At 35.6% G+C, this 57,671-nt stretch carries 56 protein-coding genes, 11 tRNA genes and 1 riboswitch (1 of these 68 running past the window's edge); of the genes, 49 read left to right on the top strand and 18 right to left on the bottom strand.

What is annotated here, in order from left to right:
- On the top strand, nt 1-1,020 hold the 3' portion of the coding sequence (locus RCJ96_RS24800; protein ID WP_270796121.1) for a YhgE/Pip domain-containing protein. 123 nt of this gene lie to the left of the window's left edge; 1,020 of the gene's 1,143 nt are visible here — the last part of the coding sequence; its start codon lies off the left edge, out of view; its stop codon occupies nt 1,018-1,020.
- A 44-nt stretch (nt 1,021-1,064) separates the two neighbouring features.
- Here the strand turns inward: RCJ96_RS24800 and RCJ96_RS24795 are convergent, their stop codons facing one another.
- From RCJ96_RS24795 to proC, 4 genes are all read right to left on the bottom strand, one after another.
- On the bottom strand, nt 1,065-2,705 hold the full coding sequence (locus tag RCJ96_RS24795) for a peptide ABC transporter substrate-binding protein (protein ID WP_416504590.1): 1,641 nt from the start codon (nt 2,703-2,705) through the stop codon (nt 1,065-1,067).
- Nucleotides 2,706-3,211: 506 nt separating this feature from the next.
- Nucleotides 3,212-4,852, bottom strand: a complete 1,641-nt coding sequence (locus tag RCJ96_RS24790) for a peptide ABC transporter substrate-binding protein (RefSeq protein WP_000726476.1) — start codon at nt 4,850-4,852, stop codon at nt 3,212-3,214.
- A gap of 132 nt (nt 4,853-4,984) precedes the next feature.
- Nucleotides 4,985-5,091: riboswitch (SAM riboswitch) on the bottom strand.
- Nucleotides 5,092-5,242: 151 nt separating this feature from the next.
- On the bottom strand, nt 5,243-6,076 hold the full coding sequence (locus tag RCJ96_RS24785; protein ID WP_000060176.1) for an aldo/keto reductase: 834 nt from the start codon (nt 6,074-6,076) through the stop codon (nt 5,243-5,245).
- Nucleotide 6,077: 1 nt separating this feature from the next.
- Nucleotides 6,078-6,881 carry a pyrroline-5-carboxylate reductase gene (gene proC, locus RCJ96_RS24780; RefSeq protein ID WP_074608881.1) on the bottom strand — a complete coding sequence of 268 codons (804 nt, stop codon included), beginning with the start codon at nt 6,879-6,881 and terminating at the stop codon, nt 6,078-6,080.
- A gap of 187 nt (nt 6,882-7,068) precedes the next feature.
- On the opposite strand from proC, the gene pnuC reads away from it, so the two are divergent.
- Nucleotides 7,069-7,719 (top strand): nicotinamide riboside transporter PnuC, encoded by a 651-nt coding sequence (pnuC, locus tag RCJ96_RS24775; protein ID WP_074608878.1) that lies wholly within the window; start codon nt 7,069-7,071, stop codon nt 7,717-7,719.
- 67 nt (nt 7,720-7,786) lie between these two features.
- Here pnuC and RCJ96_RS24770 read toward each other — a convergent pair whose 3' ends face one another.
- From RCJ96_RS24770 to modA, 3 genes are all read right to left on the bottom strand, one after another.
- A complete protein-coding gene (locus RCJ96_RS24770) occupies nt 7,787-8,638 on the bottom strand; it encodes a GRP family sugar transporter (RefSeq protein ID WP_074608876.1) in 852 nt (283 codons plus the stop codon).
- Between the two features lie 301 nt (nt 8,639-8,939).
- On the bottom strand, nt 8,940-9,614 hold the full coding sequence (gene modB, locus RCJ96_RS24765) for a molybdate ABC transporter permease subunit (RefSeq protein ID WP_016716275.1): 675 nt from the start codon (nt 9,612-9,614) through the stop codon (nt 8,940-8,942).
- A 5-nt stretch (nt 9,615-9,619) separates the two neighbouring features.
- The gene (modA, locus tag RCJ96_RS24760) at nt 9,620-10,426 is read right to left on the bottom strand and encodes a molybdate ABC transporter substrate-binding protein (RefSeq protein WP_074608874.1); all 807 of its coding nucleotides are present in this window, start codon (nt 10,424-10,426) and stop codon (nt 9,620-9,622) included.
- 133 nt (nt 10,427-10,559) lie between these two features.
- Here modA and RCJ96_RS24755 point away from each other — a divergent pair, with 133 nt between their 5' ends.
- Nucleotides 10,560-11,507, top strand: coding sequence for a helix-turn-helix transcriptional regulator (locus RCJ96_RS24755; RefSeq protein ID WP_270796123.1), 948 nt, complete (start codon nt 10,560-10,562; stop codon nt 11,505-11,507).
- A gap of 213 nt (nt 11,508-11,720) precedes the next feature.
- On the opposite strand, the gene RCJ96_RS24750 is transcribed toward RCJ96_RS24755, so the two are convergent.
- A complete protein-coding gene (locus tag RCJ96_RS24750; protein ID WP_001060016.1) occupies nt 11,721-11,822 on the bottom strand; it encodes a DUF3948 family protein in 102 nt (33 codons plus the stop codon).
- 255 nt (nt 11,823-12,077) lie between these two features.
- A complete protein-coding gene (locus RCJ96_RS24745; protein WP_074608868.1) occupies nt 12,078-12,944 on the bottom strand; it encodes a LysR family transcriptional regulator in 867 nt (288 codons plus the stop codon).
- A gap of 127 nt (nt 12,945-13,071) precedes the next feature.
- Between RCJ96_RS24745 and RCJ96_RS24740 the strand changes: the two genes are divergently transcribed.
- Nucleotides 13,072-14,040 (top strand): DMT family transporter, encoded by a 969-nt coding sequence (locus tag RCJ96_RS24740; RefSeq protein WP_416504591.1) that lies wholly within the window; start codon nt 13,072-13,074, stop codon nt 14,038-14,040.
- Nucleotides 14,041-14,061: 21 nt separating this feature from the next.
- Nucleotides 14,062-14,202 (top strand): YrzO family protein, encoded by a 141-nt coding sequence (locus RCJ96_RS24735; RefSeq protein ID WP_000894067.1) that lies wholly within the window; start codon nt 14,062-14,064, stop codon nt 14,200-14,202.
- Nucleotides 14,203-14,262: 60 nt separating this feature from the next.
- On the opposite strand, the gene RCJ96_RS24730 is transcribed toward RCJ96_RS24735, so the two are convergent.
- The gene (locus RCJ96_RS24730) at nt 14,263-14,358 is read right to left on the bottom strand and encodes a DUF3948 family protein (RefSeq protein WP_001060007.1); all 96 of its coding nucleotides are present in this window, start codon (nt 14,356-14,358) and stop codon (nt 14,263-14,265) included.
- A gap of 337 nt (nt 14,359-14,695) precedes the next feature.
- On the opposite strand from RCJ96_RS24730, the gene RCJ96_RS24725 reads away from it, so the two are divergent.
- The gene (locus tag RCJ96_RS24725; RefSeq protein ID WP_000277772.1) at nt 14,696-15,301 is read left to right on the top strand and encodes a lysophospholipid acyltransferase family protein; all 606 of its coding nucleotides are present in this window, start codon (nt 14,696-14,698) and stop codon (nt 15,299-15,301) included.
- A gap of 73 nt (nt 15,302-15,374) precedes the next feature.
- Here the strand turns inward: RCJ96_RS24725 and RCJ96_RS24720 are convergent, their stop codons facing one another.
- Nucleotides 15,375-15,470, bottom strand: coding sequence for a DUF3948 family protein (locus RCJ96_RS24720; protein WP_001060010.1), 96 nt, complete (start codon nt 15,468-15,470; stop codon nt 15,375-15,377).
- A gap of 305 nt (nt 15,471-15,775) precedes the next feature.
- Here RCJ96_RS24720 and RCJ96_RS24715 point away from each other — a divergent pair, with 305 nt between their 5' ends.
- From RCJ96_RS24715 to RCJ96_RS24690, 6 genes are all read left to right on the top strand, one after another.
- Nucleotides 15,776-16,753: a LacI family DNA-binding transcriptional regulator gene (locus RCJ96_RS24715; protein ID WP_446699870.1), complete on the top strand. Its 978-nt coding sequence runs from the start codon at nt 15,776-15,778 to the stop codon at nt 16,751-16,753.
- A 148-nt stretch (nt 16,754-16,901) separates the two neighbouring features.
- Entirely contained in the window at nt 16,902-17,231 is a 330-nt protein-coding gene (locus RCJ96_RS24710; RefSeq protein WP_416504593.1) for a PH domain-containing protein, read from the top strand.
- A gap of 118 nt (nt 17,232-17,349) precedes the next feature.
- On the top strand, nt 17,350-18,186 hold the full coding sequence (locus RCJ96_RS24705; protein WP_044790585.1) for a YitT family protein: 837 nt from the start codon (nt 17,350-17,352) through the stop codon (nt 18,184-18,186).
- A gap of 137 nt (nt 18,187-18,323) precedes the next feature.
- Nucleotides 18,324-18,680: a YxeA family protein gene (locus RCJ96_RS24700; protein ID WP_000728419.1), complete on the top strand. Its 357-nt coding sequence runs from the start codon at nt 18,324-18,326 to the stop codon at nt 18,678-18,680.
- 745 nt (nt 18,681-19,425) lie between these two features.
- Nucleotides 19,426-20,208 (top strand): TatD family hydrolase, encoded by a 783-nt coding sequence (locus RCJ96_RS24695; protein WP_270796133.1) that lies wholly within the window; start codon nt 19,426-19,428, stop codon nt 20,206-20,208.
- Nucleotides 20,209-20,337: 129 nt separating this feature from the next.
- Nucleotides 20,338-21,843 carry a DL-endopeptidase inhibitor IseA family protein gene (locus tag RCJ96_RS24690; protein WP_446699869.1) on the top strand — a complete coding sequence of 502 codons (1,506 nt, stop codon included), beginning with the start codon at nt 20,338-20,340 and terminating at the stop codon, nt 21,841-21,843.
- A gap of 35 nt (nt 21,844-21,878) precedes the next feature.
- On the opposite strand, the gene RCJ96_RS24685 is transcribed toward RCJ96_RS24690, so the two are convergent.
- On the bottom strand, nt 21,879-23,528 hold the full coding sequence (locus tag RCJ96_RS24685; RefSeq protein WP_416504595.1) for a DUF2334 domain-containing protein: 1,650 nt from the start codon (nt 23,526-23,528) through the stop codon (nt 21,879-21,881).
- 251 nt (nt 23,529-23,779) lie between these two features.
- Here RCJ96_RS24685 and RCJ96_RS24680 point away from each other — a divergent pair, with 251 nt between their 5' ends.
- A complete protein-coding gene (locus RCJ96_RS24680) occupies nt 23,780-24,313 on the top strand; it encodes a transglycosylase SLT domain-containing protein (RefSeq protein WP_000713259.1) in 534 nt (177 codons plus the stop codon).
- A 16-nt stretch (nt 24,314-24,329) separates the two neighbouring features.
- On the opposite strand, the gene RCJ96_RS24675 is transcribed toward RCJ96_RS24680, so the two are convergent.
- A complete protein-coding gene (locus RCJ96_RS24675) occupies nt 24,330-25,118 on the bottom strand; it encodes a DUF4931 domain-containing protein (RefSeq protein WP_446699868.1) in 789 nt (262 codons plus the stop codon).
- 134 nt (nt 25,119-25,252) lie between these two features.
- Complete coding sequence (locus RCJ96_RS24670) at nt 25,253-25,381, bottom strand: spore coat protein B (protein WP_080493749.1); 129 nt, start codon at nt 25,379-25,381, stop codon at nt 25,253-25,255.
- Between the two features lie 420 nt (nt 25,382-25,801).
- On the opposite strand from RCJ96_RS24670, the gene RCJ96_RS24665 reads away from it, so the two are divergent.
- On the top strand, nt 25,802-25,936 hold the full coding sequence (locus RCJ96_RS24665; protein ID WP_000830642.1) for an RAxF-45 family protein: 135 nt from the start codon (nt 25,802-25,804) through the stop codon (nt 25,934-25,936).
- A gap of 124 nt (nt 25,937-26,060) precedes the next feature.
- Nucleotides 26,061-27,941 carry a ribosomal protection-like ABC-F family protein gene (gene abc-f / locus RCJ96_RS24660; protein ID WP_270796140.1) on the top strand — a complete coding sequence of 627 codons (1,881 nt, stop codon included), beginning with the start codon at nt 26,061-26,063 and terminating at the stop codon, nt 27,939-27,941.
- A gap of 244 nt (nt 27,942-28,185) precedes the next feature.
- Here abc-f and RCJ96_RS24655 read toward each other — a convergent pair whose 3' ends face one another.
- On the bottom strand, nt 28,186-28,383 hold the full coding sequence (locus tag RCJ96_RS24655; RefSeq protein WP_242304787.1) for a hypothetical protein: 198 nt from the start codon (nt 28,381-28,383) through the stop codon (nt 28,186-28,188).
- Between the two features lie 231 nt (nt 28,384-28,614).
- On the opposite strand from RCJ96_RS24655, the gene RCJ96_RS24650 reads away from it, so the two are divergent.
- From RCJ96_RS24650 to RCJ96_RS24625, 6 genes are all read left to right on the top strand, one after another.
- Nucleotides 28,615-30,315: an ABC transporter substrate-binding protein gene (locus RCJ96_RS24650; RefSeq protein WP_242304786.1), complete on the top strand. Its 1,701-nt coding sequence runs from the start codon at nt 28,615-28,617 to the stop codon at nt 30,313-30,315.
- Between the two features lie 241 nt (nt 30,316-30,556).
- Complete coding sequence (locus RCJ96_RS24645; RefSeq protein WP_000730667.1) at nt 30,557-32,284, top strand: ABC transporter substrate-binding protein; 1,728 nt, start codon at nt 30,557-30,559, stop codon at nt 32,282-32,284.
- A 108-nt stretch (nt 32,285-32,392) separates the two neighbouring features.
- Nucleotides 32,393-33,349: an ABC transporter permease gene (locus tag RCJ96_RS24640; RefSeq protein ID WP_000860690.1), complete on the top strand. Its 957-nt coding sequence runs from the start codon at nt 32,393-32,395 to the stop codon at nt 33,347-33,349.
- A 13-nt stretch (nt 33,350-33,362) separates the two neighbouring features.
- Nucleotides 33,363-34,286: an oligopeptide ABC transporter permease gene (opp4C, locus tag RCJ96_RS24635; protein ID WP_242304785.1), complete on the top strand. Its 924-nt coding sequence runs from the start codon at nt 33,363-33,365 to the stop codon at nt 34,284-34,286.
- Between the two features lie 10 nt (nt 34,287-34,296).
- Nucleotides 34,297-35,277 carry an ABC transporter ATP-binding protein gene (locus tag RCJ96_RS24630; RefSeq protein WP_017561955.1) on the top strand — a complete coding sequence of 327 codons (981 nt, stop codon included), beginning with the start codon at nt 34,297-34,299 and terminating at the stop codon, nt 35,275-35,277.
- Nucleotides 35,274-36,239, top strand: a complete 966-nt coding sequence (locus RCJ96_RS24625) for an ABC transporter ATP-binding protein (RefSeq protein ID WP_001294512.1) — start codon at nt 35,274-35,276, stop codon at nt 36,237-36,239. Before RCJ96_RS24630 ends, RCJ96_RS24625 begins: the two co-directional genes overlap by 4 nt.
- 38 nt (nt 36,240-36,277) lie before the next feature.
- On the opposite strand, the gene RCJ96_RS24620 is transcribed toward RCJ96_RS24625, so the two are convergent.
- The gene (locus RCJ96_RS24620) at nt 36,278-37,150 is read right to left on the bottom strand and encodes a Cof-type HAD-IIB family hydrolase (protein ID WP_242304784.1); all 873 of its coding nucleotides are present in this window, start codon (nt 37,148-37,150) and stop codon (nt 36,278-36,280) included.
- A gap of 514 nt (nt 37,151-37,664) precedes the next feature.
- Here RCJ96_RS24620 and RCJ96_RS24615 point away from each other — a divergent pair.
- From RCJ96_RS24615 to uvsE, 10 genes are all read left to right on the top strand, one after another.
- Nucleotides 37,665-37,772, top strand: coding sequence for a DUF3948 family protein (locus RCJ96_RS24615; protein WP_000664237.1), 108 nt, complete (start codon nt 37,665-37,667; stop codon nt 37,770-37,772).
- 33 nt (nt 37,773-37,805) lie between these two features.
- The gene (locus tag RCJ96_RS24610; protein WP_001984893.1) at nt 37,806-37,925 is read left to right on the top strand and encodes a DUF3948 family protein; all 120 of its coding nucleotides are present in this window, start codon (nt 37,806-37,808) and stop codon (nt 37,923-37,925) included.
- A 310-nt stretch (nt 37,926-38,235) separates the two neighbouring features.
- The gene (gene hppD, locus RCJ96_RS24605; RefSeq protein ID WP_074608841.1) at nt 38,236-39,354 is read left to right on the top strand and encodes a 4-hydroxyphenylpyruvate dioxygenase; all 1,119 of its coding nucleotides are present in this window, start codon (nt 38,236-38,238) and stop codon (nt 39,352-39,354) included.
- A gap of 66 nt (nt 39,355-39,420) precedes the next feature.
- Nucleotides 39,421-40,377, top strand: a complete 957-nt coding sequence (locus RCJ96_RS24600) for a fumarylacetoacetate hydrolase family protein (RefSeq protein ID WP_416504597.1) — start codon at nt 39,421-39,423, stop codon at nt 40,375-40,377.
- Nucleotides 40,343-41,515: a homogentisate 1,2-dioxygenase gene (locus RCJ96_RS24595; protein ID WP_000499916.1), complete on the top strand. Its 1,173-nt coding sequence runs from the start codon at nt 40,343-40,345 to the stop codon at nt 41,513-41,515. The genes RCJ96_RS24600 and RCJ96_RS24595 overlap by 35 nt, the downstream gene beginning before the upstream one ends.
- Nucleotides 41,516-41,748: 233 nt before the next feature.
- A complete protein-coding gene (locus RCJ96_RS24590; protein WP_074608836.1) occupies nt 41,749-43,020 on the top strand; it encodes an MDR family MFS transporter in 1,272 nt (423 codons plus the stop codon).
- Between the two features lie 382 nt (nt 43,021-43,402).
- Entirely contained in the window at nt 43,403-44,488 is a 1,086-nt protein-coding gene (locus RCJ96_RS24585; RefSeq protein WP_074608834.1) for a D-alanine--D-alanine ligase, read from the top strand.
- Between the two features lie 61 nt (nt 44,489-44,549).
- Entirely contained in the window at nt 44,550-45,926 is a 1,377-nt protein-coding gene (gene murF / locus RCJ96_RS24580) for a UDP-N-acetylmuramoyl-tripeptide--D-alanyl-D-alanine ligase (RefSeq protein ID WP_000610683.1), read from the top strand.
- Nucleotides 45,927-46,231: 305 nt separating this feature from the next.
- Nucleotides 46,232-47,818, top strand: a complete 1,587-nt coding sequence (locus tag RCJ96_RS24575) for a DEAD/DEAH box helicase (protein WP_000206583.1) — start codon at nt 46,232-46,234, stop codon at nt 47,816-47,818.
- 97 nt (nt 47,819-47,915) lie between these two features.
- A complete protein-coding gene (gene uvsE, locus RCJ96_RS24570; protein WP_074608832.1) occupies nt 47,916-48,878 on the top strand; it encodes a UV DNA damage repair endonuclease UvsE in 963 nt (320 codons plus the stop codon).
- On the opposite strand, the gene RCJ96_RS24565 is transcribed toward uvsE, so the two are convergent.
- Nucleotides 48,871-49,443, bottom strand: coding sequence for a rhomboid family intramembrane serine protease (locus tag RCJ96_RS24565; RefSeq protein WP_074608831.1), 573 nt, complete (start codon nt 49,441-49,443; stop codon nt 48,871-48,873). The genes uvsE and RCJ96_RS24565 overlap by 8 nt on opposite strands.
- A 92-nt stretch (nt 49,444-49,535) precedes the next feature.
- On the opposite strand from RCJ96_RS24565, the gene acpS reads away from it, so the two are divergent.
- The 6 genes from acpS to RCJ96_RS24535 all read left to right on the top strand — a co-directional run bounded on the left by acpS (nt 49,536) and on the right by RCJ96_RS24535 (nt 55,478).
- Nucleotides 49,536-49,895 carry a holo-ACP synthase gene (gene acpS, locus RCJ96_RS24560; protein WP_046199355.1) on the top strand — a complete coding sequence of 120 codons (360 nt, stop codon included), beginning with the start codon at nt 49,536-49,538 and terminating at the stop codon, nt 49,893-49,895.
- A 156-nt stretch (nt 49,896-50,051) separates the two neighbouring features.
- Nucleotides 50,052-51,002, top strand: a complete 951-nt coding sequence (locus tag RCJ96_RS24555) for a LolA family protein (protein WP_139302829.1) — start codon at nt 50,052-50,054, stop codon at nt 51,000-51,002.
- Between the two features lie 118 nt (nt 51,003-51,120).
- Nucleotides 51,121-52,290, top strand: coding sequence for an alanine racemase (gene alr / locus RCJ96_RS24550; RefSeq protein WP_000390601.1), 1,170 nt, complete (start codon nt 51,121-51,123; stop codon nt 52,288-52,290).
- Nucleotides 52,291-52,599: 309 nt separating this feature from the next.
- Nucleotides 52,600-52,887 (top strand): antitoxin EndoAI, encoded by a 288-nt coding sequence (locus RCJ96_RS24545; protein WP_000004570.1) that lies wholly within the window; start codon nt 52,600-52,602, stop codon nt 52,885-52,887.
- Between the two features lie 4 nt (nt 52,888-52,891).
- Complete coding sequence (gene ndoA / locus RCJ96_RS24540; protein WP_000635963.1) at nt 52,892-53,242, top strand: type II toxin-antitoxin system endoribonuclease NdoA; 351 nt, start codon at nt 52,892-52,894, stop codon at nt 53,240-53,242.
- A 67-nt stretch (nt 53,243-53,309) separates the two neighbouring features.
- Nucleotides 53,310-55,478, top strand: coding sequence for a Tex family protein (locus RCJ96_RS24535; RefSeq protein ID WP_416504599.1), 2,169 nt, complete (start codon nt 53,310-53,312; stop codon nt 55,476-55,478).
- Between the two features lie 57 nt (nt 55,479-55,535).
- Here the strand turns inward: RCJ96_RS24535 and cmpA are convergent, their stop codons facing one another.
- Nucleotides 55,536-55,652 carry a cortex morphogenetic protein CmpA gene (gene cmpA / locus RCJ96_RS24530; protein ID WP_001143642.1) on the bottom strand — a complete coding sequence of 39 codons (117 nt, stop codon included), beginning with the start codon at nt 55,650-55,652 and terminating at the stop codon, nt 55,536-55,538.
- Nucleotides 55,653-55,847: 195 nt separating this feature from the next.
- Between cmpA and RCJ96_RS24525 the strand changes: the two genes are divergently transcribed.
- The 12 genes from RCJ96_RS24525 to RCJ96_RS24470 all read left to right on the top strand — a co-directional run bounded on the left by RCJ96_RS24525 (nt 55,848) and on the right by RCJ96_RS24470 (nt 57,541).
- Entirely contained in the window at nt 55,848-56,306 is a 459-nt protein-coding gene (locus tag RCJ96_RS24525) for a SprT family protein (protein WP_087931187.1), read from the top strand.
- Between the two features lie 114 nt (nt 56,307-56,420).
- A tRNA-Asn gene (locus RCJ96_RS24520) sits at nt 56,421-56,495 on the top strand.
- A gap of 3 nt (nt 56,496-56,498) precedes the next feature.
- Nucleotides 56,499-56,589 (top strand) — tRNA-Ser (locus RCJ96_RS24515).
- A gap of 8 nt (nt 56,590-56,597) precedes the next feature.
- Nucleotides 56,598-56,672: transfer RNA gene (locus RCJ96_RS24510), tRNA-Glu, on the top strand.
- Nucleotides 56,673-56,676: 4 nt separating this feature from the next.
- A tRNA-Val gene (locus RCJ96_RS24505) sits at nt 56,677-56,752 on the top strand.
- Between the two features lie 46 nt (nt 56,753-56,798).
- Nucleotides 56,799-56,874, top strand: a tRNA-Asp gene (locus RCJ96_RS24500).
- Nucleotides 56,875-56,962: 88 nt separating this feature from the next.
- Nucleotides 56,963-57,037 (top strand) — tRNA-Gln (locus RCJ96_RS24495).
- 5 nt (nt 57,038-57,042) lie between these two features.
- A tRNA-Lys gene (locus RCJ96_RS24490) sits at nt 57,043-57,115 on the top strand.
- A 16-nt stretch (nt 57,116-57,131) separates the two neighbouring features.
- Nucleotides 57,132-57,214: transfer RNA gene (locus RCJ96_RS24485), tRNA-Leu, on the top strand.
- A 97-nt stretch (nt 57,215-57,311) separates the two neighbouring features.
- Nucleotides 57,312-57,388 (top strand) — tRNA-Arg (locus RCJ96_RS24480).
- Nucleotides 57,389-57,392: 4 nt separating this feature from the next.
- Nucleotides 57,393-57,469 (top strand) — tRNA-Pro (locus tag RCJ96_RS24475).
- Nucleotide 57,470: 1 nt separating this feature from the next.
- A tRNA-Gly gene (locus RCJ96_RS24470) sits at nt 57,471-57,541 on the top strand.
- Nucleotides 57,542-57,671 lie beyond the last annotated feature (130 nt).

Raw genomic sequence — 57,671 nt, 5'->3', positions numbered from 1 at the left:
GCAGATCAAATGCGTATCGCTATTGTGAATGAAGATGTCAATATAGGTAGTGAAATAGCAGAAAGCTTACAGAGAAATTTACCATTTCAAGTGAAAGCAGAAAGGTCTGTAGAAAAGGCAACCAAAGAAATGAATGACCATGTGTACGATATGATCATTGAAATTCCAGCTTCTTTTTCAAAAGATATAAATGGAACAGGAAAGACAAATTTACACTTCCATATTAATCAAGCGAATGCCATGATGGCAAAGCAAATGATGGAAGGAGCTGCAAAACAAATTCGAGATAATGTAAATAAAGAGATAGCAAATTATAAGAAACAAGCGATTGTTGGAAAGCTACAAGCTGTAGGACCTGAGAATGTAGAAGTGATAAGAGGGTTAACCGAAGATTCAATTGGTTTTACAGTTCATAAAGTAAATGATGCAAAAGGATTTTCAGTGAATATGGTACCGCTAATGATCGTATTAGCTTCATTTGTAGGAGCAATGATTATGAGTATGGAACTATCAAAAGTTGCAAAAGAAGTAAAGGGCGGTTGGAGTAATTTCTTATCAAGACAAATCATAAACAGTACAGTATCAATTTTACTTGCATGTATTACAATTGGTTTGATGAAAGGCTTCCAAATTGAGATGCACGAAACAGTAGGGAGTATATGGGGGTTTCAAGCAATAGTCTTCTTCGCATTTCTTTCATTAACACAAATGTTTCTAATTGTGTTTGGAAACGCAGGTATGATTTTTAATATTATCTCACTATCGTTACAACTTGTAAGTTCCGGTGTAATCGTACCACATGAGATGCTTTCTAAAACATATCAAACAATCGGCGGATTATTTCCTGCAACATATGCAGCGAATGGCTATTATACAATAATATTTGGAGGAGTTAATTTAGAGAGAAATATTATTTCGTTATTAGTTATTGTATTAGTTACACAATCAGTAGCAGTGATGACTTTAGCTATAAAAGGAATGGTAAAGGGAAGAAGAAGCTCTGTAGTTAAAGAAGCATAAAATAAAAAGGTATCCTCGGTGGGATACCTTTTTATTAGCACTTATTATTTTGCAACTTCTGTCCACTTGTAGTTAAACTCACCACCGAAGTCAGTTGTTACAAGTCCTTTAATAAATCCGCGTTGTAAGTAAGAACGACCTTGTTGGTATAAAGGAGCGACAGCACCGTCTTGTAATAGAATTTTTTCAGCTTGCTTCATTGCTTCCCAGCGAGCTTTTTCATCACCAGCTAAATTTGTTTTTACTTTATGAATTAGCTCATCGTACTCTTTGTTAGAGTATTTATCGAAGTTGTAAGCACTATCTGTTGTAAATAAATCTAAGAATGTAATTGGATCAGCGAAGTCAGGGCCCCAGCCATCAATACCGATTTCATAGTCACCACTTAACAGTAGTTTTAACTGTTGTTTACGTGGTTGTGGTTTTAAATTCACTGTTAATCCATCTAAGTTCTTTTCTAGTTCACCTTTTAAATATTCACCAGTCTTTTTAGCTAAAGCATTATCACTTGTTAAGAGTTCAATTGTTACTTTGTCAGTACCAAGTTCTTGCTTCGCTTTTTTCCAGTTTTCTTTCGCTGTTTTCACATCATCTTTCACTAGATTTCCATTTTCTTTACGGAAGTCGTTGCCATCAGGACTTTTTGCGAATTTCGTAGGAACCATTCCTTCAGCTGCAACAGCGCCGTTATTTAAAATTGTTTCTACGTATGCTTTCTTATTCATTGCTCCGTTAATAGCAAGGCGTGCATGTTGATTTTTTAATGTTTCATTTTTTTGATTGAGTCGTAAAAATTGAATGCCAACTTCAGCGCGTTCTTTGAAGTTTGGATCGCCCTTATATTTATCAACAAACTCCGCAGTTAAAGCAACGCGATCAATTTGTCCTGAATCATATAAATTAACTTCTGTAGACTTATCTTTAACGACATTGAAGTTGATTTCTTCTAATTTCACCGTTTTAGCATCCCAATAGTTAGGATTCTTCTTCAGTTGGAAGCTTTGCTCGTGTTTCCAGTTATCTAATGTGAAGGCACCGTTGTAAATTAAATGATTTGTTTCTAAACCGTATTTATCGCCTTGAGACTTTAAGTACTCTTCATTAATTGGTAAGAATGTTGAGAATGTCGTTAAACTTAAGAAGTAGGGAACAGGACGATCTAGTTGTACTTCTAATGTTTTGTCATCAATAGCTTTGACCCCTAGTTGATCAATCGGCAATTGTTTTTGGTTTATTTGTTTCGCATTCTTTATATCGAAGAATAAGAATGCATATTCAGCTGCTGTATCAGGGTTTACGGCACGTTGCCAAGCGAAGACAAAGTCTTTTGCTGTAACAGGAGTACCGTTTGACCATTTTGAATCACGCAGATGGAATGTATATTTCGTTTTATCGGGACTAACGTCAACCGACTCAGCGACACCAGGAATCGGTTTATTATCTTCTCCCATTGCATATAACCCTTCAAAAACATTACGCATTACGTTCATGGATTCCCCATCCGTTGCTTTTGCAACATCCATTGTTGGAATTTCTGAAGCAAATGATAAGTTAATTGCCTGTTTATCAGGTGCTTTATCATTTGCTTTCGCTCCGCTTGCGTTATCTTTATTTCCCCCGCAAGCAGTTAGTAATAGACTTGCCCCTAAAACAGATGCAACAACAGGTACAACTTTTTTCTTCATTGTTCGTTCCTCCCTAAATGTGTTGTTCGTAACGTCATAATGTCCATGTCTTGAAGTGTATTTATAGAAGAAGAGAAAACCTATTATAAATATGTATATGTAGGTAATCAGGTGTTCTATATGTATATACATGTTGAACTATAATTTATCATTATATGCTTCGACGTAGTAGACGTTATATTATGATGGTGAAATATTTCGTTTCTTTGATTATTTAGAATATTAACACTGGAGAGAACTATATGTCAATAATAAAAAGTTGAGCATTAATTTTTTAAAATAATATATTAAAAAAGCGGATTTCCTCTTATTGAGAATCCGCTTTTAATACATTTTTTCAATAAAATAATTACTGTAGATAGAAAAACATCGATTCAGCTTGCCTTTTATCCCGCATTAACGGGCAGTAAGACCCTCACCTCAAAATTTAGCGGAAGCAAAGAAGTTAGGTGGGAGATCAACTGCCCGTAAAAGCCCGATTGGTTGGGGCTGATTAAAGTTTCACTTTATTTTTCAATTTGTGCCCATTTGAAGTTTAATTGACCTGCAAAGTCTACTTGCACAATTCCTTTCACATAAGAACGTTCTAAATAAGATTCGCCTTTTTGGTAAAGGGGAGCGATAACAGAGTCTTTAAATAATATTTTTTCAGATGCTAGTAATGCTTCCCAGCGAGCTTTTTCATCACCAGCTAAAGTCGTTTTCACTTTTTCAATTGTTTCATCGAATTCCTTATTAGAGTAATGATCTAAGTTGTAAGGGTTATTCGTTGTAAACAATTCAAGGAATGTAATTGGGTCAGCAAAGTCAGGGCTCCAGCCATCAATACCGATTTCATAGTCACCTTTTAATAAAAGTGAAACTTGTTGTTTACGTGGTTGTGGTTTCACATTTACTGTTAATCCATCTAAATTCTTTTCTAGTTGTCCTTTTAAGAACTCACCAGTTTTCTTATCAAGGTCAGCATCACTTGTTAATAATTCTAATGTTATCTTTTCAGAACCAAGCTCTTGTTTCGCCTTTTTCCATAACTCTTGTGCAGATTTTGTATCAACTTTGGTTAAATCCCCGTTTATAGTACGGAAGTCTTTTCCATCAGGCCCTTTTGCAAAGTTTTTTGGAACGAGACCAAAGGTTGGTGTAGAGCCATCATTTAATAACGTATTTACAAAGGATTTTCGATCAATTGTTTGATCGATTGCTTGGCGTGCAGACACGTTTTGTAGTACTTTGTTTTGTTGGTTCATACGTAAAAATTGTACGCCTACGTTCGGGCGTTCTTTAAAGTTCGCATCTTTTTTATATTTATCAACGAAGTCGGATGTTAATTTTATACGGTCTAATTGTTTTGATTCGAATAGGTTTACTTCTGTTGATTTTTCTTTTACGACGTTAAAATTGATTTCCTCTAGTTTGACAGTATCTTTATCCCAATAGGTAGGGTTTTTCTTGAATTTAAAGCTTTGTTCATGCTTCCAATCGCTTAGTGTAAAAGCGCCGTTGTACAAGATTGTATTGTCTTCTAAAGCGTACTTATCACCTTGTTTTTTAAAGAATTCCTCGTTAATTGGTAGAAATGTTGGGAACGCTGTTAAGCTAATAAAATATGGAACAGGGCGTTCTAATTCTACCTCAAATGTATGGTCATCAACTGCTTTTACACCAAGTTGGTCGGCTGGAAGTTCTTTGTTGTTAATTTTTGTTGCATTTTTAATATCAAAGAATAGAAATGCATATTCAGAGGCTGTTGCTGGATCGACAGCTCTTTGCCAAGCGAAGACAAAATCTTTCGCTGTAACAGGAGTACCGTTTGACCATTTTGAATCTCGCAGGTGGAATGTGTATTTCGTTTTATCACCACTTACTTCATGAGATTTTGCAACACCAGGGACAGGTTTATTACCTTCACCAAGGTTATACAAACCTTCAAATACGTTTCTCATTACTTGACCAGAATCAGTATCTGTAGCACGAGCTGTATCCATTGTTCGTATTTCAGTAGGTGAAGATAAGTTTAAAACTTGTTTACTAGGCGCCTCGTCTTTTGCATTTGCTCCGCTTGCTTCGTTTTTATAACTACCGCAACCAGTTAATAAAATACTTACTCCTACAACTGATGCAATACCGGGTACAAACTTCTTTTTCATTTGATTTTCCTCCTAAATAATTAAGTTTGGATGATGATGAGGGAAATGAAAAATAAAAAATCCCTCTTTTCGTATTGAGAAAGAGGGATTTTTACGTACAAGTTATGCACCCGTATATAAACGAAGTCCCTCATTCTATCTTTCAAGCTATAAAGCTTGCAGGAAGTGGCACAGTATTCAAAAATGAACCTGCTGCCGAGGTTTCAAAGGGCCAGTCCCTCCACCTCTCTTGATACAATGAGTAAACGAATAAACTTTATTAATTTTTGTGTTTCTTTGATAATTCAAAATCTTACACCTTGGATGATGAAGTGTCAACTGAATGAAATATAGTTTAAATTTTCAGTTTTCTTAAATGAAAAACCACTGCATATGGCAGTGGTTTTTCTACTAGAAGTTAAAGTTATCTGGATCTGGACCAACGCGACGATCTTCATTTAAAGCTTGAATTGCTTTCATATCATCAGCACTTAATTCAAAGTCGAAGATGTTTGCATTTTCAATAATACGATGTTCTTTAATTGATTTAGGAATTGTTACAACTTCGTTTTGTAAATCCCAGCGTAAAATAATTTGCGCAGTTGATTTATTATATTTTGTCGCAATTTCTTGCAACGTTGGATTATCTAGTAGTTGTCCTTGCATTAACGGTGACCAAGCTTCAAGCTGGATATTATGTTCTTTACAGAAAGCGTGCAACTCTTCTTGTGCTAGACGTGGGTGGTATTCCACTTGATTGACCATTGGCTTAATTTCAGCAATTTCAAATACGTCTTGTAAGTGGTGAATATGGAAATTACTCACCCCAATTGCACGAACACGGCCGTCTTTATAAAGTTTTTCTAACGCTTTCCATGATTCAGTATATTTCCCTTTTACAGGCCAATGTACTAAATATAAATCTAAATACTCTAGTCCTAATTTTTCTAATGTAGTTTCAAATGCTTGAAGTGTTGTTTCATACCCTTGATCGCTATTCCATACTTTTGATGTAATAAATAATTCTTCACGTGAAACACCTGATTCACGGATTGCTTGGCCAACGCCTTCTTCATTTTGATAAATTGCTGCAGTATCTATACTGCGGTAGCCATTTTTAATTGCTGCTTTCACAGACTCGATTACTTCTGAACCATCTTCTACTTTAAAAACACCTAAGCCGAACCAAGGCATTTTTACACCGTTATGTAATGTTGTATAGTCTTTTAAACTTGTTAAACTCATATTATTTCCCCCTAGCTTTTTTGTTTGTCGCTTCTACTGCTTTTTGAATTGCCTCTGAAAAATTATATTCATATAAAGCTTTGAGACCTTCAGCTGTGGAACCACCTGGCGTTGTTACTTGTTCACGGAGGTTAGCTGGATCTTGTGTTTGTTCAAGCATAGAAGCAGAGCCAGAAATCATTTGAATGACAAGGTGTTTTGCGGTTGCTTCATCGACTCCATAACTTTTTGTTGCTTCAATTAAACTTTCAGCAAAGTAATAAAGGAAGGCTGGTGCACTTCCAGTAACTGCAGTAAGTTGATGAACTTCTTCCTCGGTACAAAGTTGCGAAGTACCAATGCCCCCTAAAAGCAATTGCAGGGTTTCTTGATCAGTCTCGTTTACGAATTGTCCCATCGTGTATAAGGAGATAGACTTACCAATTTCAGCAGCTGTATTTGGCATAATCCAAGCAACAGGCGTTCCTTTAGGAAGTCTTTCTTCTAAATAAGATGGGCCGATGCCGGCAGCTACCGTTACGACAAGTTGATTCGATAGTAACGGAGATAACTCTGCTAATAATTCTTCATGTGCAGAAGGCGGCATTGCTAAAACAATCGTATCAACAGATGTAACATGATGCTTCCAATCTGTGGTAGTAGACACATTATATCGCGCTCGTAATTGATCTAGCTTTTCTACGTTACTTCGGTTAGAAACGATAATCTCTTCGATGTATTCTTTGCTTGTTTTAAGTAATCCGGAAAATATAGCTTCTGCCATACGACCAGCACCAATAAATAGAATTCGATGTTTAGTTAGCATATCCTCTATTCCTTTCTAGTGGAGATATGTTATAAAAAACGATACCATTTTTAAGAGAATTTTGTAAAAAGAAAAGGCTTATTGTAGATGGAATAGATAATGAAAAGTAGGGAATTAATGGTGAAAGGGAGAGTGATTCCTTATACTGGTGATAGGGAATTTATTACACATCTGGGGAGAGATGATTATGATTAGAAGTCCGCTCTTTTTACTCATTACTAGTATTATTTGTGTATTGGTTGGATTGTATATTCAATCGAGCTATATTGAAATCTTTGCATCGGTCATGGGAATTATTAATGTTTGGCTATTAGCAAGAGAAAAAGTATCCAACTTTTTATTCGGTATGATTACCGTTGCGGTATTTCTGTATATTTTTATTACACAAGGTTTATATGCAATGGCAGTATTGGCAGGTTTTCAATTTATATTTAATGTATATGGTTGGTATCATTGGATTGCACGTAGTGGGGAGGAAGAGGTAAAAGCAACAGTTCGTTTAGATTTGAAAGGTTGTATTTTTTATATAATCTTTATTTTAGTTGCATGGATTGGTTGGGGGTATTATCAAGTCCATTACTTAGAATCAACAAGTCCATATTTAGACGCTTTAAATGCTGTACTAGGATTAGTAGCTCAATTTATGCTAAGTCGAAAAATCTTAGAAAACTGGCATTTATGGATTTTATATAATGTAGTTAGTATTTCAATTTATATCTCCACTGGGTTATACGTTATGCTAATATTAGCTGTTATTAATCTCTTTATATGTGTAGCGGGTTTGCTAGAGTGGAAGAATAATTATAAGGGCCAAAAACATACAAATAATTATATCTAGAAAATAATTAGAATTAAAAAACCCCTGAAGCATATGTGCCTCAGGGGTTTACTAATAGATTATAAGTTTATGCTTTTGTCATACCAAGTAATACAGCGCCGCCGATAATTAAAACACTACCTAGCGCAATAAAGATCAATTGACGTTTCGTTTTCTTTTCGCCTAAGAAGACAATCGCACCAAATGTTGAGATAACGATTCCAGTTTGAGATAATGGGAAGCTTGTTGCTACTCCGACACGTGGTAATGAAAGAAGTAAGAATAAGTTTCCAGTTCCCCATAGTAAACCAGATAAAGCGTTACGGATTGCATATTTGTTAAATGGTTTATGTTTAGATGTCAGTACAACCGCACCAACAAACATACCAACTGCTTGTGGTAAAATAGCAGACCAACCATCGATGTTATACCAACGAATAATAATTACATATACAAGATAGCCAAAAGTAGAAACAATTAAAGTAAGAAGGCCCTTTTTCAATTGTCCTGGTGGCTGAGCATTTTCTTTATCATCTAATGATGTGAATACAACACCAACTACGATTAATAGGATTGCAATCGTTCCCAGAATGATCGTTGTAGTAGTAGTCCACTCACGAAAAGCGATAACCCCAAAGATAGAAGTTGCAACAAGTTGCATACCAGTGGAAATTGTTACAGTAGTTGAAACGCCTAGTTTTTCAACTGTTTTTAATTGGTTTACTTGTCCTAAAGCCCAGAATAAACCTGAAATAAAACCAACAATCAAGATTGTCATTGTTAAAGTTGGTTGAGTAAATACATACATAATTGTTGCGAAGAATAGAGCACCGATTGTCATACCTACCGTTTGGCTATATGCACCACCGCCCATTTTTACGCTTACTAATAAGATGTTTCCCCATGCAATTGCAGGAAGAAGCGCTAATAAAATGTCCATTACAAGACTCCCTTCGTTTTGCTATACCAATATAATTACATATCGTTCTAACGATCGGTAATGCCCCACTACTAGAGTAGAAGATTACCGATCGCTAAAACAGGATGAAGAATTCACGATATAAATGCGTTTTCATTTCTTCATTTTTTCAAACACCTCCATATAATAACAGGAAATTGCCTATTTTAGAAAGTAAATTCAAATAGAATGTATATTTAAATAAAAATTAAAATTCAGTTATTTCCCGGTGGTATATTTTTATTTCCTAAGAAATAAAAAAGCAGCTTCAAAAAGAGCTGCCTTAAGAGTTAGTAATTCTTTTATTAATAAGCTGAATACATAGCAAAAATAGGAGGGACATACTAATAGTGATAACTACTAGTGTCCAGGCGAGCTGCATATTACTTGCATCAATCGCCATGTAAATGGCAGTTGGGATAGTTTGTGTTTTACCAGGAATGTTTCCGGCAAACATGAGCGTAGCACCAAACTCACCAAGCGCACGAACAAAGCTCAAAATCATTCCACTTAGTAAGGCAGGAAATGCAAGCGGAAGTGTGACGTGTAGAAAAACTTGATATTCACTTGCACCAAGGTCACGAGCACTTTCTTCAATTTGTACATTCGCGATAGAAAATCCTGTTTTTGCTGATTGATACATAAGTGGAAATGCAACAACTGTAGAAGCAATGATAGCAGCAGTAGATGTGAACATAATAGATTGCTGAAATATTGATTCTATCCACATTCCAATGGGACTGTTATTTCCAAAAATGATAATGAGAAAAAAGCCGATTACAGTTGGCGGAAGTACCATTGGTAGTAAGAAAATAGTTTCTAATATTACTTTATATCTCCATGAGGAGCGTGCTAGCGCTCGTCCGATTATCGTTCCTAAAATGGTAACGATAATGGTGGCACATGCAGCTACTCGTAAAGATAGAAAGATTGGTGATAAAATAGTATCAAAGCTCATGGCAATTATGATAGGACTGTAAATCCGTATTTTTTAAAGATAGATTGTGCATCTTTTGACTGCAAATACTCATAAAATGAAGTCGCCTCTTTCTTGTGTTTAGATTCTTTTATAACACCTAAAGGATAGTGAATTGGCTCATGAGAAGTATCCGCTGCTGTCTCACCAACTTTTACTTTGTTTGAAATAAGAGCATCTGTTTTGTATACAATACCAGCATCAACATTACCTGTTTCTACATATGTTAACACTTGGCGAACATCTTTTGTAAATACGACTTTATTTTGAATGTCATTCCAAAGATTTTCATGTGTGAGAGAAGCTTTTGCGTATTTTCCCGCAGGTACAGATTCAGGTGTACCAAGTGCGATTTTTTTTATTTTTTCATCTTTTAAATCTTGAATTTTTGTAAGAGAACTATCTTTTGGGACGACTAGAACGAGTTCGTTTCCAAGGAGATTTTTCCCCTCTTTTTCATTAATGAATCCTTTTTTAACGAGAGTTTGGAATTTATCTTCGGCTGCTGAGAAGAATAAATCAGCAGGTGCACCTTGTTCGATTTGTTGTTGAAGTGCACCAGAAGCGCCGAAGTTAAAAGAAAGTTTAATATTAGGTTCTTTTTCTTTATATTTTGTTTCAATTTCTTTTAGCGCATCTTGTAAGCTTGCAGCTGCTGATATAGTAAGTTCAACTGTTTTTCCTTCTTTAGCGGTTGATTTCTCTTTCTTCTCTCCGCTTGTACATGCAACACTAAATATAAGAAGAAAAGAAAGGATAAGTGCCCCGATGGATTGTAATGTAAACTTATTCATAAAAAATCCCCTTTCGTTTTTACATAATTAATTATAACTAAATATAACTAAATATAACTAGTTATAATTGAATATAATTTGAACGATGTAGTTATTTTTAAAATATAGGAGAAATATTCTTTTCTTTGTTACAATGAAGAAAGAAAGTGAGGAATCGTCTATGGATCATCATTCCTACACAACGGAAGAAGTAGCGAAGCGATTAAAAGTATCAAAATTAACTGTATACGATTTAATTAAAAAAGGAGAACTGCCTTCTTATAGAATTGGTAGACAGATGCGCATTGATGCAGCAGATTTAGAACAATATATTAAGCAAATGAAAACAGGTAACGTACAAGTTACTTCTGTAAAGAATGACAGTAATAGTATCTCGAATACATGTATTATTAGCGGACAAGAACTAACGTTAGACATGTTGGCAAAACGTATAGAAAATCGCCTGCCAAGTTCAAATATATTAAGGGCATATCAAGGTAGTTTAACGAGCCTAGTAAAAATGTATCAAGGAGAAGGAAGTATCGTTAGCTTGCATTTGTTTGATGGCGAAACGGGTACATATAATGTTCCTTACGTAAAACGTATTTTAGTAGGACAACCATGTACGATGATTAATTTATTAGCAAGGAACGTTGGGTTTTATGTGCAAAAGGGAAATCCAAAAAATATAAAAACATGGGATGATTTATCTCAATCATCTATACGATTTGTAAATCGAGAAAAAGGTTCTGGTATTAGGGTGTTAGTCGATGAACAATTGCGCATTCAAAATTTAAATAAAGAACGTATTAGTGGATATGAATGGGAAGAATCGAATCATCTTGGTGTTGCTACGCAAGTCGCGAATGGGAAAGCTGATGTGGGAGTAGGATCAGAAAAGTTTTCGCAAATTGTAAATGTAGACTTTATTCCAATCATGAAAGAGCAGTATGATTTAGTGATTTTGAAGAATAAAGAAAATGAAGAGTTGATCGAAGTTGTAAAAGACATTCTGCAATCGGAAGAATTTCATAATGAACTAAAAGCGATTGGCGGATATGATATGACGAAAACAGGTCAAATTATATATGAAATAAAGTGAAACTTTAATCAGTGGGGGGCTTCATCCCCCACTGATTATCAGCCCTCACCAATCGGACTTTAATGGGCAGCCCGACCCCACCTAACTTCTTTGCTTTCGCTGAATTTTGAGGTGGGGATCTTACTGCCCATTAAAGCGGGACAAACTAAAAAGCTGCTTGTCTATAAGACGAGCAGCTTTTTCTATATATAAAGGGGTTGGGGAAACAAAGTGTTAAACAAGACCTTTAGCAAGTGTGTAAATGAAAGCTGTAAGAAGAGTCGCTCCACTTGCAAGTCCGATAAAGTCTGATTTGTTAAATGTAATGTTGTTCATTATAATCTCTCCTTATTTGTTTAATGTAGTTGCAACAGCTTTTGCATCGACAAGTGCGGATAGCACCATGCCCATTGTATTTAAAAATTTGTTTGATTTCATTTTGTTCATCATGCGTATCCGCTCCTTTTCGAATTGTTGTTGCCCTGCTTTATATCTTAATTATAGGAAATATGATCGCCTGCAACTATCGAATTAGCTTACGGAAGACTTACACTTTTGTAAGAAAAAAAGACATTCGTGTAAGAATGTCTTTTAAAGCATATTAATGTGGTGGTGCTCTTCGATTGTTTTTAAAAAGCTACGCATTGAATTTGTCATATAGCTATCCTTGCGGCGTATGAAAACCGTTGAAATACTGCCGTATTTTTCAGGGATTGCATGACAATGTACTTTCCCTGCTTTAGAAAGATGGTGGACAGCAGACTGTGGTACGAGCGTAATTCCAAGGCCGAGTGCAACACTGTTTAATATAGTCTCTAATATATTAAATTCCATAATTCTTTTTGGTAGCAAACCTTCGTCTTTCAGCCATCGTTCTAGTTTGGAACGGTATCCACAACCTTGGTTAAAAACGAGTAGAGGCGTTGTTGTAAATTCTTCTATATGAAAAGCTTTATTTTGTGTTACAAGCATTAATTTCTCTGTACTAACATCATATTGTTCAATAAGGGGATGTTTTATTGGCCCTGATATAAAAGCGCCATCTAGTTGATGATTGAGTACTTCTCTAATTAATTCTTCTGTTAGACCTGCTTGTAATGATAAATCGACGTTCGGATAGCTTTTATAGTAAGAAGATAAAATGGTAGGTAATGTACTTACTGTTTCGACAGTACCGATTTTTAATATGCCAGAGGGTGTTTCACTATCTAAAAATACTTGTTTTAACTCGTCAACATCTTGCAAAATTTTATTAACATAAACGAGCATTTTTCTTCCTTCAGCTGTTAAAGTCATGCCTCGTTTATGACGATAAAAGAGCGGTGTTTTCAGCTCGTTCTCCAGTTGTTTAATACGCGTTGTTACATTTGATTGTACGTAATTTAATTCCTTTGCTGCGCTACTTACACTACCTTGGTCGGCAACGCTCTGGAAGATTTGTAAATCTCTTAATTCCATAATACTGTCCTCCTTGATGTTAACTATCATTATAAATGATAGTTAACATCATTTTGAATCATTTTACGTGATATATTTTTTCTTTTACAATTCTCTTTGTGCAAATAGAAAGAAGCGGGGGATTGTGGTGAGAAGAGGTCAAATGATAATAGGAGCTTTAGCATGTTTAATTGCAAGTATGTCATGGGGAGCGATGTTTCCAGTTGCTGATCATGCGTTAGAATACATAGATCCGTTTTATTTTTCGCTTATTCGCTATGGAGCGGTGGCGATAATGCTGATTATATTGTTGTTAATGAAAGAAGGGAAACAGGCATTTCGTTTAGAAGGAAGAGGAAAGTTACTCGTCTTTTTCGGAACGATGGCGTTTACTGTATATAATGTACTTGTATTTTTAGGTCAAATGTTAATGGGAAAATCAGGCGTGATGGTAGCCTCCATTATGGAAGCACTTATGCCGATGATTTCTATTTGTATTTTATGGGGATATAAGCATATAAAACCGAAAAAATATATGATAACGAGCATGATTATCGCTTTTGTAGGGGCTGTATTTGTTATTACAAAGGGCGACATGAGTTTCTTTTTAACATTGAAAGATAACATGTTTTCACTAGCATGTATATTTGTTGGAGTTGTAGGTTGGGTTATTTATACGATGGGTGGTCAAACGTGTAGCGATTGGTCGACATTACGTTACTCTACATTGACGTGTGTATTCGGTACGACCGTTACAGGAATTATAACGGTACTTATTACATCGCTTGGATATGTTTCAGTTCCGAGTATGGGAACGATTTCTGTCGTGAAATATGATTTGTTATTTATGATGACATTACCGGGAATTGTAGCATTACTTGCTTGGAATTACGGTGTGAAGATTTTATCATCTATTAATGGGATTTTGTTTATTAACTGTGTGCCTATTACGACTTTAATAATTATGATGATGCAAGGATATCAAATCACGATGTTTGATATTGTAGGGACTTTATTTGTTATTGCAGCGCTTATTCGCAATAATGTTTGTCAGAGAAAAGAAGAAAATATAAATAAGAAGGTGTTACAAGAAGAGCAATTACGTCAAGCTGTTTAATAGGCAATTGGAGGATTTCATATGTTAGAAAGTTTATTGTTTTTCTTCGCCGTTGGAGTTGCTTGTGAGCTTGCAGCAATTAATCGAAATGGTCGTAAGAAGATAAAACAACAAGCTGAAATGATACAGCTTTTAAAAGAGTTAAAAGAAAAAAACATTTAAAAAGACGACCGGGCATAGACGGTCGTCTTCTTCTATATAAAGGGGAAAGGGGACACAAAGTTATACAAGCGTAGCAGCGTAAATAAAAGCAGTAAGAAGAAGAGAGCCGCTAGCTAATCCTAAAAAATCTAATTTGTTAAAAGTGATGTTATTCATGGTGCATTCTCCTTACTTATTTAATGTAGAAGCAACAGCTTTTGCATCGATAAGAGCGGAAAATACCATGCCCATTGTATTTAAAAGATTGTTCGTTTTCAGCTTGTTCATCATATTGATCCGCTCCTTTTCGAATAATGGTTGCCCTGTTTCTGACTTAATTGTATGAAATATCGCAAGAAGTAACTATCGAATTAGCTTACAAGAAAATTACACTTTTGTAAGAATTGAAAATTAACAATTAATACTCATTTTTATTACCAACTCCTATAACTTAGTGTTATAATTGAGGTAAGAAAATGACTATACTTCGGATGTTCAGAAAGGAACGAAACCAATGTATAAACCAATTACATTTTTGTTGAAATATATATTTAAAACAGCTGGGAAAGTAGAAGTGCAAGGAAGAGAAAAACTACCAGAAGGTGGTCCGTATGTTGTTGCGTGTACACATACAAGTTTTATGGATGTATTAATGTTAGCTACAGGGATGTACCCAACAGAGATTCATTACATGGCCAAAAAAGAATTATTTGAAGGGAAATTCAAAAATTGGTTCTTTAAAAATGTAAATGCATTCCCTGTAGATCGTGCAAATCCAGGACCGAGTACACTTAAAATTCCATCACGCTTATTAAAAGAAGGAAAAGTGGTAGGGATTTTCCCGAGTGGAACGAGATCGACAGAAGACGTTTCGTTAAAAGCTGGTGCTGTGACAATTGCGATGCGTTCTAACGTTCCATTAATACCGGCAGCTTATATTGGTCCCTCAAGTGTAAAAGAATTAATAAAAGGAAAAAGAGCACAATTAATTTTTGGAGACCCAATTCAAATTGATGCTGAAGAACAAATAGATCGAAAAACAGCTATGAAAATGATGACAGATCAATTAAATGAGAAGTTTGAGGAGCTTAAGGAAGCTTTACAATCAAATCAAAAGTAAGAAAAGACGACCGGGCATAGACGGTCGTCTTTTCTATTACTATTTATAATGAAGGGGAAAGGGGACACAAAAGTTATACAAGCGTAGCGGCGTAAATAAAAGCAGTAAGAAGAACTGATCCGCTAGCTAGTCCTAAAAAATCTAATTTGTTAAAAGTAATGTTATTCATCGTATATTCTCCTTACTTGTTTAATGTAGAGGCAACAGCTTTTGCATCGATAAGAGCGGAAAATACCATGCCCATTGTATTTAAAAAATTGTTTGATTTCACTTTGTTCATCATATAAATCCGCTCCTTTTCGAATAATGGTTGCCCTGTTTCTGACTTAATTGTATGAAAAATAGCGGAGAGTAACTATCGAATTAGCTTACAGGGAAATTACACTTTTGTAAGAAAAATGAATGAAGGTGTAATGATGAGAAGGTTTGACATATGTTCATGGAATTTATTAATTTAAAAGTAGAGGTGAGTGTATGGCTAATATTAAAGATATTGCAAAGATGGCGGGAGTTTCAGTTACGACTGTTTCGAGAGTATTGAATGATCATCCGTATGTAAGTGAAGAAAAAAGGAAAGCGGTTATAGAGATAGTTGAGAAGTTGAATTACTCACAAAACGCAAATGCTGTTCATTTATCAAAAGGAAAGACGAATATTGTTGGTGTAATTCTCCCTTACATCAATCACCCGAGCTTCGATGCAATGGTAGGGGGAATGATGAAGGGAGCGTTAACTCATAACTACAGGGTGCTACTTTGCCAAACAAACTATAATAAAAAAGAAGAAATGAAAAGTTTACATATGTTAAAAACGAAACAATTAGATGGCCTTATTATTTGTTCACGTGCAAATGATTGGGAAATGATAGAACCGTATGCTTCATACGGCACAATCATTGCTTGTGAAGACAATGATATTTCACATATCTCAAGTGTATATACAAATCATTCGGCAGCTTTCCAGCTAGGAATGAATCACCTGATTGAAAAAGGTTATAAAAAAATTGGTTATTGCACGGGAAGAAAGCTAGGACCGAGTAGTCAAAAACGTTTTGATGTGTATAAGCGTCAATTGCAATCTATAGATGAAGAAGTGAATGAAGAGTGGATTTTTACAGAATGTTTTACGTTAGAAGATGGTGTGAAAGTGGCTCATAAATTAAAGGAACTGCAGCATCTTCCTGAAGCATTAATAGTAGCAGGAGATGAAGTTGCAATTGGGCTTATGACAGAAGCTGAAAAATTAGGTATTCAAGTTCCTGAAGACTTAGCGATTATTGGATTTGATAACCAACCTATTTCGCAAGTGTTACAACTTACAACTATTGATCAAAATTTAAATGAAATAGGTAGAAAAGCCTTTGAAATGTTTTATAGGCAAACAAGTGATGAACGTTCTAAACAAGAAAAGGTGGAAATTCCGTATGAACTTGTGGAACGTTCTACCGTTTAGTTTTAATCCGTTATGCACATAATCGCATAACGGATTATTTTTTTGAAATATCTTTGACAGGAAACGCGTTTCATACTTTATAAAGGAGTTAAACCGGTCTGTAATAATCCATGGATTCTTTTCAAAAATAGTATTTGGAGGGAAATGCATGAATGAACTTTTATTAAGTATAAAAAAGTTTTTAGGGAATGACGAAAATGTTTTAGCCTTTGTGGTGGGGGTTTTTGAGAAGGATCATTTCACGTTATGTTATCAACATGGGATTTTTGTTGCGACTACTAGACGTCTCCTGTTTTACGGAAAATTTCTATACTATCCTTCAACATTTAAAGAGTACTCATATTTGCATATAGATAGCATAGTTTTTCGCCCGTATTTCGAATTTATTTGTAATCATGAAACCATCCGAGCTAAGTATATTCAGAAGGGGAATGTGGAGCAATTTGTCCGTATAGTTAGAGCAAATGTGAATAATTAATCACCCCTCTGTTTAAACATAATATCGTGATTTTTAAGAGGTAAAATGCGGAATAAAAACAACTTCTAAACCTCTAGGAGATAGTGATACAATGTCAAATGGGGGGAGGGTATGAACTATGGTTAATCAACGTATAAAGGAAATAACACTAATTACAATTGGTTCATTATTATTCGCAATTGGTATTAATTACTTTGCAATTCCAAACCGTCTATCAGAGGGTGGAATTATTGGTTTAACGGTTGTTACGTACTATTTATTTGATTGGTCGCCGGGGATTGTGAATTTTGCTATAAATGCAATTTTACTAGCTGTTGGTTATAAATTTTTTGATAAGAAAACGATGGTTTATACAATTTTAGGGATTGTAGAAACATCTTTGTTTTTATATGTTACGGAACATATTGAGTATCATGTAAATAGTGATACGTTATTAGCGGCACTATTTGCTGGTGTATTTGTCGGTATCGGATTAGGCTGTATGTTCAAAGCTGGAGGTACATCAGGGGGATCGGCAATTTTAGCACGGTTAGCAAATCAATATTTAGGTTGGAGCGTCGGTAAAGGTGTACTTATTATTGATATCGTTGTAATTGCTGGTTCTGTATTTATAATAGGGCAAGAAAAAGCGATGTACACACTTGTTGCAGTATTCATCGGAGCGAAAGTAATTGATTTCATTGTAGAAGGAATGGACACAAAAACGGCTGTTACAATTATTTCAAATCAACCAGAGTTAATACGTGAGGCTATTACGAAAAACATGACACGCGGCGTTACTGTATTAGAAGGGCGCGGCGGATATACTGGTAAAAATAAAGAAGTTTTATATGTTGTTATTAATAAACAAGAGCTTGTTAAGTTAAAGCAAGTTATTAGCCGAGTAGATGAAGATGCTTTCGTCGTTATCCATGATGTACGTGATGTACTTGGCGGTGGCTTTAAAGCAAGCTAAAAGGTGAACGGATAAATTCGTTCACCTTTTTTATTCTTACAAAAATGTAAGTGTAATGTAATGAGATTCAATAGTAGATTTTATTCCTTCTTTTTAAAATGGATGTATATATATCCTGCAGAGGAGGAATGTTTATTATGAAGAAAAAAATGATCACTACTATAATAGCGATGATAGTCATAGTAATAATGTTACTACCTACGAAACTTGGACCGGTTATCGATAAATATAATCCATTTTATAAGACGAAAGAATACTATACGGTTGTGAATACAATTGGTCAGCATATTGGCGATGAGTGGTATGAATATGAATTTATTGCATTTGACGAACGTGGAAGAGAACAAAAAATAAAGAAGACTGTTAAGCATATGTTAAAGAGAGATGAAACATTAAAAGTGTACGCAAAAGGACGCTACGGCGAGTCAATTGAAGAAATTGAAGCTGTAAATATTCCCATTAATGCAAAGAGTAAACTTTTAGCGATGAGATAGTGAATTATACCCCCACCTATTTTTTGTCGAAAATAAAAATACTAGGTAGGGGTATTTTGATGTGTGCAAAAAAAGCCTTATTCCATATGGACTAAGGCTTTTTTTAATATATAAAGGGGAAGGGGGTACATTGTAGTAGCATGAGTGAAAGGTATAAGAAGAGTAGCTACTAGCAATGTAATTTGGTTATGTGAGTGTTCTTCTTATTTGGCCTACTTGCTAACTTTATTGTACGAGATGTAGGTGAGGGAAACTATCGAATTACATTACACATAGCTTACAAACATGTAAGTCTTCTGTAATGTAATTCGATGGTTAAAAGATAGTGAATTTTATATAGTGTAATTAGAAAGTCTCACTGTATTACTTTCTGTTTGTAATATGAATGAAGAATGAAAAACCAACTACTTTTTAATAGCCTCATCTGTATGGAGATGAGGCCCTTTTTATAAACCTTACAACATTGTAAGGTTTACGTAAGTTAATTCGATAGTAAATTTGTCATATTTTTTGCATAATAGATACAAATAGATAAAAATAATTAGGGATATAGTAAGAAGGGAGAAGAATGGGATGCGTAAAGAAGAAGTAGTGAAGTTTCCAATTAAAGATTTCTGTAGCTACTTTACTGTTGCCGTAGTATGTATTGGATTATTTGATATCATAACAAACTTAATTGTTAAATAATATAGATGACAAAACAAGAAGGGAGATCCTTTCTTGTTTTTTTTATGGGGGAATAAAGGTGAAGTGGATTGATAGTCATATACATGTTGACAAATATAAGGGTGAAGAGAAAAGTAAATTACTTAAAGATGTGGAGCATAGTAAAGAGATAAAGGGGCTTATTGCAGTATCTATGAATTATCAATCATGTAAAGAAACTTTATCTTTAGCAAAACTATATCCTTTTGTACATCCAGCAATAGGTTTTCATCCGGAGCAACCGATTCATAAAGAAGAATGTGAGCAAATTTATAAATTAATTGAAGAGCATGTAGATGATATAGTTGCGATTGGTGAAGTTGGCTTACCGTATTATTTAAGAAAAGAAGATGAGCGCTTTGCTATCAATTCGTATATATCAGTGTTACAACGGTTTGTTGAACTAGCTAGTAAATATGATTTACCAATTATATTGCATGCAGTATATGAAGATGCTGATATTGTATGTGATTTACTTGAAGAATATAAAGTTTCACGTGCACATTTTCATTGGTTTAAAGGAAGTGAAACAACAATGAAACGTATGATGAGGAACGGTTATTATATTTCTATTACACCAGATGTTTTACATAAGGAGAAGATTAGAAAAATTGTTTCGTATTATCCTCTTGAATATATGATGGTAGAAACAGATGGACCGTGGGAATTTCAAGAGGGTGTTATGACACATCCGAGAATGATTCGAGAGGTATTAAAGGAAATTAGTGTTATAAAAAACGTAGCTGTTGATAAGGTTGCAGAAACGATATATGAAAATACGATTCAATTTTACCCCGCTATTTTCCGGAAATTAAGACCCTAAATGATTAAGATTTCACTTTATTTGAAGGGATAGGAGAGTTTCTCTTATCTCTTTTTATTATGGATATTTTTTCTAATATTTTCTATAATTTATGATGTGTTTAATTTGATGAAGAAAGTAGGGGAGAAAATGGGGAAAGCATATAAAAAAATAGCTATTACAATTATGGTTGGTGCCCTTTCACTTGTAGCGTTTGGTTGTGAAACAGAAAAAAAGACTATAAATTCAAATGCCACACAAGAAAATAAAGAAGTACAAATTGATCCAGTAGTTGAAAAACAGATGAAAGAAAATGAGAAAAACGGAAATTTGGTTGGAAACATCTCTAACCAAGGAAAGATGGCAGAGAGTAAAGGTTGGATTTACTATTCTGTAAATGGTGATAAAAATACAGGAGGCATTTATCGTACGAAAGATCAGTTTCAGACTTCGGAACGTGTAGTGGAAGGTGTAAATGCTTCTTACATAAATATAAAAAACAAAGCTTTATATTTTATTCATACGGATGAAGAGAAGAACGCGGGATTATCTTCTCTAATGAAGTATGATATATCTAATAAAAAGTTAGATACGTTAAAAGCGGATACAAATTATGTTTATATAAAAGATCAAACTTTATTTTACCCGAAAAAATATTCTGAGCATGGTGGTTTTGATATTGTAGGGATTGCAAAAATGGATTTAAAAACGGGACAGGAAGAAGAAGCAGCATTTAAAAACTCTGGATGGTCTCGAACGATAGATGATAGTATTCTACATTGGAATAAAAATCGTGGAACACAAGTGACAAAAGATAATAAAACTTGGTCAAAAGAAAATTATGCAACAATATCTAGTGCTACGTATAATGATGAAAAATTATATGCTGTCGTCGACTTTTCGTTACCTTTTGAAACAAATGAAGCTGAGCATGGCATATATGAAATAGACGTTCAACAAAATAATGAAAAGTTATTGGTAAAGGATGCCTTGCAGATGAATGTGAAAGGAGATACTTTTTATTATGTAAAAAAGGACGGCGTATATAAGAAGAAAATGAATGGTGGGAATGAAAAAGTAATTTATAATAAAGCGGTTGAACCAACTAAATCTTATTTATATCTTGTAGCAGGAGATATGTATCTCTATACGGATAATGGAACTATCATGAATCTAGACACAAAGAAATCAAATGAAGTAAAAGATAAGAAGCTAGCAGATGACGTTATGTTACAGAAGGTATGGAATGCACAGAAGGAACTTACTAATGTTCAAATGGCTGCACTAACAGGAAACCCAAAACGAGTAGGGGATTTTTTATATGGGGAATTAGTGAACCCTATTTATAATAAGAAAGATAATTTAGAGACTACGCTATCTACGTACTTCTCAAAATCATTTATGGCAGAGTATATGAAGAGTAAGTATATGAAAGAGTTAAATGGAAAAATGCACTATGTTATTGGAGATCCAGGGTCAAAAGCAGCAACTAAATTTACAAAAATTATTTCTGCTGAGTTAAAGGATGGGAAAATAAAAGCGAAGGTTGAAACGTATAATGACTATGATAATGTAACGGAAACAGTAGAAGTTGAATTTATTTATGAACATAATCAATGGGTTATTAATAATATGCCACGTTTTGGTTTAAGTTAAAAAAACCACCAAGCATTTTGCTTGGTGGTTTTGTATTAGGATTCTAATTTTTTCGCACGTCTTAATAATAAGAGAAAGACAATGACGAGGAAACCGAGTATAAGGAAAAATCCATATTTTTTTATATAATCTATTATGTCACTTGCGCTTGTTGGTTTTTCAACGTGAATGCCGTCTTTATTAGTAGTGATATGAATATCTTTCATTTTCACTTCATTTGTTTCCTTTTGTAAATCAATCCATTCTATATTTGGAATACTTTCTAGATCCTTTAGTACTTCTTTTAATGGTTTTACACCTAAGTAAGGATGATAGAATGCACCAATAACTCCATTGGATAATTTGGCAACAGATACAGCATTTGCTTTCATTTTAGCAATAGCGTGTGGTTTATCTTCTTCGATAAATCCAACTGTTTCAGGCATTAATTTCATGCCATGTAAAAATGATGGTGTACTTCTGTATGCCGGAGAGTGCATAGATTTCCAAGTTGTATCACTTAACTGTAGTTGTCCCACATAAGTTGAAAAGTATCTTGATAATATTTCATATCCTTTTTGAGACATCGTGTAATGAGGTGCTTCAAATGCGACAGGATATAATTTGGCATCTACAAGTTCTTGAATGCCTTTTTCAATATGATCAGTCGTATATTTTTCTTCAAATTCTTCCCCTTTTTTTACGTATGTATTATATGCCTCTATGTTAGGGAAATCATCTTTTGTTTTTGGTTTTTCATGCTTCGGTTGACGAATTGGTTGGTCTGTTTTTACATCCCAAAATTCAAAACCTTCACCAGTTTCACTATCATAAAATTGGTGAGTATAACCATGCATAATAATTGTTGCACCATCATCTTGCATAGAGCGTAAAAGATCGACTAGTTCGGGTTTATCTTTTAAATGTAGTGTTTTACCTGTTTCTGGATCCGTATATACAGGAATAACAGTGATCATGTATGGCATCTTTTTCTCTTTTAGTAATTCAGCAATTTCTTTTAATTGATTTATATCTGCGGCTGGATGAACGTCTTCAAGACGTAAATAAGCTTCTACCTTATTGTTCGTTGGCTTTTGTCCGAAGTAAGAAAATAACACTTCACCGATGTAATGAGACATCCAGTCAAAGAGATTTGGCGTTGCAACATAATAAGAATTATTTTGTTGTACAATTAATGGATAAGTAGTATTTCCTTTTAAAGCATTGGCAAGAATTGTTCCATTTGTATCAAGGTTTTTAATGGATCGTTCGTCCTCTAATGTATTCTTTAGTTTACGTGTTGGATATTCAATTGTATCAGAGTTTATATCTTCATTTTTAAGTGTGATAAATGAAAAACGTTTGGATAATTGTTCTATATTTTGACCTAAAACGAGTAGTGGTCCTGAGAAATTTTCTAGAAATTCTTTTGTTTCAGTGGGAAGTTCTTCTTGTTTTTCACCTATGTAAATAACATGTGTATATGAAGATTTATCAGTTATTTCAGCTAACTGTTTTATATTTTTTATTGTTATGTTATTAGTAAAATGTCCTACTTGTGTATTAAGTATTTGGGTGTCACTTGTAATTTGATCATCGCTCGAACTGTATAAAATAAGGATTTTTGGATTTTCGTTTTTTTGTGCGGAAATAGGGACAGGAATTAATAGTAGTAAACTAAATAAGAGTAGCAACCATTTTTTCATATTATTATTCTCCTAGTTTATATTTAGAATTCAGTTTACAATTATATACAAAAAATGCGTTTCAGTCTATGAAAGTTACATTTTTGCACGTATTTACCAGCTGTTTTTTCACAAAATCGGTCTAAAGCATGATGATAATATGTATAGTTATTTGCTATGATAAAAGAGTAAGAGAATGATAGAATGTGGGTAATTGTAAAGGGAAGAAGGCTGAAAGGGGACAAATTTCAGCGGAGAAAGAGGTAGAGGTAGTGAAGAAATTCTTTGTAGGATTTTTAGTTGTTCTTGGGGTGTACTTATATTTCCAAGGAAAGTCTGAAGGAATGGGAAAATTAGTAAATGAGACAAGCTATGTTGACTCAGAAGAAGCAAAACAGATGAAACAAATTATTATAGAGGAAGCAAAGAAAGTCAATCTTCCAGAATGGATACCTCTTACAATTGCCGAACATGAAAGCCGTTTAAATCCAAGAAGTGTTGGAGATAACGGAACTTCATTCGGATTGTTTCAATTGCATCGCGGTGGTGGACTTGCGCCGGATCATTTAACGGATGATGAGCTAAAAGATCCACGTACAAACGCGCAAATTGCAATGCCGCATTTAATGAAAGGATATAAGCGCGGGGTGCAAAAAGGTTTGACGGATTTTGCATTACTAAAATATATAGCAAATACATCTGGGTGGCCAGGGAATTTAGGGCCAGAGTGGACGGATAATAATATGAAGTATAACATCGGATTAGAAGATGTGTACTATCGAAATAAAGGTGTAATTAAAGAGTAGGTTTTTGATACCTACTCTATTTTTTGTGGATAATCGCGTCGTTTTGTTTTGTGAAATATGCTGCTAGTTGTATTTTCACGTCTTCTAGTTTGGTGGAAACTTGCGGTATTTTATATCCTACATACAATGGTGAAACGACAAACCTAGGAACAACTTTACAAATGATTTTTCCGTTTAAGTAATAGAAGAATAAGTTATAACTACTACATCCTTTATGGAAATCTGTCAGTATGTAACGTACAGTTTGCTGAATATAAGTTGCTAGTTCATCTATGCATCCAATATCTTCAATAATGATATTAAATTCAGTAAAACCGATAATAGGACGATCTGAAATATTGAGTTCAATGTGTTCGTTCTTTTGTACAATTACTCCTTGGAAGTTGTCGTGTTCTACGTTATTGAGGTAGTCTACATATTTCATTCCAATAATCTGCATGTGTGCATGATGCAAACTTCCACCTGAGAATGGACCATGATTTTTGTATAAAATTACAGATGTGAATTCTTCATTCTTCTGTAAATCTAACCAATGTTTAATGGAGAAACGGATTAACGATCGCATATGTTCTTCTGTATATGTCGCAATATGATCTTCACAATTATCTGTTTCGATTAGCACCGTTTGAAATGTATCTTTTAATGTAGGAAATTTGTTTTTTAGCCAAATAATTGAGCCCTCAATTGCTAAAATATCCGTTAAATTTTCTCTGTCACAAAAAGGACATGCAGCGCTTCTATTCCGGATGCTTTCTGGTTTTTGTTTGCCAATATCGTTTAAAAAGTATAGTTGTTGTGTATCCATTTGTATATATGCCCCTTTAAAATATGTGTAAAAATCCCGCTTAATACATTCGGGATAAGGAGAAGAAAATCCTTTAAAGGGAATATAAAAAATAAAAGACAAGATATCCTCATTAAGATAGGGTACCTTGTCTTTTATTTTTTCTTTAATAATGTGTATGGATAATATAAATCGTTTTTATTATGCTTCTTTTTTCTATTTTTTATTGTGTATAAGGCAATTGCTGTACTTGCGATTACAAAAATGGCTTTCTTCATATTCACATACCCCTTTTTTATTGTTGGTTTAATTCTTGGCTAACTGCTTTTGCATCAACTAGAGCGTGTAAAATCATTTTTACCATGTTCATCATATTCGTTCACTCCTTTTTATAGTTCATTTAGTTCTTTTACAACTGCTTGTCCGTTCACTAATACCTCAAAGATTGCTTTTACGATTTCTTTCATCATGATTGTTTCCTCCGTTTGTTGTCTCTCTTGTTTACATCTTTATTGTATAGGGAGGCATCTTTTCGTACTATCGCTTTCCATTACGTGAACATAACAGTTTTGTAAGATTTGATGTCACTTATTGAAATGTTTAGTCTATCTTCATTATTTTCAGAAAAATGACTATTCAAACATGAAATGGGAAAGTATAATAAAGAAGTAAGTATTAAATTCCGTACGAAAGAGGTGAATGAGATGAAACGTTCTTTAGCTGCACGTGCCAAATTTTTAGATTTTATCTATTTTTGTCGTGCGATTTTTCATGATGTAGTTGTTAACGGGATACGTCTGTCCTTTTTTAACAATTGCATAGTAGCTATAGAACGATAGAAATCTCTTCACCCATTTTTAATAAACGTGTGAAAAGGGAGCTATTTAGCTTCCTTTTTCTATGCCGAAAACCATGGGGAATGTTTCTTTCCCATGGTTTTTTATATTGAAAGGAGTACGGAAAATGACAATTTGTAGTGTAAATAATGTAACGAAATCTTTTGGTGGAAACATCATATTTGAAAATATATCGCTTGAAATAAAGAATGGTGAACGTGTTGGATTAGTTGGTCGTAACGGTAGCGGGAAGACAACAATCTTTCAGCTTTTAACTGGAATGGAAAGTTTGGATGCAGGGGCCATTCATATGAAGAAAGGTATACGTATTGGTCATGTGGCACAAATGCCGAAATTTGATGAGAGTATGACTGTATATGAAGTATTGAGTTCCGCTTTTAAAATAGAAAAGGAATTAGAAAGAGAAATGCGTACTTTAGAAAAAGATATGGCGGAAGAACAGGAATCTTCTGTTTTACAAAAATTAATGGAAAGATACGGAATCATCCAAGAAAAGTTTGCGTTTCTTGGTGGTTATGAAATCGAAGCGAACATTATGAAGGTAGCAAATGGTTTACAGGTGACAGAACTATTCCCACGATCATTTGTGGAGATAAGTGGTGGGGAGCAAACAAAAGTAAGCCTTGCATACATGCTGTTGCAGAAACCAGATTTACTTTTATTAGATGAACCAACCAATCATTTAGATTTATTTGCAGTCGAATGGTTAGAGCAATTTTTAAAAGAATACAACGGAACAGTTATGGTTATTTCACATGATCGCTATTTCCTTGATGAAGTTGTAACGAAGATCTTTGATTTAGAAGATGGAGAGATTCACGTGTATCATACAAACTATTCTCGGTTTGTTGAAGAGAAGGAAGAAAGGTTGCTTCAGGAGTTTCAGGCTTATCAAGAACAGCAAAAGAAAATAAAGAAAATGAAAGAAGCAATTAAGCGACTACGTGAATGGGCAAATCAGGCGAATCCTCCGAATGAAGGATTGCATAAGAGAGCGAGAAGTATGGAACGTGCACTGGAACGTATGGAAAAACTAAAGAAACCTATTTTAGAACGAAAACAAATGGGACTTCAGTTTGAAGGGCAAGAGAGAAGTGGAAAAGATGTTGTTGTAATGAAAGAAGTGAGTAAAGGGTTTGCGGAACATCTTTTATTTAACGAAGCAAACTTACATGTTCGTTTTCAAGAGCGTGCAGCTATCGTTGGTCGTAATGGTACAGGAAAGACAACGCTATTAAAGTTATTATTAGAAGAAATAGAACCAGACGCTGGAGAAATTCGAATTGGAAGTAGTGTGAAAATCGGTTATCTATCCCAGCATGCGTACGGAAATATGAAGATTAATGTATTGGAGGCTTTCAGGGAATGTGTAGCTGTAACAGAGGGAGAAGCGAGACATATATTAGCTAAATTTTTATTTTATGGTCCAGTGGTGTTTAAGAAAGTAACGCAACTGAGCGGTGGAGAAAAAATGAGGTTAAGACTTGCACAACTTATGTATCAAGATATCAATTTTTTAATTTTAGATGAGCCGACAAATCATCTCGACATTGAATCAAGAGAAGTTTTAGAGGAAGCTCTTGAACAATATAATGGAACGATTTTAGCTGTTTCACATGATCGTTATTTTTTAAATAAGTTATTTGAAAAGACGTATTGGATTGATGAGCGTAAATTATTTGAGTTTGCAGGGAACTATGCATGGGCGCGTCAAAAGTGGGAGGAAAAGCTCGAGACACAAGTAATAAAGCAGCAACGCCAAGGAAGAAAAAATATTGAAACAGTCCCTGTAAAAAAGAAAGAAGTTAGGAATATTGAGGAGATTGAAACCGAGTTAATGCATGTTGAAGAAGATATATATACGCTTGAGTGTAAGATGGAACAAGTAGTTGATGTTGAAATGCTTGAACAATTGTATGAAGAAAAAACGAAGAAAGAGTTGTTACGAGCGGAGTTATATAATGAGTTAGAGAATATTGTGGAGTGAAAAATAAAAAGCGAATCCCTTTCAGTTTTACTGAAGGGATTCGCTTTTTTATACTGCTGTTTTGCTTTAAGAGATAAATAAAAGTTGTGTTTCACGTGAAACAGTAAATTTGATAAATCTTTGTTTCGTAACTTGCATAGATTGTGAAACATAAATCGTATTAGGAGCTTTTTAGATCGGTTAATTATTTCCCGAGACATAAGTATGTGTAACGGCAAAGCATGATTGAAAACAAAAAACAGAGTTACAGCTTTACACGCTGAACTCTGTTTTCTTTTTGTGTCTTGTCTTCTCTTGTTGAAATGATAATAGCGATCCCGAGCATCATAAAAAAAGCTAAAAAGAGGACGAACTTTGGGAAGAATGGGAATAGTAATAGCGCCCCGACTATCATAATTGTTAATAATACGTAGTGAAGGACGTATTGGAATAGGTTGTCCATGTTTTCGCCCCCTTTTTGGTAATTGGTTATTAGTATTCTATGTTTCATATTGAACGAATAGAAGTGAATTTTTAAGTTTTTTTATACGAATTAAAAGAGAATGATTGACATGTTTAAAGGAAAGGACTAATCTTGAAATTAATTCATAGTATTTTTATAGGAAAAATAAAAATAGTTACAGTGAGAGGTTTATGTTGTTACATACTCAGAAAGGAAGTAAGGGTGAAAATGATGCGAAAAACTTTTAAAGGAGTACTGGCTACATGTCTTAGTGTGTCAGTATTGCTAGCCGGATGTGGTCAAGAGGAAGCAAGTACAAACGAGGCCAGGAACGTCCCGAAAGTAAAAGATGAATTTATTCAGGCAAGCGACAAAGCAAAAAGTCCCGTAAAAGCAAAAGAAAGAAAAGATACTTTTGTAGTTGGAATGCCGAGTCCTGGAGGGATATTCCTTCCGCACTTTATGGAGAATGGATGGGATGGTAATATAACGCAAGCTATCTTTGCTCCTCTTGTTGGACTCGATAAGGAAGGGAAATCAATTCCTATTTTGGCGAAGAAGTGGGATATTTCAGAGAATCAGCTTACATACACATTCCATTTGAAAGATAATTTAAAGTTTAGTGATGGTTCACCGTTAACTGCAGATGATGTAGCATTTACATTAACGCTATTACACGATCCAACTTATAGTGGAGCGACTGATATAAGTCAAACAGCAATAAAGGGTGGGCAAGCGTATAAAGAAGGAAAGGCAACCTCTATTGAAGGAATTCAAGTCATTGATCCGAAAACAATTACGATTACGACTGAAAAGGTAAATGCTCAAACACTATCATTAATCGGTGGAGAAGTTATATCTAAAGCTTATTACGGGAAAGAGTATAAACAAGGGCACCTAGAGTATTTAAAAGAGTTGTATGGAAAACCGATGGGAGCAGGAGCTTATAAGTTAGATAAATATATTCCTGGTCAAGAGGTTCGATTTGTAGCTAATGAAAATTATTTTGAAGGAAAACCGAAGATTGAGCACTTTATTTATAAAATTTCAAAAGGTGATACAAAGCTACAACAATTTCAAGCCGGGGAAGTAGATTATGATGGTTTTACGACAAACACGGAGACGATTGAACAGTTAAAGGATTTAGGTTTTGCCAATATTAATGTATATACAGGAAGCTCTTATGGTTACATTAAAATGAATTATAAGAAACCATACTTTAAAGATAAGCGTGTCCGCCAAGCATTTATTTACGGATTAGAGCGTCAAAAAGTTATTGATACGTATTTCCAAGGTTATGCTTCACTCGTTAATGTACCGATTACGCCAGTTTCTTGGGCGTATACAGAAGAAGGGATTAATAAATATGAGTATAACTTAGAGAAAGCAAAGAAATTATTGGATGAGGCTGGATGGAGAGCTGGTTCAGATGGAATTCGCGAAAAAGATGGCCAAAAATTGAAGGTAAGTTATTTTGCTTCTTCTGCAAGTAAAATAAATGATGTAATGATCCCGGTGATGAAAGAGAATTATAAAAAGCTTGGTGTAGAGTTTAACCCAGAATATATGGACTTTAATACGATGATTTCAAAAGTGATAAAAGGTGATTATGATTTAGCAATGGTATCTACGCCAATGATTGATGATCCGAGTGGAACAATTGAGGAGTTTGTTTCGACAAGTAAACGAAACTATGATGGATACCATAATCCGAAAGTAGATGAATTAGCGAAGCAGGCGCTAGAAACATTAGATATTGAAAAACGAAAAGAAATTTATAAAAAGTTGTACCAGGAGTTGAGTGAAGATCCGCCTGTAATCTTCTTAAATAATAGTAAAGTTGTGTCTGCACATCATGCGCGCATTCAAGGATTACAAGAAGATAACTATAACGGTATCTTGTTAAGTTTACCTAAATTAAAGATAGAATAATAATTTTTGAAAAATTTTAAAAATATTTATTTAGAAAGAATTGACAAAATATAACGGAAGATATAAGCTAATAACCATAAAGTCTACCGGAAAGGTCGGAATAGGATTGTTACCCCTCAAAAACATCTATTTTTTTACGATTAAAACCGACTTTTCCGATTGGCTATAAATGTGCTGTGGGAGGCATACATAAGGTAATAAGTTCACAGGGTATAACTATTAAAAAGTTAGGGTGGGGACAATGAAGAAAAAGACAAAAAAATGGGCTGGTGTATTTTCGGTATTACTGAGTAGTTCGCTTGTGTTATCTGCTTGTGGGGGACAGGAAGATACTGCTTCTACAGAACCGGTAAAAAAACAAGACTTAAAAGACGCTAAGATTGAATCAATTCCAGCTACAGATAAAAAGAAAAGTCCAGAGAAAGCAAATCAGCGAAAGGATACTTTTATTACGGCCATTTCTAAGCCAGGGGGAGTTTTTCTTCCATATTTCCAAGAGAATGGTTGGGATGGAAATGTAACGTCTGTAATTTTTGCATCACTAGTAACAACAGACAAACAAAGTAAACCCATTCCGGACCTTGCAGAAAAATGGGATATTTCTGCTGACCAGTTAACATATACATTCCATTTACGTAAAAATCTAAAATTTAGTGATGGTTCGCCTTTAACGGCTGAGGACGTAGCATTTACATTAACACTACTTCATGATAAAGCGTATGAAGGTGGAATGGACATTGCTCAGTATGCTGTTAAAGGTGGAAAAGAATATAAAGAAGGAAAAGCAACTTCTATTGAAGGAATTCAAGTTATTGATCCACAAACAATTAAAATTACAACTGAAAAAGTTAATTCACAGGCGCTAATTAATTTAGGTGGTCCAGTGCTATCAAAAGCTTATTATGGAAAAGATTATAAACAAAATACAAGTTTAGACTATTTAAAAGCATTATATGGGCAACCAATTGCGGCGGGTCCATATAAATTTGAAAAATATGTTCCAGGTCAAGAAGTACGCTTTGTTGCTAACGAACATTATTATGCAGGTAAACCAAAAATCCAAAACTTTATTTACAAAATCACATCAGGTGATACTGGATTCCAATTATTCCAAACCGGTGAACTGGACTATAGTGGATTTAGAGCAAATCCTGAGAATATAGACCAATTAAAAGGATTAGAGTTTGCAAACATTAATCTTGAATCATCAAGTGATATTGCTTATATCTATGTAAATAATAAGAAATCGTATTTGAAAGATAAAAAGGTACGTCAAGCACTTACTTATGGATTAGACCGTAAGAAGTATGTGGATACAGCTTTACAAGGATATGGATCTGTTGCTAACGTACCAATTGCGCCAGTTTCATGGGCATATACAGAAGAAGGTATTAATAAATATCCACACGACGTAGAAAAGGCTAAAAAATTATTAGATGAGGCTGGTTGGAAGGTAGGTTCTGACGGGGTTCGTGAAAAAGATGGTCAAAAATTAAAATTAACATACTACGCATCAAATACAGGTAAAACAAATGATATCTTTATTCCAATTGCAAAAGAAAGTTACAAAGAAATAGGTGTTGAATTAAATCCAGAGTTGATGGACTTTAATACGATGCTTTCAAAAGTAGGGAAAGGTGACTACGATTTAGCGGCAGTTTCAACACCAGGAATTAGTGATCCAAGTGAAGTTGTAAGTGATTACTTATCGACTAATCCAAAAAGTGATACGGGTTACAGTAATCCGAAAGTAGATGACTTGATCGTAAAAGGCATAGGGACGACAGATATTGAAAAACGTAAAGCAATTTATAAAGAACTGTATAAAGAGTTAAGTGATGATCCACCAGTTATTTTATTAAATTATCGTAAACTACTTTATGCTCATAATGCACGTATAAAAGGAATTGATCCAGAAAAGTACGATAGCATCAGTTCCAACTTACCAGTGTTATCTATTGAACAATAAGGGTTGACCTAAATAATAGAAGACGTTTTTTCACACAGCAAGGTAATGGTAGCTGTTTTGAAAAAATGTTCTTCTATTTTTAAGTAAATAGGATTGGGGAGACAAAAGGTGAAAACATATATCATTCGTAGGTTCCTTCAAATGATCCCTACATTGTTTGGCACATCTATTATTATTTTTTTCTTATTTGCACTTTTGCCGGGAGATTATATTGATTCAAATCCAAAGTTAACACCAGAGAGAGCCCAAGAATTAAGGGAATTATACGGCTTAAACAAACCAATTATTGAAAGGTATTTTCATTGGTTAGTGAATGCTTTGCATGGTGATTTTGGATTTTCTTTACAGTATCAAGAACCGGTAACTTCATTACTTAATAAATTCATTTGGAATACATTTATCGTTGCTGTTGCAGCTTTATTTTTCACTTGGATTATTGCTCTTATTATTGGGGTTATTTCTGCAACAAAGCAGCACTCTTGGTTTGATAGATTGGTAACAATCGGTGTCTTTGCAGCAATGTCATTTCCATCATTCTTTATTGGACTATTTTTAATTAAATTATTAGCAGTTGATTTAAAGTTATTACCTATTGGTGGCATGATTGATATTGGGAGTAACTCAACAGGGATAGCATACATATTAGAAGTATTACGTCATATGATTCTACCTGTATTTATTTTAACGCTTCTTGGTGTAGGATCGTTAACACGATATTTTAGAACCGGCATGTTGGATGTTATTAGACAAGATTATATTCGTACCGCTCGTGCAAAAGGCTTAAAAGAAAGAAGCGTTATTTATAAACATGCATTGAAAAATGCAATTTTGCCAGCAATTACATTACTCGCTTTTGAATTACCGGGTTTATTTTCAGGAGCTATTATTATTGAACAGATTTTTAATTGGCCAGGGATTGGGAGTATTCAATTAGAGGCATTAAACTTCCGTGATTATACGGTATTAATGGCGTTTACAATGTTTCTTTCTTGTTTAACAATTATGGCTAATTTCTTAGCTGATATTGTATATGCGTTTGTTGATCCAAGAATTCGATTGAAGTAAAGGGGGGAAAGATATGGAGACTATTACACCAATAATAGAGAAAAAGAAAGAACGGAAAAAGAAAAATGAATCATCACCATGGCGCCAAGCGTATAAAAAAATTAAGAAAAATAAGATGGCGTTATATGGATTATACGTTTTAATATTTATGTTTTTATTTAGTTTTATCGGTCCAATCTTTTCACCATATGCTGATGGAAAAGTACAAGTAACACAAATTAATAAACCACCTAACCTATCACATTGGCTTGGAACAGACCAATTGGGACGGGATATTTTAACTAGACTTATGCAAGCAGGACGTATTTCATTAACGATTGGTTTAGCGTCGATGCTACTATCCGTTATACTAGGTGCTTTATTAGGAGCAATTGCTGGTTTTTATCGAGGTATTGTAGACCATTTAATTATGCGTGTTGCAGATGTGTTAATGTCCATTCCGGGATTACCGCTACTTATTATAATGGGAGCGATTTTATCAGAATGGAAATTACCATCAGAATACCGTTTATATGTTGTAATGATTATTTTAAGTTTAGTAGGATGGCCAGGGCTTGCTCGTCTTGTGAGAGGGCAAATTTTAACATTGCGGGAGCAAGCCTTTATGCAAGCAGCAGATGTATTAGGATTAAAGGATTCTCGAAAAATTATTCATCATTTAATTCCTAATGTCTTTCCGTTACTTATTGTTGTAGCAACTTTGGGCGTGGCTGGATCTATTTTAAGTGAGTCCGCACTAAGCTACTTAGGTCTCGGCGTTGTCCCACCTACACCATCATGGGGGAATATGATTAGTGCAGCGAACTCATTACTTGATTTCCAAAAGCGCCCATGGTTATGGATTCCGCCTGGTTTTGCAATCTTTATAACAGTTGTATCCATTAATTTACTTGGTGATGCACTTCGTGATGCGTTAGATCCAAAGATGAGACGGTAGGTGAGGGAATATGAGTAAAGCGGTAGTAGAGTTGAAAGACTTACAAACACACTTTCAGACAGAAGAAGGAACAGTAAAAGCTGTGAATCATGTTAGTTTTTCTGTTCGAGAAGGTGAAACTGTTTGTGTTGTAGGTGAATCTGGTTGCGGGAAAAGTGTAACGGCTTTATCTATTATGGGACTTATTGCTGAATCAGGTAGTGTAGTAGGTGGAGATATTTTATATGAAGGAAAAAGTCTTTTAGGAATGAAAGAGAAAGAGCTTCGTAGTTTACGAGGGAATGATATTGCGATGATTTTCCAAGAACCGATGACATCGCTAAATCCAGTCTTTACTGTAGGGGAACAAATTGTAGAGACGTTAAGGGAACATGAATTACTTAGTAAAAATGAAGCATATAAGAAGGCAATTGAGTTAATTCGTAAAGTCGGTATAGCCCGCGCGGATGAAATCGTCCATTCTTATCCACACGAACTGAGCGGTGGTATGTTACAACGTATTATGATTGCTGTTGCACTTAGTTGTAATCCTAAGTTATTAATTGCTGATGAACCGACAACGGCTCTTGATGTTACCATTCAGGCTCAAATATTAGATTTATTAAGGCAAATAAAAAAGGAATTTAAAACATCCATTTTATTAATTACACATGATTTAGGTGTTGTAGCAGAAATGGCGGATTACGTTGTCGTTATGTATGGCGGGAAAGTTATTGAAGAAGCCCCGGTACTAGAGATATTTCAAAATCCGAAACACCCATATACGAAAGGATTGTTGAAATCAAAACCAGTGATGGGAAAACGAATAGATAAACTATATTCTATTCCAGGGCAAGTTCCTAATTTAGTTGGTTTGGATGAGTTTTGCTACTTTAGCGGTCGTTGTGAGCATTGTATGGAAATATGTAAAGAAGAAGCACCAAATTTGAATGTACATGATGAGAATCATAAAGTAGCTTGCTGGTTATATGAGGAGCGTGCGGAACAATGAGTGAACCATTATTAGAAGTAAAAAACTTAAAAACATATTTTCCAATTAAAGGCGGCATATTTAGTAGAACGGTTGGACATGTAAAAGCAGTTGATGGAGTAAGTTTTACTATTAATAAAGGTGAAGTATTCGGCCTCGTTGGTGAATCGGGAAGCGGAAAAACGACGATAGGAAAAACAATTTTACGTCTCGTCCAAAAAACGGAAGGGGAAGTGAAGTTTAAAGGGCAAGATGTTCACTCTTTATCTAAGGAAGAATTGAGAAAACATCGTCCTAATATGCAACTGGTCTTCCAAGATCCATTTAGCTCATTAAATCCGAGAATGAGAATTGGGGAGGCGCTTGGTGAGCCGATGTTAGCCCACGGATTAGCAACGAAAGAAAATGTTCGTGAAAAAGTGACAGAAGTATTAGAGTTATGTGGCTTAGCCCCATATCATATTGACCGATACCCCCATGAGTTTTCTGGTGGACAACGTCAACGTATCGTTATCGCAAGAGCTATGGTATTAAACCCGGAATTTATTGTAGCTGACGAACCTGTGGCAGCGCTAGATGTATCTATTCAAGCACAGATCATTAATTTATTTAGTGAGTTACAGGAGAAAAAGGGACTATCTTATTTGTTCATTTCACATGATTTAAGTGTAGTCGAACATTTATGTACGAAAATCGGGATTATGTATTTAGGAACGATTGTGGAGACAGCGCCGCGTGATGAGTTATTTACGAATCCACTTCATCCGTATACAAAAGCATTGTTATCGGCTGTGCCAATACCAGATCCAACAGTGAAGCGAGAGAGAATCATACTAGAGGGTGACATTCCAAGTCCAGCGAATCCACCTTCGGGGTGTCGTTTTCATACACGTTGCCCGTTTGCAACAGATATTTGTAAACAAACGGTACCGGAATTTCGTAATGTTGGTGAGGAGCATTTTGTTGCTTGTCATCATGTATAAAAGAAAAAGGACTCTTTCAAATAGAAAGAGTCCTTTTTTTATTTACTAGATGAAGTTTGTTTCAATACAAATTGCTCGATTGCATGAGCAACACCATGTTCATTGTTTGTTAATGTTACAACATCACATAGTTTTTTTACATCTTCTTCAGCGTTTCCCATTGCAACTGATAAACCAGCTGCTTCTAACATGGGTACATCGTTAAAATTGTCACCGATAGCAACTGTATCTTCAATTGGTATATTAAAATGGGCTGCCATTTGTTTCAGTCCATTTCCTTTATGTCCATTCTTGTCCATAATTTCTAAATTAGTAGGAGCAGATGCTGTAACCATAATATCAGTATCTTCTTGTAACATACTTAATAGCTGTGTGCGATGCCCTGCGTTAAATGTCAAAATAAAGAATTTAGATATTTCTAATTCTGGATTATTTACAACATCTTCAATCTTTTGAAAATCAGTAATTAAGTTTGACTTCTTTTGTTTTTCTGTAATTCTTTCAAGTTCCTCGAGTGTAACATCTAGTGCATGCTTGTTTTCTTCGAACGCTTGCATGACTTGATCTTGCCATGTATACGGAGAATAAACTCCTTTATTCGTATATAGTTTATAAGGAAAACCCTCAGATTCTAGTAATTTTGCAAGCTTGTATACTTTATCGTTTTGTAAACAACGCGAGTTAATTACTTTTCCATCCACATAAACAATTGCCCCATTGCTCGCTCCAACTGGAAGAGATAGTTTATATTCTTCCAATAATTTCAAAGCATCCTCTTTTGCACGGCCAGAACAAATCATGACAATATGACCAGCCTCTTTTGCAGTTTGGATAGCTTGTAAGTTCTCTTTGGAGATTTCAAGATTAGATGATAGTAGTGTACCATCCATATCTAATGCGATTAATTTCAAAATGACCACCTCTTTGCTTTTATTATACATAGTTATATGAAGGAAACATATAAACTTATCTTGGAAAGATTGTATTTTATCCCGCATTAACGGGCTGCCCGTAAAAGTCCGATTGGTGAGGGCTGATTAAAGTTTCACTTTATCTCGCATGAATTGTTAGTAATCGTTTGATAGATTCTAACGTATTTATTTGAATATGTACTTTAATTTGTAACAAAAGTAGAGGTGAGTATGGCGATATTTCGTTATATGACTGTAATGTTACAATAACATTACGAACATAAACTTAGTAGAAACTGCATTAAAACAAGGTTTTTAAGGGTGTTTATAAAAAAACGTAAAAAAAGTGTAATAAAATTTACGTAATTATATTGCAAGGTAACAATAGTTATGTTACATTAATGTTACAAACGTTACGTTATTAAATTCAATGTAACACTAACATAAAAACTATGAAATAAACATTTCTTAGAAATTACATATAGATAACTTATTAAAAAGGAGGATACATAATATGAAAGAGCAAGTATTACAAGTAACAAAAGGTGACTTCGTAGGATCAGCAAGTGGAGCAGTAGTATTAACAGCGTTAATCGTATTTCTATCAAGTGTATTAGTGTAATAGAAGTTTTAAATCCTATAAAACGAAAGGAGAATGAGGAATATGAACAGTGAACAAGTGTTACAAGTAACAAAAACAGATTTATTAGGATCATTAGGTGGAGCGGTAGTATTAACATCATTTATTCTATTCCTTGCAAAAGTATTAGTATGAGACATATAAATACAATTATTCAAAAAAAATAAAGACTCTAGCATATTAGTAAGTAATTAATATGTTGGGGTCTTTTTTATTTTTCTTCTATATATCCCTTCAAGTATGAATAGCCCCTCTATATTTTAAAGAGAAAAAAGTCGAATTTTATATGTAAGAAAAAAAGAGGAATTTGACAGAAAAGATAGAAAATTTTAAAGGTCAGAATTTGTTAGCTTGCTAACTAATTTCTATTAATTGATGTTGGAAGCGTTTTCGGTTGGTTTTAAGTATGAACCATTTAATCTATTTACAGGGGGATGAGGATTTTATGAAACAAAAATCTATGGATACGCTAGCTGCACAAATGGAGGACTTTTTTCCAGTACGTGATGTAGATCATTTGGAATTTTACGTAGGAAATGCAAAGCAATCAAGTTATTATCTTGCGAGAGCATTCGGATTCAAAATTGTGGCTTACTCTGGATTAGAAACTGGTAATCGTGAAAAAGTATCTTATGTTCTTGTGCAAAAAAATATGCGTTTCGTTGTGTCTGGGGCTTTAAATAGTGACAATCGTATTGCAGAGTTTGTAAAGACTCATGGTGATGGCGTGAAAGATGTGGCATTACTTGTTGACGATGTTGATAAAGCATACTCAGAAGCGGTGAAACGTGGTGCCGTCGCAATTGCTCCGCCTGTAGAGTTAACAGATGAGAACGGTACATTGAAAAAAGCAGTTATTGGTACGTATGGTGATACAATTCATACGCTTGTAGAGCGTAAAAATTATAAAGGGACATTTATGCCAGGATTCCAAAAGGCTGAGTTTGATATTCCATTTGAAGAGTCAGGTTTAATTGCTGTAGACCATGTAGTTGGTAATGTTGAAAAGATGGAAGAGTGGGTTAGTTATTACGAGAACGTTATGGGCTTTAAACAAATGATCCATTTTGATGATGATGATATTAGTACAGAGTATTCAGCATTAATGTCGAAGGTTATGACAAATGGAAGTCGTATTAAGTTCCCTATTAACGAGCCAGCAGATGGAAAGAGAAAATCACAAATTCAAGAATATCTAGAGTTTTATAATGGAGCAGGTGTACAGCATCTTGCTTTACTAACAAATGACATTGTTAAAACAGTAGAAGCGCTACGTGCAAATGGTGTGGAGTTTTTAGATACACCAGATACTTATTATGATGAGTTAACTGCACGAGTTGGAAAAATTGATGAGGAAATTGATAAGTTGAAAGAATTAAAGATTTTAGTAGATCGCGATGATGAAGGATACTTACTACAAATCTTTACGAAACCAATTGTAGATCGTCCAACTTTATTTATTGAAATCATTCAGCGTAAAGGTTCTCGTGGATTTGGAGAAGGAAACTTTAAAGCGTTGTTCGAATCAATTGAAAGAGAACAAGAGCGTCGCGGGAACTTATAAAATTTATATCCACCAGCAATCATTCTTTTGCTGGTGGAAATTTCATTTTCATAAGGAGGAATCATGATGAAATTTGTTACATTTCGTCTTCCTTCAAAAGAAATGCGAGCTGGATGGCTTGAAGGTGACAAAGTAATCGATATGAATCTTGCTAGTGATGGGAAATTACCTTCTTCTATGTTCGCCTTTTTAGAGAAAGCGGATGAGTATGTAGAAGTATTGCGTAATATTAAGAACCCGGAAAAGGGCATATATTCTTTAGAGGAAGTGCAATTAGCAGCAGCGATTCCTAATCCGAGTAGTATTAGGGATTTTTATGCATTTGAACAGCACGTAAAAACGGCACGTGGCCGAAGAGGGCTAGATGTTGTACCTGAATGGTACGATATACCGGTTTTTTATTTTACGAACCATCGTGCTGTAATTGGTCCAGATGATGTTGTAATTAGTCCGAAGAAATCTAAAAAACTTGATTATGAGTTAGAGATTGCTTGCGTAATTGGGAAAGAAGGAAGAAATATTTCTCGTGAGCAAGCAGAGGAATATATTTTTGGTTATTGTATTATGAATGATTGGAGTGCAAGGGACTTACAAGCAACAGAAATGAAGGTAGGACTTGGTCCAGCGAAAGGAAAAGATTTTGCAACTTCATTAGGAGCGTACCTTGTTACGAAAGAGGAACTAGATATTTATCGTAATGGTGACCGTTATGAGTTAGAGATGACTGCTCATGTAAATGGAAAGCTATTATCAAAAGGGAACTTCCAAGATATTTACTATACATTTGCTGAAATGATTGAACGTGCTTCGGAAGACGTTACGTTATATCCAGGCGATGTGATTGGTTCTGGAACAGTAGGAACAGGTTGTATTTTAGAACTAGGCACAGAAGAGTGGCTACAAGATGGTGATGTGGTAGAACTTACGATTACTGGTTTAGGTACATTACGTAATACGGTCAAAATAGAAAGGGAAGCAGGTGATGGGCATGTTTTATCGTCACATGGGGGAGCTACCTCATAAACGACATGTACAATTCCGTAAAAAAGATGGGTCGCTTTATCGTGAACAGGTAATGGGAACAAAAGGTTTTTCTGGTACGCAATCTATTTTGTATCATCATTATATGCCAACGGAAGTAGGGCATGCGGCATTATCTCATTCTTGTCAGTTGCAGTATGAAGAAGATGTTGCTCTTTCTCATCGTCACTTTCGCACGAAAGAAAATAAAAAAAGTGGTGATGCAGTAAGCGGAAGAAACTTTATACTTGGGAATGAGGATTTATTAATCGGAGTAGTGAGCCCAACAGAAAAAATGGATTATTTCTACCGTAATGGTGATGGCGATGAAATGTTGTTTGTCCATTACGGAACAGGAAAAATTGAAACGATGTTTGGAACGATTCATTATCGAAAAGGCGATTATGTAACAATTCCAATTGGAACGATTTATCGTGTTATTCCGGATGAAGGAGAGACTAAGTTTCTTGTTGTAGAGGCAAATAGTCAAATTACAACACCGCGTCGCTATCGTAATGAATATGGACAATTGCTAGAGCATAGTCCGTTTTGTGAGAGAGATATTCGTGGTCCTGAAAAATTAGAGACGTATGATGAAAAAGGTGAGTTTGTCGTAATGACAAAGTCGAGGGGATATATGCATAAACATGTTTTAGGACATCATCCGTTAGACGTTGTTGGTTGGGATGGCTATTTATATCCGTGGGTCTTTAATGTAGAGGACTTTGAACCAATTACAGGTCGTATTCATCAGCCACCTCCAGTACATCAAACGTTCGAGGGTCACAATTTCGTTATTTGTTCTTTCGTACCACGTTTATATGACTATCATCCAGAATCTATTCCGGCACCGTATTATCATAGTAACGTGAATAGTGATGAAGTACTGTACTATGTAGAAGGTAACTTTATGAGCCGAAAAGGTGTGGAGGAAGGGTCTATTACACTTCATCCGAGCGGCATTCCTCACGGTCCACATCCTGGGAAAACAGAGGCGAGTATAGGGAAAAAAGAAACGCTTGAATTAGCTGTTATGATAGATACATTCCGTCCGCTTCGTATTGTAAAACAAGCACATGAAACAGAAGATGAAAAATATATGTATAGCTGGATTGAAGAGGGATCATATACTGTGAAATAAATAAAAAGAGGCATGCTCAATAACGAAGCATGCCTCTTTTATGGAATCGACATGTATAATAATACCAAAAAAAGTTATAGAAAGATATATAGAAAGAATGATCAAGATAATGCGTATTCATAAGAATTTCTACTTATTTCGACAAAGATTAATGTGGTAATTTTTAGTTTGAAAATTTGTATTTTTCTGATTCTATATATAATATAATTGTTGGGGAACTAAGGGGGTAATTTATGAAGAATACGTGGCGTGAATTACGGGAGATGGACCGTAACGTATGGATTCGGTTTATTGGAGAGACGTTAAATGGAATTGCGATGATGATGTTGATGCCGTTTTTTGCATTATATTTAAAAGATAAGGTGGATTCTTTATTACAGGTTGGAGTGATTATGGCGCTTTCTCCAATTGCTGCAAGCTTTGGAGCAATTATAGGAGGAAGGATTGCTGATATATATGGAAGAAAACCGATTATGATATTTTCGATGGCGAGTAATGCAGTATTAATGCTCGGTTTTTTATTTATAGAAGGATTTATTCCGTATGCGATTTTATCTATTTTTTTAGGATTAAGTAATTCGTTATTTCATCCAGCTGCATCAGCGATGGTTGCGGATGTAACGGCGCCAGAAAAAAGAACAGAAGCATATGGTTTATTACGAATGGGGCACAATATAGGTGCTGCAATTGGTCCGATAATGGGGGCTTCAGTAGTTATGTTATCGAAGAACCTTGTGTTTATTATTGCCGCATCTACGATGTTATTTTATGCATTACTTGTATTCGTCCTTATTCAAGAGACAATGCCAAAGAGTACGAATAAAGAAGGTGATACAGAAAAAGAATCAGGAGCAGTGTGGAAAATTGTATTGCGAGATAAGGCACTCATGATTTATTTATTAGCAGGTATCATTATTTCGATGGGATTTTCTCAAACAGAAGGCATGTTGCCACTGCACTTTGACAATGAAATGAAAGGTATTTTTGGAACTAACAATCCATATCCATATTTAATGGCTTTAAATGGACTATTAGTTGTGTTGTTCCAATTTCAAATTTCAAAATGGGTCACGGATAAACCTGTTGGAAAGACGATGTTATATGGTGCATGTTTGTTTGGGATTGGGTTATTTTTTATAGGGTGGTTACCGAAGTGGTTTGGAGGACTTGATACAAATGCTACAATTATTTTAATAACGTTACTGTTTGTGTATGCCATATATACGTTAGGTGAGATGATTATGTCGCCTGTACAGATGACGTTTGTAGCGAATTTGGCTCCTGAGCATTTAAGAGGGACTTATATGGGAGCTGCAAGTTTGCAGTGGATTACAGGAAGTGCATTCGGTCCACTTCTTGGAGGTTTTTTATTAGACCGATTACTTGGCCACTTTCTATTTACAATTTTAGCTTTCGGTTGTGTAGTTGCAGGTATTGTATATATTTCTTTAGACCGTCTCGTTGAACAAAGGCAAAAAAGCACACTAACCAAACAATCTTCTTAATAATTAGATGACATACACAAAAAGGGGATTTCTACATATTTTAGGTACATAACTAGGTTGGATTGCAATTTTATCCCACTTTAATGGGCAGTAAGACCCCCACCTCAAAATTCAGCGAAAGTAAGGAATTTAGGTGGGGGATCAACTGCCCATAAAAGTCCGATTGGTTCAACTAATAATCAGTAGGGGATGAAGCCCCCCACTGATTAAAGTTTCACTTTATATATTTATCAAGAAAGTTAAGTGGAAAAAGTATAGAGAACCAATAAGTGGTGTCATTTAATTATTTGTGGAAGTTGCATTTTATTTCAAATAGGAACTACCTATTTTTATAAAAAGTGCTAAAATAGAAAAATGAAAACAATTGGTTAGGGTGATTTCAGTGACAAAAATTAAATTAGGTTTATTATATGGTGGAAAATCAGCTGAGCATCAAGTTTCGCTACAAACGGCTCTTGCTGCTATTAAAGCATTAAATCAAGATAAATTCGAGATTCATCCAATTTATATTACAGAACAAGGTCAATGGGTGCGCGGTGAGCGTATTGAAGGCGAAGTAACAAATGTTGAAGTTCTAAAAATGAGCGGTGCAGAAAATGCGATTTCTCCGTTATCTTTAAGCACAGAAATCATTCCATCTGCAAATGCTGAGGAAAATGCTATCGACGTTATTTTCCCATTACTACATGGACCAAATGGTGAAGATGGAACGGTTCAAGGATTATTAGAATTAATGAACATTCCTTATGTAGGAAATGGTGTTCTAGCATCTGCTGCTGGTATGGATAAAGTTGTTATGAAAAACATTTTTGCAGAAGCTGGATTGAAACAAGCGAAATATGCATCGTTCATTCGTAGCGGATGGGAAAAAGATCGTGAAACAGCATATGAAAAAGTAGAAGCAGTATTAGGATACCCTTGCTTCGTAAAACCAGCAAACCTTGGTTCAAGTGTTGGGATTAATAAGTGTAAAAATCGTGAAGAACTTGAGAATGCATTTGAAGAGGCATTCCAATTTGACCGTAAAATTATTGTGGAAGAAAATATCGTTGGACGTGAAGTAGAAGTTGGTGTACTAGGTAATGATGAACCGAAATGTTCAGTTGTAGGTGAAATCGTACCTAAAAAAGACTTCTATGATTATAAGTCGAAATACATCGATGGTGATACAGCGTTAATTATTCCAGCTGAAATGACAGAAGAAGAGTCTAATGTTATTAAGCGAGATGCGATTGTTGCATTCCAATCGTTAGATGGTGCTGGCTTAACGCGAGCTGATTTCTTCTTAACGAAAGATGGAGAAGTATACATTAACGAAGTGAATACGATGCCAGGATTTACGCCGTTTAGTATGTTCCCTCTACTATGGCAACATACTGGATTACCGTATCCGGAATTAATTGAAGAGCTAATTCGTTTAGCAATGGAGCGTCACGAAGAAAAACAAAAAATTAAATATACAATCTAACAAAAAAAGGAGGAGGCACTATTCGAAGGAATAGTGCTTCCTCTATGTAAGGAGTGTTTTTATGATAAATCGAACGTTAAAACAAGTAGAACAAATGACAAATGGTACGGGATTAGCAGAGCAGTATGAGGGAATTACTATACAAGGAGTGTCTATTGATACGAGAAAAATCGAAAAAGGAAACTTATATGTTCCGATTCAAGGTGAACGTTTCGATGGACATGCTTTTGTAGATAAAGCTGTTGAAAATGGAGCTGTGGCGACATTATGGATGAAAGATGTAGCAAATCCACCTGAGAATCTTCCGGTTATTTTTGTAGAAGACACGCTATCAGCATTACAAATGTTAGCAAAAAACTATCGCGACCAATTGGATGTTAAAGTGATTGGTGTGACAGGTAGTAACGGTAAAACATCTACAAAAGATATTGTAACAAGTCTTCTTGCGACTAAATTCAAAGTTCAAAAAACAGAAGGAAACTTCAATAACCATATCGGGCTCCCTCTTACTATTTTAAACTTAGAAGAAAATACAGAAGTGGCTGTATTAGAAATGGGAATGTCAAGCCGCGGGGAAATTGAATTCCTATCTAAGTTAGCTCGTCCAAATGCAGCTATCATTACGAACATTGGTGAAGCACATTTAATGGATTTAGGCTCTCGTGAGGCAATTGCTGAAGCGAAATTAGAAATTGTGACAGGATTACAAGAAGGTGGAGTGTTCGTATATAACGGAGACGAGCCATTATTAACAAATCGTGTTCCTGAAATGAATCTAATAGCTGAAACAGTTACGTTTGGTGATGCTAGAGCAAATGATTATTATCCAACGACTGTAACGTTACAAGCAACTGGGACACACTTTAAAATGAATAGAGAAGAAAACATTTCATTCTATCTACCAGTATTAGGGAAACACAATGTGTATAATACGCTTGCTTCTATGGCAATTGCGAAACACTTTGGTGTAACGTGGGAAGAGATGAAAGAAGGTTTAGTAACGCTTCAAATGACAGGCATGCGTATGGAAATTGTAAAAACAAATAGTGGATTAACAATTATCAACGATGCTTATAATGCAAGTCCAACAGCTATGGAAGCAGCATTCCACCTAATGAATGGTTTAGATGGATTCTCTAAAAAAATTGTTGTTCTCGGCGATATGTTAGAGCTTGGAGATCAAGAAGTACAGTTTCATTATGAGGTAGGTAAATTAATCGATCCAGCAAAAATCTCCTATGTGTTCACATATGGTAAATTAGGGGCTCAAATTGCTGAGGGAGCGAAAATTAATTTCCCTAACGAACGTGTGAAGGCTTATGATAATAAAGAAGAGTTAGTAAAAGAGTTGCAAGCAGTAGTCGATGCAAAAGATGTTGTATTAGTCAAAGCATCTCGCGGTATGAAATTGGAAGAAGTAATTACGATGTTGAAATAATTGGTGTATATAAATAGGGATGATAGCAACGAAAAAAGAAGAAACTTATAATAAGCGCTTACAGTAAATATAAAAAAATAAAAGTGAAGAAAAAAACTCTTAATATGAAAATAAGGTAACAGTTGGGTTTGCTTTTTACACATACAAAACTTATAATTGATAAAGTGTAATAACGTTTAGAAGTATTTTCGTGAAGAATATACGCCCGTTTATATACGTGAGCATTCAGGAAAAGGGCTTTTCCGCAAATTCGGAAAACGCCTTTTTTTAAATGATAAGTATAGGATAGAAAAGGAGAAGTAACATTGACAACATTTCGAGAATTAGGATTAAGTGATTCTTTACTGCAATCTGTTGAAAGTATGGGCTTTGAAGAGGCTACGCCAATTCAAGCTGAAACAATTCCACATGCATTGCAAGGTAAGGATATTATTGGGCAAGCACAAACAGGTACAGGGAAAACAGCAGCATTCGGATTACCACTATTAGATAAAGTGGATACACATAAAGAATCGGTTCAAGGTATTGTTATCGCGCCAACGCGTGAATTAGCAATTCAAGTTGGAGAAGAGCTATACAAAATTGGTAAACATAAACGCGTTCGTATCTTACCAATTTACGGTGGTCAAGATATTAACCGCCAAATTCGTGCTCTAAAAAAACACCCACACATTATTGTTGGTACGCCGGGTCGTATTTTAGATCATATTAACCGTAAAACACTTCGCTTACAAAACGTAGAGACAGTTGTTCTTGACGAAGCGGATGAAATGTTAAACATGGGCTTCATTGAAGATATTGAAGCAATTTTAACAGATGTGCCAGAAACACATCAAACATTACTATTCTCAGCGACAATGCCGGACCCAATCCGTCGTATTGCTGAGCGTTTCATGACTGAGCCTCAACACATTAAAGTAAAAGCAAAAGAAGTAACAATGCCAAACATTCAGCAGTTCTATTTAGAAGTGCAAGAAAAGAAAAAGTTTGACGTGTTAACACGCTTACTAGATATTCAATCTCCAGAGCTTGCGATTGTGTTCGGTCGTACAAAGCGTCGTGTTGATGAATTATCAGAGGCATTAAATTTACGTGGTTATGCTGCAGAAGGTATCCATGGTGATTTAACTCAGGCGAAACGTATGTCTGTATTACGTAAATTCAAAGAAGGTTCTATTGAAGTTCTTGTTGCAACAGACGTTGCTGCACGTGGTCTTGATATTTCAGGCGTAACACACGTATATAACTTCGATATTCCACAAGATCCAGAATCATATGTTCACCGTATTGGCCGTACTGGTCGTGCAGGTAAAAAAGGTATTGCAATGCTATTTGTAACACCACGTGAATCTGGACAATTAAAAAATATCGAGCGTACAACAAAACGTAAAATGGACCGCATGGATGCACCGACACTTGACGAGGCACTAGAAGGTCAACAACGTTTAATCGCTGAAAAACTTCAAAGCACAATTGAAAATGAAAACTTAGCATACTACAAGCGTATTGCAGAAGAAATGTTAGAAGAGAACGACTCTGTAACAGTAGTAGCTGCTGCTTTAAAAATGATGACAAAAGAGCCGGATACAACTCCAATCGCTTTAACATCAGAACCACCAGTTGTTGCAAGAGGTGGCGGTTCTAAAAAACGCGGCGGTAACGGAGGCGGATACCGTGATGGTAACCGTAATCGTAGTCGTGATGGACGCGGTGGCGATGGTCGTAACCGTGACCGCAATCGTGATGGTCGTAATCGTGACGGTAACCGTGATCGCAATCGTGAAGGTAGCCGTGATGGTAACCGTGGTCGTCGTGGCGAAGGTCAAGGACGCCCAGGATCTTCAAACGGACGCGGCGAAAGAAAACATCATAGCCGTAAGCCACAAGCTTAATAATGAAAAAAGAGAATGCCCTTTGCCGGCATTCTCTTTTTTTTATTTCTGTAATTGTACATACTACATAATAACTTATGTAGAAATGAGGTGCCGCATGCTTGTAAGGCTTGGCTATGTCGCGATGAGTGTACATTTGAAAAATGCATCTCCATCTCAAACGATGACGTACGCGCAGTTTCAAAAAATAGATGATCGGGAAGCAGCGATTCGTAAACTTGAAAGAATTGCTAATTCGAATTTGGAAAACTGTTTACGATTATTAAAGCATAATAAAGGACATGACATATCGTTCTTTCGACTTAGTTCCAAGCTGATTCCTTTAGCGAATCATGAGGAGTTGTTAGATTGGAATTATATTCGCCCTTTAAAAGAAAATTTAAAAGTGCTAGGTGATTACGCTATTCGAATGAATATGCGTATTGATTTTCATCCAGATCATTTTGTTGTACTCAATTCAGCTGAGGAGAATATTTTTAAAAAATCTGTAAAGACGTTACAGATGCATAGAAAATTATTAAAAGGTATGGGGATTGAACATAAGCAACGATGTGTAATGCATGTTGGGGGTGGATATAAAGATAAAGAGCTTGCATTAGAGCGTTTTATAGAGAATTGGTCTAATGTCCCAAGAGGTATTCAGGAAATGATTATGTTAGAAAATGATGATACAACTTTTACGCTCGAGGACACATTATATTTAGGAGAAAAATTGGACATTCCCGTTGTATTTGATTTACATCACCATATGATGAATCATGATCGAGAAGATTGGCATGAAGATTGGGCGCGTGTCGTACATACGTGGGAATCGTCTTTGTTACCAGTGAAAATGCACATTTCTAGTCCTAGAGAGGGAAAAGACCCGAGAGCACATGCGGACTTTATTGATGTAGATACTTTTTTATCTTTTTTAAAAAAGATAAAGGGAAGTGTTCCACAAATTGATTGTATGATTGAAGCGAAGATGAAGGATGAGTCTTTATTTCAACTCATGAGGGATTTAAGTAAACAAACAGATGTGGAAATTATCGATGGTGCGAGCTTTTATATTAAATGAGCTCTGCACCATCGAGTTTTTTTATTAATAAAGGGGTGCAAATACCACCAATGATCAATCCTGTTAAATGGCTGATAGGGTTGGCAGAGGGATTGAAGAAAGTGAATAGTAGTAATATACATATCATGATTGAAAAAATAGCGATGTCTCTTGGATTGGAAGAACGATAGCGGCTATACATTAGAAATAACTGTGCACCTAGCAATCCGAAGATACCACCAGATGCCCCGGCATGAATATATTCATGGGGCATAATAAGATAAGAGAAAATATTTCCGAGAATGCCAGAAAGGAAAAAAATAATGATGAAAGAAAAGTGGCCTAGTTGTTTTTCAATAGAAGAGCCAAGGACGAATAAACAAATACTATTAGAAAGAAAATGTGATAAGTCTACATGTACGAGTAGGGAAGTTATGAGACGCCACCATTCTCCTTTAGCGATATATTCATTAGAAGCTGCCATAGGAAATAGGGAAAAATTTCCTAATATAATCATAATTAATTGTAAGAGAAGTAAAGCGATGACGATTGGTTGTAAGGAAATGCGGGCGGATGGTATGAGCATATTGTGAGTATCACTCCTTTTGCATCAGAAAGATTCTCTGTTATTCTTACAATATGAAAAAAGAAAGCTAAATAGAAGAAGGGGATTTTGAAATGATTGTAGGGATTGGAATCGATATTATTGAATTGAATCGAATTGAAAAAATGCTAGATGGAAAGCTTAAATTTATAGAACGTATTTTAACTGAAAGTGAACGTAATGTTGCTAAGGGGCTGAAGGGAAGCCGCCTTACAGAGTTTGTAGCTGGAAGATTTGCAGCGAAAGAGGCGTATTCAAAAGCGGTAGGAACTGGTATTGGGAAAGAAGTGAGTTTTTTAGATATTGAAGTGAGAAATGATGATAGAGGGAAGCCGATTCTTATTACGAGTACAGAACATATTGTTCATTTATCAATTAGTCATAGTAAGGAATTTGCTGTTGCTCAAGTTGTTTTAGAAAGCTCGTCACGCTAGTCTGCATATTTTATATCTTTGTCTCATATATTTGTGGTAGCGATAAGGAAGGTACATCTTCCATTCATTTATAGGGGCAAAGGGGCTGAAGTGATGAAAAGGCGTCTGTTTTTAGTTCTTGTCGGTTTATTAACCGTTTTTGTGTTGGCCGGTTGTATGGAAAAGAAACAAGATGATGTTGTGAGAGATTTAGAAGCGAAAGTAAAAGGGTTGAAAAGCTATCAAGCTGAAGCGAAATTATCTATTAAAACAGGGAATGAGCCTCAGGAGTATAAGGTAGAAATATGGCATAAGGAACCTTCTTTTTATCGTGTGAATTTGCAGAATGCGAAAAAAGATCAAAGCCAAATTATTTTAAGGAATGAAGAAGGAGTATTTGTATTAACGCCAGCTCTTAATAAGAGTTTCCGTTTCCAAAGTGATTGGCCGCAAAATAGTAGCCAGGCTTATTTATACGAATCTCTTGTGAGAGATATTTTACAGGATAAGAAAAACCTTACTTTTGAAAAAACAGATAAGCATTATATTTTTAAAACAAAAACAAACTATCAGCATCAAAACATGTTGCCGAGACAAGAGATTACGTTGAAGAAAAGTGATTTAACGCCAGTTTCAGTGAAGTTAATGGATAATGATCAAAATGTTCTTGTGAAAGTAGATTTCTCTAAAGTGAAATTCGGCGCGAAATTTGATAAAGGTGCATTTGATACGAAACAAAATATGTCTAGAGCGCAAGTAGATGTTCAAACAACAGCGAAAGAAGACAAACCATTTGCTATTTTGTATCCGCGTGATACGCCGCAAGGTATGACTTTGAAAGATGAAAAAGAGTTGAAGACAGACAGTGGCAAGCGTGCGATACTCACATACACTGGAAGTAAGAAATCCTTTACTTTAATACAAGAAAAGGCAAAAGTTGCAGAGGCTTCGTCAGCGATAAGTGTGAGCGGGGAATTGGTTGATCTTGGTTTTACAATTGGAGCATTGACGAAAGACTCTTTAACGTGGTCGCATAACGGAGTAGAATATATGCTCGTGTCTAAAGGTTTAGAGCCGAAGGAGCTGTTAATGGTTGCTCGTTCAGTTACAGAGAAGCAAGTGAAGTAAACTTCTTAGACGTGGTGATATATGTGCACCACGTCTTTTCTTAGTTTGAAGGGTGGATTTCATAAAAGAAGCATATAAAAGAATAAGCTTCGCATATCGTGTATAAGGAAGTGTGTTTATGGAAGAAGCGCCATTTTACCGTGACACTTGGGTGGAAGTGGATTTAGATGCCATTTATAACAACGTTACACATATTAAAGAATTTATCCCGAGTGATGTAGAAATTTTTGCCGTTGTTAAAGGGAATGCATATGGGCACGATTATGTACCGGTGGCTAAAACAGCATTAGAAGCGGGGGCGACAAGGTTAGCAGTTGCGTTCTTAGATGAAGCTTTAGTGCTTCGAAGAGCTGGTATTACTGCGCCGATTTTAGTGTTAGGTCCTTCTCCTCCTCGTGATATAAATGTAGCTGCTGAAAATGATGTAGCATTAACTGTTTTTCAAAAGGAATGGGTAGATGAAGCAATCAAACTTTGGGATGGTTCGTCTACGATGAAATACCATATTAATTTCGATAGTGGTATGGGGAGAATTGGAATACGTGAACGTAAAGAATTAAAAGGATTTTTAAAAAGCTTAGAAGGTGCACCATTCTTAGAATTGGAAGGAGTTTATACGCATTTTGCAACGGCAGATGAGGTGGAGACTTCTTACTTTGATAAGCAATATAACACATTTTTGGAGCAGTTAAGTTGGTTGAAAGAATTCGGAGTGGATCCTAAGTTTGTTCATACAGCTAATAGTGCTGCAACGCTACGTTTTCAAGGGATTACATTTAATGCAGTACGAATTGGCATTGCGATGTATGGGTTATCTCCATCTGTAGAAATACGCCCTTTTTTACCGTTTAAATTAGAACCAGCGCTATCATTGCATACGAAAGTTGCTCATATTAAACAGGTGATTAAAGGGGATGGAATTAGTTATAACGTCACTTATCGAACGAAGACGGAAGAATGGATTGCGACCGTTGCAATTGGCTATGCAGATGGCTGGCTTAGAAGATTGCAAGGATTTGAAGTGCTTGTAAATGGTAAAAGGGTACCGATTGTAGGGCGAGTAACGATGGATCAATTCATGATTCATCTTCCTTGTAAAGTGCCTCTTGGTACGAAAGTTACACTCATTGGAAGGCAAGGAGATGAATATATTAGCGCTACGGAGGTTGCGGAATATTCAGGGACTATTAATTATGAAATTATTACAACGATCAGTTTTCGTGTGCCGAGAATATTTATACGGAATGGTAAAGTTGTGGAAGTAATCAATTATTTGAACGATATATAGAAGGTAGTATGATTTGCTTCTTGTCATGTGAGAGGACTGTTCATTGGTTAAGAATAAGTTCATTTTTGACGAGAAGCTTTTTACTTATCTTTACTTTTAACATAATGTAACGTGAATTTAGCACGGAAACTTTTTCGTTTCTTGTTGTAATGAGATAAAAAATAAAAGAATATGAATGTTTTGTTTGTGAATTGGAAAACATAAGCAAGGAATAAGGAAGTCTTTGCAACAGGCTCCATACAATGGTATTATTACAATAGGTGTCATATATATATTTGGGTGTGTAGTTGACGGTGGAGGTGTATTTTTGTGTCCGAATCAAGTGTAACTACTGAAATCGTGGTTCGGTTGCCAAAGCAAATGGTAACGGAATTGGACGGAATTGGAAAACAAGAGAATAAGAATCGCCATGAACTAATTTGCCAGGCAACACAACTGTTATTGCGTCAACATAAGACGAAGAAACGCTACCAACATGAATCAATGCGACGTGGGTACATTGAAATGGGAAAAATTAATCTTGGTATTGCATCTGAAGCTTTCTTAGCAGAGTATGAAGCAGCTCATACAGTAGAACGCTTAGTTAGCGGGGGGTAATATTTTGATTGTAAAACGCGGCGACGTGTATTTTGCAGACCTTTCCCCAGTTGTTGGTTCTGAGCAAGGAGGCGTTCGTCCGGTTCTTGTCATTCAAAATGACATCGGAAATCGTTTTAGTCCAACGGTGATTGTAGCGGCTATTACTGCACAGATTCAAAAAGCGAAATTACCCACTCATGTGGAAATTGATGCGAAAAAGTACGGTTTTGAGAGAGATTCTGTTATTTTACTTGAGCAGATTCGAACAATCGATAAGCAGCGCTTAACGGACAAAATCACTCACTTAGATGAAGTGATGATGATTCGTGTAGATGAAGCGCTACAAATTAGTTTAGGACTAATAGATTTTTAAATCGGCAGTTTAAGTTGCTCTCTTTGAAGGGCAACTTTTTTTATTATAGAGGAGGTTACGGTTGTATATGGAAATGGTAGATAATCGACAAGCGTTAATGAAAATGTTAGTGAAGGAATTAGGCTTTACCGAAAAGCAAGTTCGTCATGTTATTCAATTAACAGAAGAAGGTAACACAGTTCCATTTATTGCTCGTTACCGAAAAGAATGGACAGGCTCTTTAGATGAAGTGCAAATTCGTACGATTTTAGAGAGATGGCAATATATAATGCAGCTTGAAGATAGAAAAGAAGAGGTTCTTCGTCTTATTGATGAGAAGGGGAAACTGACAGGAGAATTACGTCAGCAAATTGTGAAAGCTACAAAGTTGCAAGAAGTAGAAGATTTATATCGTCCATATAAAGAGAAGAGAAGAACGAAAGCAACGATTGCAAAAGAAAAAGGACTAGAGCCATTAGCTGAATGGTTATTGTTATATACAAAAGAAGATCCGAATCAGAAGGCAATGGAGTTTATAAATGCCGAGAAAGAAGTGCAATCTGCAGAAGAAGCATTACAAGGTGCTCAAGACATTATTGCAGAAATCGTTTCAGATGAAGCAGCATATCGTAGTTGGATTCGGAATGTTACTTTTAGAAAAGGTGTTATGTCTTCGGCTGTAAAAGATGAAGAGAAAGATGAAAAAAATATATATGAAATGTATTACGATTATGAAGAACCGTTGCAGAAAGTCGTGCCGCACCGTGTATTAGCGATGAATCGCGGTGAGAAAGAAGATATATTGAGAGTTTCTGTTGTTCCGCCAGTAGATGAGATAGTAACTTTCTTATATAAGAAAGTAATTCGTAATAACGATTCAAAAAGTGCACAGTATGTAAAGTTAGCAATTGAGGATGGTTATAGACGATTAATTCAATCCTCTATTGAAAGGGAGATTCGAAAAGAATTAACAGAAACAGCTGAGGAACAAGCAATACATATTTTCTCTGAGAACTTACGTAATTTGTTATTACAACCTCCAATGAAAGGAAAGGTTGTGTTAGCTGTAGACCCTGCATATAGAACGGGTTGTAAATTAGCTATCGTAGACGATACGGGGAAAGTTCTATATATTGATGTTATTTATCCGCATCCACCAGTGCGTAAATATGAAGATGCAAAAGCGAAAGTTCTTTCTATTATAGATAAATATCAGGTTGAAATGATTGCGATTGGGAATGGTACAGCTTCTAGAGAATCAGAAGAATTTATAGTTGATGTATTACAAAATGTGAAACGAGAAGTCTTCTATATTATTGTGAATGAAGCTGGTGCGAGTGTGTATTCGGCTTCTGATTTAGCCCGTGAGGAATTCCCGGATTTACAGGTTGAAGAAAGAAGTGCGGTTTCTATCGGTAGACGTCTGCAAGATCCACTTGCTGAACTTGTAAAGATTGATCCTAAATCAGTTGGGGTTGGACAATATCAACATGATGTGTCTCAAAAAAGATTAAATGAATCATTAACGTTTGTAGTAGAGACAGCAGTTAACCAAGTCGGTGTGAATGTAAATACAGCTTCAGTTGCGTTGTTGCAATATGTTTCAGGCTTATCAAAAACTGTTGCGAAAAATATTGTAGCAAAGCGTGAAGAAGAAGGGAAATTTACAAAACGAACAGACTTAAAGAAAATACCACGTCTAGGTGCGAAGACATATGAACAATGTATAGGTTTCTTACGTATATTAGAAGGGGCAAACCCGTTAGACCGTACAGGTATTCATCCAGAACAATATAAAAATGTTGAATTGTTATTAAAGAGTCTAGGTTTATCAAAAGATGACGTAGGGCAACCACAATTACAAAAGAGTTTAGAAGAAGTGGAGATTTCTAAGTTGTCGGAAGAAACGGGAATTGGAGAGCCAACATTAGTCGATATTATAGATGCACTCATTAGTCCAGAGCGAGACATGAGGGATGAGTTGCCTAAACCGCTTCTGAAAAAAGGGATTTTGAAATTAGAAGATTTAAAACGTGGTATGGAACTGGAAGGAACAGTACGTAACGTTGTTGATTTTGGTGCTTTTGTTGATGTAGGTGTGAAACAAGATGGGTTAGTACATATTTCTAAACTAAGCAAACAATATGTGAAGCATCCGTTAGATGTTGTATCTGTTGGACAAATCGTCAAAGTATGGGTAGATGATATTGATACGAAAAAAAGTCGCGTTGCATTATCTATGTTGCCAATTGAATAGTAAGAGAAGAGAGCAGATGAAACTGCTCTTTTTTTATAGGGCAAAACGTGTAATGGATTAGGAACTTTGATGTATTTTGCTATAATAAAACCAGCATTCATTTAATAATTTAATTTGATACCGGTTTTTTTCAAAATATGCGCGTTGCATTTGTTTTTTGAGCCATGTAGGCATAGGAATCCCTCCTTGTTTAATCCTACTCTCATAAATGTAAGGTACTATTGATGAGAGGTTGGTGAGTGGATTTCTATTTTTGCTATGTTTTTAGAAACCACGCTTCTTGAATGAGGATGGGTATATGTACTATTTAATATATGTATAAGAGAGGAGAAAAGTGTAAAAATATTTTTTTGTTTAGGAGGAATGAAAATGGATGAGCAAGAAATCCAGCGGCTAGTGGAAGAAGTATCGCTACAATATTTCGAAATGCCATTTTTACATAAGGCGATGTTTAATAGTAGATTGCGCACAACTGGTGGGCGTTATCTATTGAATACACACAATATTGAACTGAATTATCGATATTACGAAATGTATGGGAAAGAAGAATTAGTTGGAATTGTTAAACATGAACTTTGTCATTATCACTTACATATTACAGGAAGAGGGTATAAGCATCGGGATAAGGATTTTCGAGAACTATTAAAGGCAGTTGATGCACCACGATTTTGTAAACGTATGGTGAATGCAGAGAAAGAAAAAAGGGTTTATGTATATGAATGTATGGAGTGTTTGCTTCAATATGTAAGAAGACGTCAAATTAATACGAAAAGATATGTCTGCGGAAAGTGTAAAGGTAAACTAAATCTGATAAAGAAAACATCTTGACAGTGAAAACGCAATCCAGTATATTATAAACATGTCACGTTTGTACAAGATGTTGTAAAAAAACCTCTTGACTTACGATGAGAATTTTTATAAGATACAAATTGTCTTTATTATTCCGCAGTAGCTCAGTGGTAGAGCTATCGGCTGTTAACCGATCGGTCGTAGGTTCGAGTCCTACCTGCGGAGCCATACAGAGAAGTACCCAAGTGGCTCAAGGGGCTCCCCTGCTAAGGGAGTAGATCGCGAACGCGGTGCGAGGGTTCGAATCCCTTCTTCTCTGCCATTCATATTGGCCCGTTGGTCAAGTGGTTAAGACACCGCCCTTTCACGGCGGTAACACGGGTTCGAATCCCGTACGGGTCACCACTTCGGAGGATTAGCTCAGCTGGGAGAGCACCTGCCTTACAAGCAGGGGGTCGGCGGTTCGATCCCGTCATCCTCCACCATAATATTATAATGAAAAGTAAAATGATATTAATGTAAAGATTAAATGGTCCCGTGGTGTAGTGGTTAACATGCCTGCCTGTCACGCAGGAGATCGCCGGTTCGACCCCGGTCGGGACCGCCATTTTAACTTCTGCTAATTGGCAGTTGTTTTTTATTGGTCATTATGGTACAATAACATTTGTCTTTGAAAAAGAAGATAAGTATTTCGATGGGCTATAGCCAAGCGGTAAGGCAACGGACTTTGACTCCGTCATGCGCTGGTTCGAATCCAGCTAGCCCAGCCATTTACGAGCCATTAGCTCAGTTGGTAGAGCATCTGACTTTTAATCAGAGGGTCGAAGGTTCGAGTCCTTCATGGCTCACTTTTGTTTTTTCCGCGCGGTCGTGGCGGAACGGCAGACGCGCTAGGTTGAGGGCCTAGTGGGGGAAACCCCGTGGAGGTTCAAGTCCTCTCGGCCGCATCAAAAAATCTTTTAAAAAAGTACTTGCATTTGAAAATGTAGTATGATAAGATAATTGAGTCGCCAAAATACAACGACGAAAAAACATCATGAATAAGCGCCCGTAGCTCAATTGGATAGAGCGTTTGACTACGGATCAAGAGGTTAGGGGTTCGACTCCTCTCGGGCGCGCCAATTACGGGAAGTGGCTCAGCTTGGTAGAGCACCTGGTTTGGGACCAGGGGGTCGCAGGTTCAAATCCTGTCTTCCCGACCACGCGGGTGTAGTTTAGTGGTAAAACAAGAGCCTTCCAAGCTCTGGTCGAGAGTTCGATTCTCTTCACCCGCTTTTAGTTCTTTGAAAACTGAACGAAACAAACAACGTGAAACGTCAATTTTTATTTTAGATGCTAGACAAACTAACTTTATTGGAGAGTTTGATCCTGGCTCAGGATGAACGCTGGCGGCGTGCCTAATAC

Source organism: Bacillus sp. BSL6 (assembly GCF_052928345.1).
The sequence above is the reverse complement of the archived record's forward strand: the minus strand, read 5'-3'. Positions and strand labels throughout refer to the sequence as shown.

Coding starts and splice junctions, on each gene's coding strand:
- RCJ96_RS24795 (WP_416504590.1), bottom strand. CDS start 2,705: ATGAAGAAAAAAGTTGTACCTGTTGTTGCATCTGTTTTAGGGGCAAGT.
- RCJ96_RS24790 (WP_000726476.1), bottom strand. CDS start 4,852: ATGAAAAAGAAGTTTGTACCCGGTATTGCATCAGTTGTAGGAGTAAGT.
- RCJ96_RS24785 (WP_000060176.1), bottom strand. CDS start 6,076: ATGAGTTTAACAAGTTTAAAAGACTATACAACATTACATAACGGTGTA.
- proC (WP_074608881.1), bottom strand. CDS start 6,881: ATGCTAACTAAACATCGAATTCTATTTATTGGTGCTGGTCGTATGGCA.
- pnuC (WP_074608878.1), top strand. CDS start 7,069: ATGATTAGAAGTCCGCTCTTTTTACTCATTACTAGTATTATTTGTGTA.
- RCJ96_RS24770 (WP_074608876.1), bottom strand. CDS start 8,638: ATGGACATTTTATTAGCGCTTCTTCCTGCAATTGCATGGGGAAACATC.
- modB (WP_016716275.1), bottom strand. CDS start 9,614: ATGAGCTTTGATACTATTTTATCACCAATCTTTCTATCTTTACGAGTA.
- modA (WP_074608874.1), bottom strand. CDS start 10,426: ATGAATAAGTTTACATTACAATCCATCGGGGCACTTATCCTTTCTTTT.
- RCJ96_RS24755 (WP_270796123.1), top strand. CDS start 10,560: ATGAAGAAAGAAAGTGAGGAATCGTCTATGGATCATCATTCCTACACA.
- RCJ96_RS24750 (WP_001060016.1), bottom strand. CDS start 11,822: ATGAACAACATTACATTTAACAAATCAGACTTTATCGGACTTGCAAGT.
- RCJ96_RS24745 (WP_074608868.1), bottom strand. CDS start 12,944: ATGGAATTAAGAGATTTACAAATCTTCCAGAGCGTTGCCGACCAAGGT.
- RCJ96_RS24735 (WP_000894067.1), top strand. CDS start 14,062: ATGTTAGAAAGTTTATTGTTTTTCTTCGCCGTTGGAGTTGCTTGTGAG.
- RCJ96_RS24730 (WP_001060007.1), bottom strand. CDS start 14,358: ATGAATAACATCACTTTTAACAAATTAGATTTTTTAGGATTAGCTAGC.
- RCJ96_RS24725 (WP_000277772.1), top strand. CDS start 14,696: ATGTATAAACCAATTACATTTTTGTTGAAATATATATTTAAAACAGCT.
- RCJ96_RS24720 (WP_001060010.1), bottom strand. CDS start 15,470: ATGAATAACATTACTTTTAACAAATTAGATTTTTTAGGACTAGCTAGC.
- RCJ96_RS24715 (WP_446699870.1), top strand. CDS start 15,776: ATGGCTAATATTAAAGATATTGCAAAGATGGCGGGAGTTTCAGTTACG.
- RCJ96_RS24710 (WP_416504593.1), top strand. CDS start 16,902: ATGAATGAACTTTTATTAAGTATAAAAAAGTTTTTAGGGAATGACGAA.
- RCJ96_RS24705 (WP_044790585.1), top strand. CDS start 17,350: ATGGTTAATCAACGTATAAAGGAAATAACACTAATTACAATTGGTTCA.
- RCJ96_RS24700 (WP_000728419.1), top strand. CDS start 18,324: ATGAAGAAAAAAATGATCACTACTATAATAGCGATGATAGTCATAGTA.
- RCJ96_RS24690 (WP_446699869.1), top strand. CDS start 20,338: ATGGGGAAAGCATATAAAAAAATAGCTATTACAATTATGGTTGGTGCC.
- RCJ96_RS24685 (WP_416504595.1), bottom strand. CDS start 23,528: ATGAAAAAATGGTTGCTACTCTTATTTAGTTTACTACTATTAATTCCT.
- RCJ96_RS24675 (WP_446699868.1), bottom strand. CDS start 25,118: ATGGATACACAACAACTATACTTTTTAAACGATATTGGCAAACAAAAA.
- RCJ96_RS24665 (WP_000830642.1), top strand. CDS start 25,802: ATGAAACGTTCTTTAGCTGCACGTGCCAAATTTTTAGATTTTATCTAT.
- abc-f (WP_270796140.1), top strand. CDS start 26,061: ATGACAATTTGTAGTGTAAATAATGTAACGAAATCTTTTGGTGGAAAC.
- RCJ96_RS24655 (WP_242304787.1), bottom strand. CDS start 28,383: ATGGACAACCTATTCCAATACGTCCTTCACTACGTATTATTAACAATT.
- RCJ96_RS24650 (WP_242304786.1), top strand. CDS start 28,615: ATGCGAAAAACTTTTAAAGGAGTACTGGCTACATGTCTTAGTGTGTCA.
- RCJ96_RS24645 (WP_000730667.1), top strand. CDS start 30,557: ATGAAGAAAAAGACAAAAAAATGGGCTGGTGTATTTTCGGTATTACTG.
- opp4C (WP_242304785.1), top strand. CDS start 33,363: ATGGAGACTATTACACCAATAATAGAGAAAAAGAAAGAACGGAAAAAG.
- RCJ96_RS24630 (WP_017561955.1), top strand. CDS start 34,297: ATGAGTAAAGCGGTAGTAGAGTTGAAAGACTTACAAACACACTTTCAG.
- RCJ96_RS24625 (WP_001294512.1), top strand. CDS start 35,274: ATGAGTGAACCATTATTAGAAGTAAAAAACTTAAAAACATATTTTCCA.
- RCJ96_RS24615 (WP_000664237.1), top strand. CDS start 37,665: ATGAAAGAGCAAGTATTACAAGTAACAAAAGGTGACTTCGTAGGATCA.
- RCJ96_RS24610 (WP_001984893.1), top strand. CDS start 37,806: ATGAGGAATATGAACAGTGAACAAGTGTTACAAGTAACAAAAACAGAT.
- hppD (WP_074608841.1), top strand. CDS start 38,236: ATGAAACAAAAATCTATGGATACGCTAGCTGCACAAATGGAGGACTTT.
- RCJ96_RS24600 (WP_416504597.1), top strand. CDS start 39,421: ATGAAATTTGTTACATTTCGTCTTCCTTCAAAAGAAATGCGAGCTGGA.
- RCJ96_RS24595 (WP_000499916.1), top strand. CDS start 40,343: ATGTTTTATCGTCACATGGGGGAGCTACCTCATAAACGACATGTACAA.
- RCJ96_RS24590 (WP_074608836.1), top strand. CDS start 41,749: ATGAAGAATACGTGGCGTGAATTACGGGAGATGGACCGTAACGTATGG.
- murF (WP_000610683.1), top strand. CDS start 44,550: ATGATAAATCGAACGTTAAAACAAGTAGAACAAATGACAAATGGTACG.
- uvsE (WP_074608832.1), top strand. CDS start 47,916: ATGCTTGTAAGGCTTGGCTATGTCGCGATGAGTGTACATTTGAAAAAT.
- RCJ96_RS24565 (WP_074608831.1), bottom strand. CDS start 49,443: ATGCTCATACCATCCGCCCGCATTTCCTTACAACCAATCGTCATCGCT.
- acpS (WP_046199355.1), top strand. CDS start 49,536: ATGATTGTAGGGATTGGAATCGATATTATTGAATTGAATCGAATTGAA.
- RCJ96_RS24555 (WP_139302829.1), top strand. CDS start 50,052: ATGGAAAAGAAACAAGATGATGTTGTGAGAGATTTAGAAGCGAAAGTA.
- alr (WP_000390601.1), top strand. CDS start 51,121: ATGGAAGAAGCGCCATTTTACCGTGACACTTGGGTGGAAGTGGATTTA.
- RCJ96_RS24535 (WP_416504599.1), top strand. CDS start 53,310: ATGGAAATGGTAGATAATCGACAAGCGTTAATGAAAATGTTAGTGAAG.
- cmpA (WP_001143642.1), bottom strand. CDS start 55,652: ATGCCTACATGGCTCAAAAAACAAATGCAACGCGCATATTTTGAAAAA.
- RCJ96_RS24525 (WP_087931187.1), top strand. CDS start 55,848: ATGGATGAGCAAGAAATCCAGCGGCTAGTGGAAGAAGTATCGCTACAA.